Source organism: Ruegeria sp. YKSE079, assembly GCF_059612845.1.
In genome coordinates, this window is the sequence record NZ_JBXWRJ010000024.1 from 1 (window position 1) to 56674 (window position 56674).

The 56674-nt window shown below is 59.3% G+C and carries 53 protein-coding genes, 1 tRNA gene and 1 riboswitch (1 of these 55 cut by a window edge); of the genes, 29 read left to right on the forward strand and 25 right to left on the reverse strand.

Annotation, left to right across the window (positions count from 1 at the left end; all coding sequences use genetic code 11):
* On the forward strand, positions 1-142 hold a 142-nt coding region (locus tag AC2FMY_RS18595; RefSeq protein ID WP_496807250.1), incomplete at its 5' end, for an EF-Tu C-terminal domain-related protein.
* A 260-nt stretch (positions 143-402) separates the two neighbouring features.
* Here AC2FMY_RS18595 and AC2FMY_RS18600 read toward each other — a convergent pair.
* Positions 403-1527: a saccharopine dehydrogenase family protein gene (locus AC2FMY_RS18600; protein ID WP_496807881.1), complete on the reverse strand. Its 1125-nt coding sequence runs from the start codon at positions 1525-1527 to the stop codon at positions 403-405.
* Positions 1528-1766: 239 nt separating this feature from the next.
* Here AC2FMY_RS18600 and AC2FMY_RS18605 point away from each other — a divergent pair, with 239 nt between their 5' ends.
* A complete protein-coding gene (locus tag AC2FMY_RS18605) occupies positions 1767-2690 on the forward strand; it encodes an ankyrin repeat domain-containing protein (RefSeq protein ID WP_496745064.1) in 924 nt (307 codons plus the stop codon).
* A 306-nt stretch (positions 2691-2996) separates the two neighbouring features.
* On the opposite strand, the gene AC2FMY_RS18610 is transcribed toward AC2FMY_RS18605, so the two are convergent.
* Positions 2997-3707 (reverse strand): lysophospholipid acyltransferase family protein, encoded by a 711-nt coding sequence (locus tag AC2FMY_RS18610; RefSeq protein WP_496807882.1) that lies wholly within the window; start codon positions 3705-3707, stop codon positions 2997-2999.
* 144 nt (positions 3708-3851) lie between these two features.
* On the opposite strand from AC2FMY_RS18610, the gene AC2FMY_RS18615 reads away from it, so the two are divergent.
* Together AC2FMY_RS18615 and lptF are read left to right on the forward strand one after the other, a co-directional pair.
* Positions 3852-3927, forward strand: a tRNA-Trp gene (locus tag AC2FMY_RS18615).
* 177 nt (positions 3928-4104) lie between these two features.
* A complete protein-coding gene (gene lptF, locus AC2FMY_RS18620; protein ID WP_496745061.1) occupies positions 4105-5229 on the forward strand; it encodes an LPS export ABC transporter permease LptF in 1125 nt (374 codons plus the stop codon).
* On the opposite strand, the gene AC2FMY_RS18625 is transcribed toward lptF, so the two are convergent.
* The 12 genes from AC2FMY_RS18625 to AC2FMY_RS18680 form a co-directional block, all read right to left on the reverse strand.
* On the reverse strand, positions 5222-5494 hold the full coding sequence (locus AC2FMY_RS18625) for a hypothetical protein (protein WP_480748075.1): 273 nt from the start codon (positions 5492-5494) through the stop codon (positions 5222-5224). The genes lptF and AC2FMY_RS18625 overlap by 8 nt on opposite strands.
* On the reverse strand, positions 5451-6998 hold the full coding sequence (locus tag AC2FMY_RS18630) for a cytochrome D1 domain-containing protein (protein WP_496807883.1): 1548 nt from the start codon (positions 6996-6998) through the stop codon (positions 5451-5453). Before AC2FMY_RS18630 ends, AC2FMY_RS18625 begins: the two co-directional genes overlap by 44 nt.
* A gap of 46 nt (positions 6999-7044) precedes the next feature.
* Positions 7045-8256 carry a heme d1 biosynthesis radical SAM protein NirJ gene (nirJ, locus tag AC2FMY_RS18635; protein ID WP_496745056.1) on the reverse strand — a complete coding sequence of 404 codons (1212 nt, stop codon included), beginning with the start codon at positions 8254-8256 and terminating at the stop codon, positions 7045-7047.
* Positions 8257-8263: 7 nt separating this feature from the next.
* Complete coding sequence (gene ahbB, locus AC2FMY_RS18640; RefSeq protein WP_496807884.1) at positions 8264-8746, reverse strand: siroheme decarboxylase subunit beta; 483 nt, start codon at positions 8744-8746, stop codon at positions 8264-8266.
* On the reverse strand, positions 8743-9195 hold the full coding sequence (locus tag AC2FMY_RS18645; RefSeq protein WP_496745052.1) for an Lrp/AsnC family transcriptional regulator: 453 nt from the start codon (positions 9193-9195) through the stop codon (positions 8743-8745). Before AC2FMY_RS18645 ends, ahbB (AC2FMY_RS18640) begins: the two co-directional genes overlap by 4 nt.
* Entirely contained in the window at positions 9192-10181 is a 990-nt protein-coding gene (ahbB, locus tag AC2FMY_RS18650) for a siroheme decarboxylase subunit beta (protein WP_496745051.1), read from the reverse strand. The genes AC2FMY_RS18645 and ahbB (AC2FMY_RS18650) overlap by 4 nt, the downstream gene beginning before the upstream one ends.
* 4 nt (positions 10182-10185) lie before the next feature.
* On the reverse strand, positions 10186-11331 hold the full coding sequence (locus AC2FMY_RS18655; RefSeq protein WP_496745049.1) for a cytochrome D1 domain-containing protein: 1146 nt from the start codon (positions 11329-11331) through the stop codon (positions 10186-10188).
* The gene (locus AC2FMY_RS18660) at positions 11328-11669 is read right to left on the reverse strand and encodes a c-type cytochrome (protein WP_496807891.1); all 342 of its coding nucleotides are present in this window, start codon (positions 11667-11669) and stop codon (positions 11328-11330) included. Before AC2FMY_RS18660 ends, AC2FMY_RS18655 begins: the two co-directional genes overlap by 4 nt.
* A 10-nt stretch (positions 11670-11679) precedes the next feature.
* Entirely contained in the window at positions 11680-12447 is a 768-nt protein-coding gene (gene cobA / locus AC2FMY_RS18665; protein ID WP_496807885.1) for a uroporphyrinogen-III C-methyltransferase, read from the reverse strand.
* Between the two features lie 218 nt (positions 12448-12665).
* Positions 12666-13082 (reverse strand): cupredoxin domain-containing protein, encoded by a 417-nt coding sequence (locus AC2FMY_RS18670; protein ID WP_480748065.1) that lies wholly within the window; start codon positions 13080-13082, stop codon positions 12666-12668.
* A 59-nt stretch (positions 13083-13141) separates the two neighbouring features.
* The gene (locus AC2FMY_RS18675) at positions 13142-14935 is read right to left on the reverse strand and encodes a NapC/NirT family cytochrome c (RefSeq protein WP_496745045.1); all 1794 of its coding nucleotides are present in this window, start codon (positions 14933-14935) and stop codon (positions 13142-13144) included.
* A 159-nt stretch (positions 14936-15094) separates the two neighbouring features.
* Positions 15095-16771 (reverse strand): cytochrome D1 domain-containing protein, encoded by a 1677-nt coding sequence (locus AC2FMY_RS18680; protein WP_496745043.1) that lies wholly within the window; start codon positions 16769-16771, stop codon positions 15095-15097.
* 290 nt (positions 16772-17061) lie between these two features.
* Between AC2FMY_RS18680 and AC2FMY_RS18685 the strand changes: the two genes are divergently transcribed.
* Positions 17062-18240: an NnrS family protein gene (locus tag AC2FMY_RS18685; RefSeq protein WP_496745041.1), complete on the forward strand. Its 1179-nt coding sequence runs from the start codon at positions 17062-17064 to the stop codon at positions 18238-18240.
* Here the strand turns inward: AC2FMY_RS18685 and AC2FMY_RS18690 are convergent.
* Both AC2FMY_RS18690 and AC2FMY_RS18695 read right to left on the reverse strand, forming a co-directional pair.
* The gene (locus tag AC2FMY_RS18690) at positions 18227-19195 is read right to left on the reverse strand and encodes a zinc transporter ZntB (RefSeq protein WP_496745039.1); all 969 of its coding nucleotides are present in this window, start codon (positions 19193-19195) and stop codon (positions 18227-18229) included. The genes AC2FMY_RS18685 and AC2FMY_RS18690 overlap by 14 nt on opposite strands.
* A gap of 70 nt (positions 19196-19265) precedes the next feature.
* Positions 19266-19826, reverse strand: a complete 561-nt coding sequence (locus AC2FMY_RS18695) for a manganese efflux pump MntP (protein WP_480748060.1) — start codon at positions 19824-19826, stop codon at positions 19266-19268.
* Between the two features lie 73 nt (positions 19827-19899).
* Positions 19900-20002, reverse strand: a riboswitch (yybP-ykoY riboswitch).
* A gap of 217 nt (positions 20003-20219) precedes the next feature.
* Between AC2FMY_RS18695 and AC2FMY_RS18700 the strand changes: the two genes are divergently transcribed.
* Genes AC2FMY_RS18700 through AC2FMY_RS18725 form a run of 6 tightly spaced genes read left to right on the forward strand, consistent with a single transcriptional unit; the run spans position 20220 to position 25652 of the window.
* Positions 20220-20669, forward strand: a complete 450-nt coding sequence (locus AC2FMY_RS18700) for a c-type cytochrome (protein ID WP_480748059.1) — start codon at positions 20220-20222, stop codon at positions 20667-20669.
* A gap of 15 nt (positions 20670-20684) precedes the next feature.
* Positions 20685-22082 (forward strand): cbb3-type cytochrome c oxidase subunit I, encoded by a 1398-nt coding sequence (locus tag AC2FMY_RS18705; protein WP_480748058.1) that lies wholly within the window; start codon positions 20685-20687, stop codon positions 22080-22082.
* A gap of 5 nt (positions 22083-22087) precedes the next feature.
* On the forward strand, positions 22088-22897 hold the full coding sequence (locus AC2FMY_RS18710; protein ID WP_496745037.1) for a CbbQ/NirQ/NorQ/GpvN family protein: 810 nt from the start codon (positions 22088-22090) through the stop codon (positions 22895-22897).
* Positions 22898-22906: 9 nt separating this feature from the next.
* On the forward strand, positions 22907-24829 hold the full coding sequence (locus tag AC2FMY_RS18715) for a nitric oxide reductase activation protein NorD (protein WP_480748056.1): 1923 nt from the start codon (positions 22907-22909) through the stop codon (positions 24827-24829).
* Complete coding sequence (locus AC2FMY_RS18720) at positions 24826-25374, forward strand: cytochrome c oxidase subunit 3 (RefSeq protein ID WP_480748055.1); 549 nt, start codon at positions 24826-24828, stop codon at positions 25372-25374. The genes AC2FMY_RS18715 and AC2FMY_RS18720 overlap by 4 nt, the downstream gene beginning before the upstream one ends.
* A gap of 5 nt (positions 25375-25379) precedes the next feature.
* The gene (locus tag AC2FMY_RS18725; protein ID WP_496745034.1) at positions 25380-25652 is read left to right on the forward strand and encodes a cytochrome C oxidase subunit IV family protein; all 273 of its coding nucleotides are present in this window, start codon (positions 25380-25382) and stop codon (positions 25650-25652) included.
* A gap of 10 nt (positions 25653-25662) precedes the next feature.
* Here AC2FMY_RS18725 and AC2FMY_RS18730 read toward each other — a convergent pair whose 3' ends face one another.
* The gene (locus AC2FMY_RS18730; protein WP_480748053.1) at positions 25663-26226 is read right to left on the reverse strand and encodes a DUF4202 domain-containing protein; all 564 of its coding nucleotides are present in this window, start codon (positions 26224-26226) and stop codon (positions 25663-25665) included.
* The gene (locus AC2FMY_RS18735) at positions 26226-26927 is read right to left on the reverse strand and encodes a Crp/Fnr family transcriptional regulator (RefSeq protein WP_480748052.1); all 702 of its coding nucleotides are present in this window, start codon (positions 26925-26927) and stop codon (positions 26226-26228) included. The genes AC2FMY_RS18730 and AC2FMY_RS18735 overlap by 1 nt, the downstream gene beginning before the upstream one ends.
* A gap of 205 nt (positions 26928-27132) precedes the next feature.
* On the opposite strand from AC2FMY_RS18735, the gene hemA reads away from it, so the two are divergent.
* Positions 27133-28356, forward strand: coding sequence for a 5-aminolevulinate synthase (gene hemA, locus AC2FMY_RS18740; RefSeq protein ID WP_496745032.1), 1224 nt, complete (start codon positions 27133-27135; stop codon positions 28354-28356).
* 122 nt (positions 28357-28478) lie between these two features.
* Here hemA and AC2FMY_RS18745 read toward each other — a convergent pair whose 3' ends face one another.
* A complete protein-coding gene (locus AC2FMY_RS18745) occupies positions 28479-29090 on the reverse strand; it encodes a TetR/AcrR family transcriptional regulator (RefSeq protein WP_480748050.1) in 612 nt (203 codons plus the stop codon).
* 107 nt (positions 29091-29197) lie between these two features.
* On the opposite strand from AC2FMY_RS18745, the gene AC2FMY_RS18750 reads away from it, so the two are divergent.
* The 4 genes from AC2FMY_RS18750 to AC2FMY_RS18765 all read left to right on the forward strand — a co-directional run bounded on the left by AC2FMY_RS18750 (position 29198) and on the right by AC2FMY_RS18765 (position 35892).
* Positions 29198-30766 carry a trimethylamine methyltransferase family protein gene (locus AC2FMY_RS18750; protein ID WP_480748049.1) on the forward strand — a complete coding sequence of 523 codons (1569 nt, stop codon included), beginning with the start codon at positions 29198-29200 and terminating at the stop codon, positions 30764-30766.
* 10 nt (positions 30767-30776) lie between these two features.
* The gene (locus tag AC2FMY_RS18755; protein ID WP_496745029.1) at positions 30777-32822 is read left to right on the forward strand and encodes an FAD-dependent oxidoreductase; all 2046 of its coding nucleotides are present in this window, start codon (positions 30777-30779) and stop codon (positions 32820-32822) included.
* Positions 32823-32844: 22 nt separating this feature from the next.
* On the forward strand, positions 32845-34824 hold the full coding sequence (locus tag AC2FMY_RS18760; RefSeq protein WP_496745027.1) for an oxidoreductase: 1980 nt from the start codon (positions 32845-32847) through the stop codon (positions 34822-34824).
* 75 nt (positions 34825-34899) lie between these two features.
* A complete protein-coding gene (locus AC2FMY_RS18765) occupies positions 34900-35892 on the forward strand; it encodes a D-cysteine desulfhydrase family protein (RefSeq protein WP_496745024.1) in 993 nt (330 codons plus the stop codon).
* Here the strand turns inward: AC2FMY_RS18765 and AC2FMY_RS18770 are convergent.
* Positions 35865-36854 (reverse strand): LysR family transcriptional regulator, encoded by a 990-nt coding sequence (locus AC2FMY_RS18770; RefSeq protein WP_496745023.1) that lies wholly within the window; start codon positions 36852-36854, stop codon positions 35865-35867. The genes AC2FMY_RS18765 and AC2FMY_RS18770 overlap by 28 nt on opposite strands.
* Before the next feature lie 126 nt (positions 36855-36980).
* Here AC2FMY_RS18770 and AC2FMY_RS18775 point away from each other — a divergent pair, with 126 nt between their 5' ends.
* The 5 genes from AC2FMY_RS18775 (at position 36981) to AC2FMY_RS18795 (ending at position 44022) form a co-directional block, all read left to right on the forward strand.
* Positions 36981-37991, forward strand: a complete 1011-nt coding sequence (locus AC2FMY_RS18775; protein WP_496745021.1) for a TAXI family TRAP transporter solute-binding subunit — start codon at positions 36981-36983, stop codon at positions 37989-37991.
* Between the two features lie 95 nt (positions 37992-38086).
* Positions 38087-40300 carry a TRAP transporter permease gene (locus AC2FMY_RS18780; RefSeq protein WP_480748043.1) on the forward strand — a complete coding sequence of 738 codons (2214 nt, stop codon included), beginning with the start codon at positions 38087-38089 and terminating at the stop codon, positions 40298-40300.
* A gap of 4 nt (positions 40301-40304) precedes the next feature.
* Positions 40305-41570 carry an NAD(P)/FAD-dependent oxidoreductase gene (locus AC2FMY_RS18785; RefSeq protein WP_496745019.1) on the forward strand — a complete coding sequence of 422 codons (1266 nt, stop codon included), beginning with the start codon at positions 40305-40307 and terminating at the stop codon, positions 41568-41570.
* A 2-nt stretch (positions 41571-41572) separates the two neighbouring features.
* Positions 41573-42292, forward strand: coding sequence for an aspartate/glutamate racemase family protein (locus AC2FMY_RS18790; RefSeq protein ID WP_480748041.1), 720 nt, complete (start codon positions 41573-41575; stop codon positions 42290-42292).
* Positions 42293-42381: 89 nt separating this feature from the next.
* Complete coding sequence (locus tag AC2FMY_RS18795) at positions 42382-44022, forward strand: N,N-dimethylformamidase beta subunit family domain-containing protein (protein ID WP_496745017.1); 1641 nt, start codon at positions 42382-42384, stop codon at positions 44020-44022.
* Here AC2FMY_RS18795 and AC2FMY_RS18800 read toward each other — a convergent pair.
* Positions 44019-44963, reverse strand: coding sequence for a fatty acid desaturase family protein (locus tag AC2FMY_RS18800; protein ID WP_496745015.1), 945 nt, complete (start codon positions 44961-44963; stop codon positions 44019-44021). The genes AC2FMY_RS18795 and AC2FMY_RS18800 overlap by 4 nt on opposite strands.
* A gap of 429 nt (positions 44964-45392) precedes the next feature.
* A complete protein-coding gene (gene hemC, locus AC2FMY_RS18805) occupies positions 45393-46349 on the reverse strand; it encodes a hydroxymethylbilane synthase (RefSeq protein WP_496745013.1) in 957 nt (318 codons plus the stop codon).
* A 106-nt stretch (positions 46350-46455) separates the two neighbouring features.
* On the opposite strand from hemC, the gene hemE reads away from it, so the two are divergent.
* Entirely contained in the window at positions 46456-47490 is a 1035-nt protein-coding gene (hemE, locus tag AC2FMY_RS18810; protein ID WP_480748037.1) for a uroporphyrinogen decarboxylase, read from the forward strand.
* Between the two features lie 60 nt (positions 47491-47550).
* On the opposite strand, the gene AC2FMY_RS18815 is transcribed toward hemE, so the two are convergent.
* Positions 47551-48645 carry a CaiB/BaiF CoA transferase family protein gene (locus AC2FMY_RS18815; RefSeq protein WP_496745012.1) on the reverse strand — a complete coding sequence of 365 codons (1095 nt, stop codon included), beginning with the start codon at positions 48643-48645 and terminating at the stop codon, positions 47551-47553.
* A gap of 141 nt (positions 48646-48786) precedes the next feature.
* Between AC2FMY_RS18815 and AC2FMY_RS18820 the strand changes: the two genes are divergently transcribed.
* Positions 48787-49647: a crotonase/enoyl-CoA hydratase family protein gene (locus AC2FMY_RS18820; RefSeq protein ID WP_496745010.1), complete on the forward strand. Its 861-nt coding sequence runs from the start codon at positions 48787-48789 to the stop codon at positions 49645-49647.
* A gap of 77 nt (positions 49648-49724) precedes the next feature.
* Positions 49725-51008 carry a TAXI family TRAP transporter solute-binding subunit gene (locus AC2FMY_RS18825; protein WP_496745008.1) on the forward strand — a complete coding sequence of 428 codons (1284 nt, stop codon included), beginning with the start codon at positions 49725-49727 and terminating at the stop codon, positions 51006-51008.
* Positions 51009-51060: 52 nt separating this feature from the next.
* Here the strand turns inward: AC2FMY_RS18825 and truA are convergent, their stop codons facing one another.
* Positions 51061-51831 (reverse strand): tRNA pseudouridine(38-40) synthase TruA, encoded by a 771-nt coding sequence (gene truA / locus AC2FMY_RS18830; RefSeq protein ID WP_496807886.1) that lies wholly within the window; start codon positions 51829-51831, stop codon positions 51061-51063.
* A 121-nt stretch (positions 51832-51952) separates the two neighbouring features.
* On the opposite strand from truA, the gene AC2FMY_RS18835 reads away from it, so the two are divergent.
* The 3 genes from AC2FMY_RS18835 to AC2FMY_RS18845 are packed head-to-tail and all read left to right on the forward strand — an operon-like array spanning position 51953 to position 54806.
* Entirely contained in the window at positions 51953-53368 is a 1416-nt protein-coding gene (locus AC2FMY_RS18835) for a YcjX family GTP-binding protein (RefSeq protein ID WP_496807892.1), read from the forward strand.
* The gene (locus tag AC2FMY_RS18840) at positions 53365-53817 is read left to right on the forward strand and encodes a GNAT family N-acetyltransferase (protein WP_496807887.1); all 453 of its coding nucleotides are present in this window, start codon (positions 53365-53367) and stop codon (positions 53815-53817) included. Before AC2FMY_RS18835 ends, AC2FMY_RS18840 begins: the two co-directional genes overlap by 4 nt.
* Positions 53814-54806, forward strand: coding sequence for a YcjF family protein (locus tag AC2FMY_RS18845; protein WP_496807888.1), 993 nt, complete (start codon positions 53814-53816; stop codon positions 54804-54806). Before AC2FMY_RS18840 ends, AC2FMY_RS18845 begins: the two co-directional genes overlap by 4 nt.
* Before the next feature lie 27 nt (positions 54807-54833).
* Here the strand turns inward: AC2FMY_RS18845 and AC2FMY_RS18850 are convergent, their stop codons facing one another.
* Positions 54834-55397, reverse strand: coding sequence for a LysE family translocator (locus tag AC2FMY_RS18850; protein ID WP_496745067.1), 564 nt, complete (start codon positions 55395-55397; stop codon positions 54834-54836).
* Between the two features lie 211 nt (positions 55398-55608).
* Between AC2FMY_RS18850 and AC2FMY_RS18855 the strand changes: the two genes are divergently transcribed.
* Both AC2FMY_RS18855 and AC2FMY_RS18860 read left to right on the forward strand, forming a co-directional pair.
* Positions 55609-56319: a VIT1/CCC1 transporter family protein gene (locus tag AC2FMY_RS18855; RefSeq protein WP_480748029.1), complete on the forward strand. Its 711-nt coding sequence runs from the start codon at positions 55609-55611 to the stop codon at positions 56317-56319.
* 97 nt (positions 56320-56416) lie between these two features.
* On the forward strand, positions 56417-56674 hold the beginning of the coding sequence (locus AC2FMY_RS18860; protein ID WP_496807889.1) for an SDR family oxidoreductase. 1053 nt of this gene lie beyond the right edge of the window; only the first 258 of its 1311 coding nucleotides appear in the window; it begins with the start codon at positions 56417-56419; the stop codon falls past the right edge of the window.

The window sequence follows — 56674 nt, forward strand, 5'->3', positions numbered from 1 at the left end:
CGAGATGGTCATGCCGGGCGACAACGTCGGCTTCACCGTCGAGCTGATCGCACCGATCGCGATGGAAGACGGCCTGCGCTTCGCCATCCGCGAAGGCGGCCGCACCGTCGGCGCCGGCGTCGTGTCGAAGATTATTGAATAATTCGCGCAAGCGAATGATCAGACGGAAAGGGCGCCCCTCGGGGCGCCCTTTTTGTTTGAATTCAATAATCCCGAGACGCACCGGAATAGCGTGTCGAAAATCATCGAGTAAGTCGGCTTTGCCGACAGGTGGGCGGCAGTTGCTCTGAAAGAGCAATGAGAGCCCACCCTGTCGAACTAAAGAAGGCCGTCCCGTGGGGCGGCCTTTTTTGAGCTGCGCCGAGGGACAGCGCTCTTTCCTGTTGGAAAGAGAATTAGGGATCAGGAGTTCATTCTATCAAAAGATATCATCGTCTTGATATCATACGTGCACATTTCTCTCACAATATCGGATAGCTGAACGGCGGAGTGAGCGAACCTTGCTCCAGGCGCAACTTCGTTATTGAGAAGTTTCTTGACTGCCGCGGCGGCGGGCAGAATTGGAATGAATGGCCCATGATCCCGATGCGCCACCAATGACCATGTTAACCCGGTTGCAATACCATCAGCGTCCGAGCCAGAGACCTTTACCATCATTCCGCCAGAACTCGACGTCGGAATTCGCGTGATTTTTCGCGCGCTCAACAAGATCGGCACTAGAAACTTCAGAGACTTCAGCAACCTGTGGCTGCGCAGGAACGCGACAGCCTCAATGCCTCTCTGTTCGATTCTTGATTCCAATCCGGCAGAAAAGGACACTCGAGATTGAACATTGAAATTCTCTCCGAGATATTCTGCATCATATGTTTCAACCGGAGCTACCCGTCGGAATCCCAACTCGGGCACCTCTACACGCCGGGAGTTCCGCCAGCCAGGTACTGATCTAAGGCGCCCGTCGTCCCAGAGAGGAACGCTTTTGCCAGCATAGCTTAGTATCGCTTCGATTACAGAACGACCAACCTCGCTTCTGCCTCCCGGAGTGATGCAAATGTCTATACTGTCGATGCGTTTCCAACCGTCGGTAACATCTTTCACCACGCATGTCGAAAGCGTCGGGGACGAGCTTGCGCCCGCCAATGCGGCTACGCTACTTTCCCGGGCAATAGGATCGAGACAATGGGAAAAACCGGCCAAAAAATCCCGGGCATCAGACAGATCCACATAGTGCGCGCCCGCTTGCAGAACTGTTCGAGCACAATCATAACCGGAGCCTTGAAATGGGCCGGAGCAATCCACCACAATGAACGGACGTAGATCCTCCAATGTTTGGCGGAAATTGGTGTGCGTATCCAACTGGATCGGATGAACCGGACCGCCCTGATTTGTCAGTGTGTCGACAAAGCTTTTGGCGCTGTTGATGCTACGAGAAGAGACGTGCAGTTCGAGCTTGTCACAGGAAGCAAGATGGCGCACCAAGCGTTTTCCGAATACACCCGTGCCTCCTATGATCAAAACCTTCTTGGTCATAACGTCGATCATTCTTTCGGATTGAACTCGGTAGTCGGTCACTACTTCGCCGCATCAGCGTGGAAAGACAAGGATGCCTCAGAGCGACGCATCGCCCCAATCGCGTTCGATGAGGTCTGAAGCTTAAAGGCATTTTCCTTCTCTACAGACCTGGACAGGTGTGCAAATTCACCCCGAATTCCATTTTTGAATGACATGCCTCTATAGTGACGTATTGTTTTCGGTTTGGGGGTGATCGGATGACACCTTGGCAAGGAGGGGTGCTGGTCGCTGGTTTGGTATCGACCCTGATGCTTTTGCGGTCTGCCTCGGCAGACCCGATTCATGATGCTGCGATGGTGGGGGATGTGGCGGAGTTGCGGGGGGTTCTCGAGGCGGGAACAGACCCGAATCTCGCCCGAACCCAAGGTGGCCCCACGCCGCTTTTCTTTGCCGCCGATCGTGGTCACCCGGATGCCGTCGCGGTGTTGATCGCGCATGGTGCCGATGTGGACAAGTTGACCCGCCGCGGTGGTGCGTTGCATATCGCGGCCCGGCGGGGACGGCAGGACATTGTCAAACTGTTGCTTGAGGCCGGGGCGAACCCGAACCTCATCGGCGGTGAAAACATGACGCGGCCCCTTCACGAGGCGGCTTATGGCGGATCGGCGGAGATCGTGGGGATGCTGCTTGATGCCGGGGCAGATGTGAACGGGCGTACGGATTTTCGGGGTAAAGAGCCGGCGATACATTTCGCGGCCAGCAGGGGGCATGACGGTGTTGTGGCGCTCCTTCGTGAACGCGGGTTCGAGCCGTGGACACCGGAGCCGATCACGGCGGCAGAGCTGACCGGCGCCGATCTTGAACTGGGTGAATCCGAAGCTCAGAACTGCAGCCCCTGCCACAGTTTCGAACCCGGCGGTTTTGGCAGGCGTGCGGGGTCACTTTGGAACATGGTCGGTGCGCCGAAGGCGTCGGACCCCGGAATGGCCTATTCCGATGCCATGGCGGGGATGACCGGCGTGTGGGATTTCGAGGCCCTGAACGTGTATCTGGCGGATATTCAGGGGAGCGTTCCGGGAACCGCGAAGTATTTTGGTACGGTTCGGGATCGCAAGAACCGGATTGCGGTCATTGCCTATTTGCGCACCCTGGCGGATGATCCTGTCCCGCTTCCGGAATGATGTGAATTGAGAGAGGCGACAAAGGAACGACGAGATATCCAAGTGTGATCTGGTTCACAGACGGAAAGTGACGTCAGGTCAATACTCATCACATTCCTGTGTTATCGGAGTGAGTCGGATGCCGTTTCTGAACAAGACCCAGCCCACCACGATTTTCTGGGCCGTTTACCGCTCTTTCGAACGTTGCGCCAAGATGCAGAGCCGGGTGAACAGGCTTCATTGAAGGTCGCGCAAATCGAACCTTGATTGGGCATCTGGCTGAACAAGCCGGGTGCCATCCGGCGCAACACTCCGGGAAAATATCCGTCACTCTTCGGGTGCGGGGACCCAGGGCTTTCTTCCAACCATCCTGTCGGCTTCGGCGGTGATATCGTTCATGTGCTGTTCCAGGCTTTGGCGCAGCGCTTCGATCTGGTCTTCGGTCGCTTTGCGCGGCACGTCCTCGGTCCATTCCCGGCACAGGAAAACGCCCTCGTTCCGCCAGGGTCGCGGCATCAGCAGGCGGTCCCATGTTCCGGCCTCGCGCCCGTAGCGGGCGGAATAGGTAATGCCGAAGATCCGTTTTCCAGACGTGCGCGCCCAGATCAGGGGCACGGTTGAGGCGATGCGTTCGGGGCCGCGCGGGCCGTCGGCGGCGATACCGATTGAGACGCCTTCCTTCATCCTGCCCAGCACCTCGCGCGAGAGCGCCACGTGACGTTTGTGGCTGGACATGGCGATGGTGTCCATTCCGAAGAGCTTTTGCACACGCCCGACCATGCTGCCGGCGCGGGCTGCGGAGGTGATCGAACAGATGCGCCCCTTGTCGAGCGGGAAGAAATACGGCGACTGGGCCAGCCGCTGGTGCCAGAGCACCACGATGACCGGCTCGCCCTGAGCGGCCAGTTGATCCAGTTCTTCATAGCCGATCCGCTGCCATTTGGTGTTGCGGTGCACCATGCGGATATATCCGGCAATGCGCCGGGCCAGCCAGTTCAGCACTGTTTCGCTATCGGCGATTTTCTTGCGCAAACTCACCTGTCGGGTCCTCCGTTCGGGCCGGGAACGGTTTACCCGACCTGACGCGTGACGCAACTTGTTTGTCCCTGTCTGCAATCGGCAAGGAATGTGAAAAAGCCTCTTGAGTCCTCCGCGTCGGTGGCATATCTGGTTGCTCACCACAGGGGTATAGCTCAGTTGGTAGAGCGACGGTCTCCAAAACCGTAGGTCGCGGGTTCGAACCCTGCTGCCCCTGCCAGTTCCCATAAATGAATACGAATGCCGGGCGATGTGGCGCATTGGCTTGAATTGGCCGGTTGCCTGGTCGGTTTGAAGACAGATTGTCCGGTTCTGGTGAGCCAGGTTCAATCGCTGTTTTCTATGCCGTGCGATTGCAATAATGTCGTCGCAACTATGAGCGGCCCGATGGAGTCAGATGTCGCGTTTTGATGGATACTACCTGCGGCAGCTGCTGGTGCTGTTCGGGTTTTTCACGCTGGTTCTGGTCGGTGTGTTCTGGATTACCCGTTCGGTCAGCCTGTTTGACAAGGTGATCAGCGGCGGCCAGTCGGCCATGGTGTTTCTGGAGTTTACGGCACTGTCGCTGCCAACATTGATCCGCACGGTCATGCCGATGGCGGTATTTGCCTCGGCTGTATACGCGACCAACCGGTTAAGCCGGGAAAGCGAGTTGACGGTCATGCTGGCGACCGGGTTCAGCCCGTGGCGGCTGGCCCGACCCGTTCTCTGGTTCGGAGTGATTACCGGGTTGATGATGGGAGCCATCAGCATCTATTTGCGCCCGGCGTCCATACTGCAGCTTGAACAGCGTCAGGAAGAGGTGGCCGGTGATGTCACGGCCCAGCTGTTGAACGAAGGTGAATTCCTGCACCCATCCGACGGGGTGACGGTCTATATTGGACAGATCGAGCTGGATGGAACGCTGAAGGATGTGTATCTGTCCGATCGGCGCGACCCACAGGTGCCTGTGACCTATTCCGGGGCCGAGGCCTATCTGGTTCGGGGCAAGGATGGCATCAACCTTGTCATGCTCGACGGCATGGCATTGCGGTATCATGCGGGCAACCGCACGATGTCGACGACGCTGTTCGAGGATGCGACCTATGACATTTCATCACTGGCCGATGACGGGATGGGGTTGAAACGCAGCCTGCAGGCGGTGCCGACGCTGGATCTGCTGCGTGGGCCGGAGGCAATGGCCGAGGTCGAGGACTATACGCAAGGTGAGATTACCGAAGAGTTGCATCAGCGGCTTTCGTGGACGTTCATCTGCATTGCGGTGTCTTTGGTTGGGTATTCCACCCTGATGCTGGGCGGGTTTTCCCGATTTGGTCTTTGGCCGCAAATTTTGGGCGCGTTCACCATACTGGTGATACTCGAAGGTGTTCGGGGTTTTGTGGCACCGATGGTGATCGCTCGGCCCGAACTTTGGGGTCTGCTGTACCTGCCTGCACTTGCCGGTGTGGCGGTATCAGCTGTTTTCCTGTCAATCGCAGGCAGGCCGCTCAAGCTGTTCCGTTCTGCTGCGGCGGCTAGTTGACGTCTCCGTCGGCCTCGTCCATCAGCCCGCGCAGCCAGCGCCCAGCAAGCCAGGTAGCGGGAACCCCCAACGGGATGGACCACAGGATTGCCGAGACCGGGCTGATGGCCGGAAAGCCCAGACCATGCGCGATCAGCCCGACCAGAAACAGGTTGATCGCGACAGTCAGCGCAGAGGCCGGATAAAGCAGCAAGGCCAGCTTCCATACCGGCCAGCGTCCGTCAGTGGCTGGTGCCTTCGGAGAAGGTGATTTTGTTCCAGACATTGTATTTTCCCGAGGGTTTGCGCATCGGCAGGCGTTTGACCTCTTCCAGAGTATTGGCGTCATAGACGATAACAGCGCCGTCGTCTTCCCAGATCGAAACCAGAGCGTGGCGGCCGTCCTTGGTGAATTCCACGTGGGCCACCGTTTTGCCGGGTGCAGGGCGCAGGGTTTTGACGATCTCGAGGCTTTGCTTGTCGATCACGTGCATCGCGTCCTTGTTCGTGCCAAAGAACACGTCGGTCCAGACATAAGGTGAATTTTCGTGCCCGCGCATGAAGAATCCGGGGCCTTCGGTTTCAATCCGCTTGATTGTCTGCCAATTCTCCATGTCGATTACCGACACCACGCCATCGGTCAGGTGCGGTGTCGCCATGACGGTTTTGCCGTTGCGTGACCAGGTGATGCCTGACCCAAGGTGCGGCATGCCGGGCAGATCGAGATCCGCAATCTTGTGCCCTATCACCAGGTCGATTACCTGGCCGCCTTTACCGTCGCGCGACGCGCCCATCACGTATTCATAGGTCTGGTCGAAAAAGAAATCGTCCAGATAGTCGGGCGTGGTGATTTTGCGCACCGGGAAGGGATCGGGGTTCTTGACCTGACCTTCGATGCGGAAATCGTGCCCCAGACCGAATTGCGGTGGGTTGGCACCATAGAACACTTCCCAGATCTCGGGTACGTCCTTGAGCGCCAGCACAAAGCTTTCACGTGGCGGAGCCTGATAGACGGCAGAGACCCGGCTGGGCTTGCCTTTCTTGCTTTTGATCTCAACCACCTTGGCAACCGACAGATCCTCGGTCGACAGAAGCGTCAGCGAGTTGGGCAGATAGTTGGCGATGGCAACCCATTTGCCATCGCTTGACATGGCGATGTTGCGGCTGTTCACGCCGGCGCGCACGCGCCCCACCTGTTTGAGTGCCCAGATGTCGTATTTCTGAACCCAGCCATCACGGGACATGATGAAGACATAGCGCCCGTCGGGGCTGAATTTCGGGCCACCATGCACGGCAAAGGGGGTTTCGAACCTGTCGAGCACCTCGAATGTATCGCCGTCCAGAACGGACACATGGTGATCGCCGGTTTCGACGACCAGAGTGATATTCATCGGGTCGCTGTTCCAGACCGGAGCATCAACAGCGACATAGTCTTCGTCCAGCGTTCGGCTGGCCATGATATCCGCCTCGCCCCATTCGGGTGTTGATGCCAGCGGGGATTTCAGCCAGTCCGCCAGTTCCCCGATTTGAGCCGTATCCAGTTGCTCGGCGAAAGCAGGCATCTGCGTGGCGATGCGCCCGTCGGCGATCACGGCGGCCACATGAGGCCCGCGCATCCGTTTCAGCGTTTCGGGGATCAGGGCCGGGCCAACACCGCCCAGACGCCCGGCGCCGTGGCATTCGGCGCAATAGTCGGCATAGTTCTTCGCCGGGTCGGCGCCCAAGGGCAGGGCCATCACTGTCCCGAGCAGCAGGGCCGCAAGGCCCGTCCGTTTGTTCCAATTCCGCATGTTCGCGTTCCTTCTTTACCCCTTTCGAGGCAGGCAACCCGTCAGTTCAGAAGAACTGGTGTGCCGGGTCGTGGCTTTTGCCCCGGAAAGGCGTGACTTCGAGCCGTTCGGCGCTTTTTACGCCGATCTCGGCATCGTCCAGATAGCAGGCCGGGTCTTCGGCCCAGGGATCGCCGGTCAGTTGCAGGGCGCGGATACGGGTGTTGCCGCCACAGACATCCTGCAGCCTGCACGCGCCGCAGCGCCCCTTCAGCGGACGGGGGCGGGTGCGAAGAAGGGCCAGCATCGGGTCATTGCCGGTCCACAGTTCCGAGAACGGCGTCGTCTTGACGTTGCCCACGGTGTAGTCGGACCAGTAGGTGTCAGGGTGCACCCGGCCAAGGTTGTCGATATTGGCGACGCCCAGGCCGCTGGAGTTGCCGCCCCAGGCCGCCAGATGCTCGCGCACATGCGCTGCCTTGGCCTCGTCGAAATTGCGGCGCACCCAGTCGAGGAAATACCCCGCGTCGGCATCGTTGTTGCCGGTCACGATGTCCAGCGGCGCTTCTTCGGCGACGGCGACCCAGGCGCGATCCAGCAGCAGGTCCATCGCGTGTCGGGTACGCAGGCGCTGGGCGTCCTCGCCACGGTTCTTGTCACCGCGCCCGGCATAGACCAGGTGGCTGAGATAGAACTTGTCAACGCCCTCGTCGTCGCAAAGCTGGATCAGGTCGGGCAGGTGATGCTGGGTGCCTTCGGTCAGGCAGAAACGCAACCCCACCTTGATGCCGCGCTTCTTGCATTCGCGCACGCCGCGCAGAGCGTCGGCAAAAGCGCCTTCGACGCCGCGGAACCAGTCGTTGGTGGCGCCGATCCCATCGAGGGATATGCCGACATAGCTGAACCCGACATCGGCGATCCGGTCGGCTGTTTCGCCGTGGATTTTGGTGCCGTTGGTCGAGAGCGCCAGCATCGGCACCAGTTCGCGGGCGCGGGTGGCGATATCGAAGAAATCAAAGCGGTCCAGCGGCTCGCCACCTGACAGGATCAGGGCGGGAACGCGGAACTGGCCGATATCCTCGAGCGTCGACATGGCCTGTTCGTGGCTGAGTTCGCCGGGGAAATTCACGTCCGCAGACACGGTATAGCAGTGACGGCATTTCAGGTTGCAGCGGCGGGTCAGGTTCCAGATCACCACCGGTTTGACAGGGCCGGGGCGGCGTTTGCGAACCGGTGTCGGTTCGACAAGTTGCTTCATGTATTCGGTCAGGCGGAACATGGGGGCTTCAGCCTTTCTGTTTCAGGCGCAGCCCGGTCTTTTTCAGGATGCGCGTGGAGTAGAGGATATCGTGACCTTGACAGGCATCACCAAGGATCGCGGCGATGTCGGCGCGCTTGGCCTCGACCTCGTCGCGGTTTTCGCCATGGACCATGGCAAACAGGTTGTAGGGCCATTCCGGCAGGGCACGGGGGCGTTCATAGCAATGGGTGACATAGGGCAGGGCACCGATACGGGCGCCAAGTTCGGCAATGCGGCTGTCATCGACATTCCAGACCGTCATTCCGTTGGCAGTCATTCCCAGCTTGTAGTGGTTTGGGGCGGCGGCGATGCGGCGGATCACGCCGCTGTCTTTCATTTCGGCGATACGCTGCAACAGCTCAGACTCGGTAAGGCCGATCTGCGCTGCGATCCGGGTGAACGGGGCCTGGGTCAGGGGCAGGCCACCCTGCATCGCTTCGATGATCTGTCTGTCTGTTGCGTCGATCATGCCGCCACCCGGAACCCGATGAAGAATTCTTGCAGTTTGGGGAAGCGGAGGACTTGCACCCCGGTTTCCCTTTCGATGGCATCGGCGGTGGCCTCGATCCCCTCGGGCGTTTCGGTGGCCAGCACGAACCACATGTTCAGCCGGTGCGTGCGCTCATAATTATGGGCAACCTCGGGGTGGGCATTGACTTTGGTCAGGACCGTTTCGAATTCCTGTTCCGGCACCGCCATGGCGCACAGGCAGAACGCGCCACCCATGGCGGCAGCATCGAAGAACGGGCCGAACCGGGTGATCACCCGATCGTCTTTCAGCCGCGCAAGCCGGTCCAGCAGGTCGTTTTCACCGATCCCCAGTTCCTCGGCCACGGCGGCATAGGGATGGGACACCAGCGGCAGGTCGTCCTGCATCCGGTTCAGGATCGCACGGTCGATGGCGTCGAGAGGCGTCATACCGCGACCTCCCTGGCCTTGATCAGCGCACCGGTCTGCTTGAAGCAGCGGGTCGAGAACAGAACCTTGTGCCGCGCGCCGGAGAGTTCGGGCAATTCGGTAGCACCGGCCAGCACGTCGCGGGCCTCGGGACGGGAGCGGGCGTGGATCATCGAATAGAGGCGGTAGGGCCAGACTTTTTCAACCGGGCGGCGTTCGTAACACAGCGTCACGCCGGGATGGGCGGCCAATGCCGGGCCTGCGCTGTCGATCTGTTCGGCAGGGAGATCCCATACGACCATCGCGTTCGAGGACCAGCCCAGAGCGCGGTGCCGGACAATGATGCCCAGCCGCGAAACGATACCGGCCTCATGCAGGATCGCGATCCGCTGCATGACGTCGTCCGCGTCGCGACTCAGGGAGCGGGCGAGTGTGGCATAGGGTGTGGCGACCAGAGGCAAGCCGGTGCTCAGCGCCTGAAGAAGGTCCAGATCGCCGGCCTGCATCACCGAACGGTCGATCTTGCGTGCCACTGGCACACGGGGCGTCTTTTCCGCCATCCTGAAGCCGAGATCGACGTTGAACGGACGGACCAGCCGCAGGTCGAGAACCCGCAGGCCGGTGCGGTCACCGATCCGCGCCAACGTCTCGTCGACGTGCTGCCGGTCGGGTCCGGTGGCGACAAACCAGAGGTTCCATTTGTCTTCGCGCTGATAGTTGTGATTGACCCCCGGTTCGGCGTCGATCATGGCGGCGACCTGTTCCAATCGGCCTTCGGGGGCGGCGACAGCGGCGAGAGTGCTGGCCGAAACGGTACCTGGCGCAATGGTTGCGCCGACACGGGTGATGCGCCCTGCGGCGCGCATCCTGGCCAGACGGTCGATCACTTCGTTCTCGGGCAGACCCAGCGTGTCGGCAAGTACCTGAAACGGTCGCTCGGTCACCGGAAAATCGCGCTGGAAATCATCCAGCAGGCTTCGGTCGATCGGATCGGTAATGTGGCACATGGCGTCAAAGCCCCGTTCTGTGTGCGCGGGCAGTAAAGAAAATGCCCGAGGGGCTGTCCGCCTCGATTTCGCGCAATTTTTCAAATGTTTGCGTGTCGTAAATCATGACCTTTCCGGCATCTCTGACACTGATCCACACCTCGTGCCCACGTGGTGTGAACTCCATGTGCAGCACCGCCGGGCCGGGTTTGAATTCGTGAATGATTTCCTTGGTGACGGTGTCGATCACCTGAATCGTATCGTTCAGGGGGTGGGCAAAGTTGACCCAGACCTGACGGCCATCGGGCCGGGCCATGGCAAAGACGGGCTGGCCGTGGGTCTTGGTGCGCCCGGTCTCGGTCAGAGTGTCGGCATCGACCCAAAGAACTTCGTGATGGCCGACAGCAGGCAGGACGAACTCGCGCCCCGTCAGCGCCCAGCCTTCGAGGTGGGGCATCTTGTAGACCGGCATTTCTTCTTGACCACGACCATAGTCCGGTAGGACGCGGATCGGTTCGGGATTGTCCGACCACAGGTCAAGCGCGGTCAGACCGTCCTCGCCAAAAAGACCGGTGATATAAGTGCGGCCATTGGCGGTGATCAGCGCGTCGTAAGGATTTTTGCCCATGTCGGCGATCCTGGTGATGTCCGGCGCGCCTTTTGCGAAATCGGCAATCCATGTTTCGCCCGTGTCCCACATGGTGAACACGAAGCGGCGGCCCGGCGCGTCGACCAGACCGATGGTTTTGCTGTCGGTGGGAATATCCGCGACCATGTCCAGCGTGTCGGCGTCGAACACGCGCACACCACCGGGTTCGTAGTTGGACACGGCCACCAGTTTGCCGTCATCCGAAATGGCTCCGCCGATGGCGTTGCCCGCCTGTACGACGCGGTTCACGATCTGGCGGGTGACTATGTCGACCTTGGTCAGCCCACCATCGCGGCCGAAAACATAGGCGAACCTTTCATCGGGTGAATAGACCAGCGAGGCATGGCTGAGATCGCCCAGGCCTTCGATCCGGGCCAATGCGGCGCGATCGGACTGGTCGACCAGGAGGACCGAGCCGGTCGCACGTTCGATCACGAGGCCGAGATCGCCGGTGGCCATTGGTTCGGCCTGTGCAGTGCTCATCATCAGCGTGGCCAGCAGGCCGAATGCAATCCGTTTCATTGTCCCTCCGGTTCCAGCAGGTAACGGGCGATCCACTCGGCCTCTTCCTGACTCATCAACGGACGCCAGGGGGGCATGGCCGTATCCGGAATACCGTCGAGGATGACGCCGGTCAGAATGTCCAGATCATAGTGTTGCAGTGTCTCGGAGCGCAGATCAGGGCCAAGCCCACCCTTGAGCGACAGGCCGTGGCACGAGCCGCAATCCTGATGCACCAGACGTTTCAGGGCGTTCGGGTCGAGTGCGTCGGCGGCAATGGCCGAGGTCGCGACCAGCGCCAGTGTGGTCAGCGTGGCGCGAAAGGAAAAACCGATCCGCCCGGGTGTGGCGGACGGCATTTGCATGAAGCTAGGCATTGGCAGTTGCCTGTTCGATAAGGTCGGCAACGGGACGCTCGTCGTAGAGTGACACCACCTTGCCGATGATGAAAAGAGTAGGGGCGGTCAGTTGGGCTTCGCGAACATCCGTTGCGATGCGGTCGAGGCGCGACACCAGGCGCCGCTCGTCCGGCGTGGTGGCGCGGCCCACGGCCAGAACCGGGGTCGAACCGGGCAGGTTCTCGGTCATCAGGCCCATTGCGATCTGGCCGATATTGGCAACACCCATGTAGATCACGAGCGTGGTCGACGGATCGGCCAGCCGTTTCCAGTCGAGGTCGAGAACCTTGTCGGCCTGACGGTGGCCGGTGACATATTGCACCGAGGTCGCCAACCCGCGATGGGTGAGCGGCACGCCGGTCGAGCAGGAGGCGCCCTGAGCGGCGGTGATGCCGGGCGCGTATTCGACCGCGATGTCATGAGCCGTCAGATAGGCGGCCTCTTCGGAACCGCGGCCGAAAATCACCGGGTCGCCGCCCTTCAGGCGGGCTACCGTATGTCCGGCGCGGGCCTGTTCAAGCAGTATCTCGTTGATCTGCTCCTGCGGCACGGTATGGCATTTGGGGGCCTTGCCGACCGGGATCATGCTCGCGCCCTCGGGGCTCATGGCGAGGATTTCGGGCGAAACCAGGCGGTCATAGACAACGACACCGGCTTCGCGCAGCATCCGCAGCGCACGCAGGGTCATCAATTCAGGGTCGCCCGGGCCGGCTCCGATCAGAAATACCTTACCGCTCATTTGCAAACTCACTTGTCCTGAACTTCCGCAGACGCCGACCCTCGGAACACAGTCCGTCCGCGCGCAAAAAAGCGAGTGAAAACGGGAGTGTGGCTGGGGATTCCTGGCGTTCCATGGTCGCAGACTGGCCGATGGCAAAAGGAGTCGCCTTGACATAAGTTAAGGAGCGCGAGAATTGCTCTCGCGCCCCTTGATCATGCCCGAATTGTCGCCTTGGTTCAGGGTTCGACCGTGACCATTCCGATCATGTTCTGCGTTTCCCAATGAGGGCCGCACAGGTAGTCCTGCGGGCCGGGGGTGAGAAAGGTCAGCTCGACGGTTTCTTCGGGGAATATCCGGTCGGTCTCCGGCACGCTTCCGTCTTTCAGCAGCACGCTGTGACTGGTGCGCTTGTCGACATTTACCCAGCGCACCGTTGTTCCCGTTTTGACGGTCAGTTGCGCGGGGCAGAAATTGTATTTGTACATCAATACGATCTCGGCATCCTCGACCGTATCCGAGGGCTGTCCGAACAGTTCGACATAGCGCTCCTCGGCTTCGGCGCAGATTGCAGCCGTGTCTTCGTCGGCGGCAAAAACGGGAAAAGCTGCCGCAAGCGACAGCAGGGTGGCGGGAAGAAGGTGTTTGGCATGCATCTGTCAGATCTCCTTTCCGGAAAGAACAGGGGCCGGAGTTGTCCGGCCCCTGCAAGCACTTACTGTTTCACCACATTAATGGTCGCGCTGTCATCATCCAATGCGAGGCTGGTGTTCAGCGTGACGTGGTGGAAGCGGGCAGCGGCAAAGTCGTCGTGGATCGCAAAGCCGACCGTGTAGGTCTGACCCGGAACCAGTGGTACGTCGCCGGGGGCACCGCTGTCGAGCGGCCGGGTAAAGACCACGGTCCAGATACCACCCGACAGGCTGGCCGAGGCGGCCATTTCGCCGTCATTCACGACCCGTTGCTCCAGCAGATAGCCATTTGAGGAACTGCCGTCGGCATAGACACGCATCAGGTCGAGGAAGGTGCCGTCCTTGAGATACTGTTCGATCTCTGCCTCGGCCTTCAGCTTGTCCCAACCGCCCAGCGGTTTATCCCCACGACCCCGGATTTCGATGTCGGTGCGGCTTTCGCTGAGGTATTTAGTGACCGTGTTCTGGGCGGTTAGCCGCGCGGTGACGTCACCGTTTGCCGCCACGCCATCCGCGCCCGGATCGAAGGGCATATAGGTGTTGTCGGCGTGGCAAGAGGCCCAGCACCCCACCTGATCGCCCATTTCAATTCCGGTTCCGGTGATCATCATGGCGACCTTGATCTGGTTGTCGGGGTCCATCTTGCCGCCGTCGACAAACGGGGCAGGGTTATGGCCCGCATCCGACCATTGCAGGCGAATGTACAGATTTTCGTCGTCATGCGCCGCCTGAACGGTTGCATCGATCACGCCGCGCTTGCCCGGAATCGGGGTCGGTTCCAGATCTCCGCCTGCGACAATCTTGTTGCCGATCGTGTCCAGTTCCTTGGCGTGGCAGGTCGAGCATTGATCGCCGCCCTTGGTTAGCGGACGCGCGCCGCCGTGGGTCTTGCCGTTCTGAACCCATTCGAACGAGGCTTGGCCAGGGTAGAACAGTTTCATGTCCGTCGCGGCGACCGAGTTCCAGTCGATGTTGGAAGCGACATCGTCGCCACCACCAGCGGTCGAGGCCTCGGTTGTGCTGCCGTTGGCCTTGGCACGCTCTTCGGCGACCGCCGATTCGACCGCAGCGGCAATCTGGGCTTGTACGGCTTCCTGCTGCGCCTTCTTGGCGGCGTTTGCTGCTTCGGCCTCGGCGGCTTCCTTGGCTTCGATTCGTGCGAGGCTTGCCAGGTATTCTTCCGGAATCTCACGGATGAAATCCGGATTCGGCGTTTCGAGTTTTTCCAGATACTCTTCATCCGCGCGCTCGCGGGCGTCCGAGTGAGCGATACCCTTGTGACAGTCGATGCAGGTCTGACCCACTTTCATCGCGTTCAGGTGTTGTTGACGTGCGCGGGGACGCTGGAATTCGGGCATCATCGATTCGAAATCGTGACAGTTCCGGCATTCGCGCGAATCGCTGGACTTCATCCGCTCCCACTCGTTCATGGCCAGATGCACGCGCTTGGCCTCGAACTTCTCTCGGGTGTTGATGGTGCCGACCATCTTTCCGTAAAGCTCTTTTGAGGCCTTGATCTTGCGGATGATCTTGTGGGTCCAATCCTTGGGAACGTGGCAATCGGAGCAGACCGCGCCCACGCCCGAGCGGTTCACGTCATGGATCGTGCCCTGATATTCCTGATAGACGAAATTCTCCATCTCGTGGCACGAGATGCAAAAATCCTTGGTATTTGTGGCTTCCATTGCGGTGTTGAAACCGCCCCAGAAGACGATACCGGCGACAAATGCACCGGCGATACCGGCCAAGGGCATTCCCCAAAGGAAATACCGGCGCCAGATCGGTTTTTTCTTTTCCGTGTCCGTGGGCTGGTTCATGTCCAGACTCCGTATTGGCTTTGTTGTCTGGCCTTGGGTGAGAGGCCGGTTGCTTTGGCTGTTTGGTCGCGGGCCTGTGTGACAGTTGGGTCACGCGTGCCCGGGAACGAGGAAGGGGCGGGCGATCTGCCCGCCCCTTCCATGGCAGTTCCTGTCACATCAGGTGACGTGGTTCGAACGGTTGTAGACGTTGAACTTGCCGGTCGGGGCAAACAGTCCATCGATCCGCCCGATCTCTTCCAGCGTTTCCGCGTCGAAGATCACGATCTGACCGTTCGGTTCTTTCGAGTCGGCCAGGTTCCATTTGGAGACCCAAACTTCGGTGCCGTCTTTGTTGAACTCGAAGTGAACCGCGGCGTTGCCTTCGTCCTCGGTGATCTGGATCGTTTTCACGATCTCACCGGTCGCCTTGTCAATGACCTGCACCGACTGCTGGATTTCAGGCTCGGGGTGTTTGGTCTGGTCAGCCCACACGTACTTGGAGTTCGGGTGGGTCCGGACAAACAGGCCGGGGCCGTCTGTTTCCACTTCGTAGCAGATCTTCCAAGCGTTGTCGGCATGGCCTTCTGGGTCGTTGCCCCAGACGGTCACGGTGCCGACGCCCAGGTGGGTCGTACCGGCCACCGGGCCGCAGTTCGGGTCTTCCCAGTTGGCGCCCGGGCCGGGGTGCGGCAGGGCTGCGGTGTCGATCATTGCTTCGAGCTTGTGCGTCTGGGTGTCCACGACAACCATTTTGTTCGACGCGTTCGCGGCGATCTGGAAGTACCGGCCTGTCGGGTCAAAGAACCCGTCGTGCAGGAATTTGGCCGAGTTGATCTTGTCGATCCGCAGGTTGTCGAGGTCGGAATAGTCCACTTGCCACAGTTGGCCCAGCTCTTTCACCGCGACGATCCAGGTCGGTTCGTTCGGGGTGGTGTAGATGGCAGCCACACGGCTTTCTTCGACGTATTCGCCATCGACGTTGGTGCCGCGGGTCGAGACGACTTTCAGCGGTTCCATGGTTTGAGCATCGACAATCGCGAAGTGCGGCGGCCAGTAGCCCCCACCGATGACGTACTTGCCGTCGCCGGACACGGCCACGTCACGTGCGTCGTAGGCAATCTTGACTTCCGAAACCAGCATCTTGTCCGGCGTCTGCCAGAGGTCGATCTTGGTCATCTTGCCGTCGCGGCCCATGGTGTACCAGAAGCGGCCAGGGTTTTCCGGCTCTTCCAGCTTGTGGTGCTCGGAGGCCTTGAGCACGTGCACGGCATAGCCGGTCGGGATGTGCGCCAGTACTTCCTTGGTGTCGCCGTCAATCACGGCCACCTTGCCTACGTCACGTTCGATGACGACAAAGAAGTTCTCCCAATTGCGGCCATGCAAAGGTTCGGTCGGGTAGTCGGCTTCTTCGACATAGACCTTGCGGGTCTGTTTCATTTGCTCGAGGGACATCTCGGGCGGTTTCGGCGCGTCCATCATGATGTACGTCGCCATGTCCTTGATTTCCTGCTCGGTCATGATGTCCGAGAAGTTGTTCATCCCGCCTTCGGTACCCCAGGCGATGATTTTCTCAAGGCGTTCCTGCCCCAGCTTCAGGGTGCCACCTTCGGTGACGGTGCCGTCTGCGGCGGTCTTTTTCCAATGGGGTTCAAGGTTTTTACCGGTGGCACCTTTGCGCAGAACGCCGTGGCAGCCCGCGCATTGTTCGAAGTAAAGCTGCTTCGAGCTTTCGAAGGCTTCTTCGCTCAGGGTTGGCTCTTGTGCGAATGCTGGCGCGGCGACAGTGCCAAGCAGCATTGCCAGACCAGCCCCCAGGGCGCGTCCGGTTTTGTTGTAGCTGATTCCAAGTGACATGATCACTCTCCATATGCGTGGTGAGGCAGGTCGGAATGTGCGGCAAACGGGGGCGGTGCCGCCTTGACAAAAGTCAACGGAGTTCGCGGAAACGTGAATCCGTACGGGCGTCATCCCGCCGCAGGGCGACCTGAAATCCCGAATTCAATTGATTTTGGTTAAGTGTGACGCCTCATCTGCCCGCTAGTTGTTTTGCTGCGGGCATTTTGGACCCAAGTGTCGCAGATGGCCGTTTAAGAAAACAAATGAATTTGCGCCCAGCCCATTGCCAGGGCCGAAGGAGAACAGGAATGTCGTCGATCGTTGGTCGCGTCTTGGGTGAAGGGTTTCGCATCTTTTTTCTGGCAGCCGGTATCTATGGTGTTTTTACCGGGATAATCTGGACAATGTATCTGGCCGGCATAGCTGAAGGGCCGCTGCGGGATGGTGTGCCGGTCCTGTGGCATGCCCACGAGATGATCTTTGGCTATGCTACTGCAGCGATTGGCGGATTTTTCCTCACGGCGGTGCCGAACTGGACCAACACACCGGGCGCCCGGCGCGGGTTCATCACTCTGGCCGCTGGCCTGTGGCTGGGTGGGCGGCTGGCAGTCTGGTATTCGGGGATGATGCCCCCGGTTTGGGTGGCGGTTCTCGACCTGGCTTTTATCCCGGTTCTGGCGATAAAGATCCTGTCCCAGTTGGTGAAACGCCCAAAACCGCAGAACATCATGTTTCTGCTTTTTCTAACCTATCTCTGGATCGCTGATCTTTTGGTGCATCTTGAGTGGCTGGGAATTACACAGGACAGCGCACAGGCCGGGCTACGGGGTGGCTTGACCTCGATTTGCGCCCTGATCTCGGTTCTTGGGGGTCGCGTCACCCCCGCGTTCACCCGCAATGCGATGAAGCGTTCGGGTGTTGCTGAAAGCCACTGGCCCCGGAGCTTTCCGCTGGTCGAGCGCACGGCTCTGATCCTGGCGCTGGCCTTGCCGCCGCTGGTTATGTTGGGGACCCCGGCCTGGGGGCTGGGTCCGATCGCCATCCTGTTCGGGCTGGTTCAGGCCCTGCGGCTGTCTCGCTGGGGTGGCATCTGGTGCCTGGGGCAACCGATTCTGTGGTCCCTGCACCTGGGGCTGGCGATGCTGGCACTGGGCATGGTGCTTTGGGGGCTGTCGGCGCTGGGCATCGGACGCGAAATCGCCGGGTTGCATGTTCTGGGAATTGGTTGCGTGGGCGGCATGACACTGGCAGTCATGAGCCGTGCGTCGCTGGGGCATTCCGGGCGTGAACTGGTCGCGCCCTTCCCAATGATTCTGGCCTATGCGCTTATGGCCGTTGCGGCCTTGCTCAGGTGGGTCGGAGCGGAACTGGACGGTGCGTACCTTGTTGCCATGCTGGTGACCGGAGGGCTGTGGGTCACGGCTTTTGCGCTTTACATTGCGTCCATGTGGGCCGCATTGACCGGGCCGCGCTTTACAGCCACTTGAGCAGCCGGAACAGCAGGAAAATGGTGATACCAAGGGCGATTGAGCCTCCGGCTAGCAGCCAAAATGCGGTCGGCGAGGCGGTGCCTGGCATCCCGGCAATGTTGACGCCGAAGAGACCCGTCAGAAAGCCGAGCGGCAGGAAAACCGCCGCGATGATCGACAGGGTATAACTGTTCCGTCCCAGCAGGCGTACCTGTTCCGAGGCAATCTGATCCTGGACCGCCGCCAATCTGTCGCGGGTTGCGTCCAGTTCTTCCAGAGTGCGTCGGGTGCGGTTGACTGCCTCGCGCAGGTTGATGATTTCGGAAGGGTCAAGCAGCCGCGCTTCGTTGCGCAAGAGCGCATCCAGCGCCTCGCGTTGCGGGTGCAGGAACCTGCGCATCTTGATGACGGTCAGGCGCAGGGCGCTGAGGCGGTCATGCAGATCCACGGTTCCTTCCAGGGCTTCTTCTTCCAATCCGTCGGTCTGGTCATCCAGTTCCAGGGAAACGATTTCGATTCGGTGGGACAGTCCGTGCAGAAGTTCGACCAGAAACGCACCGACCGAAGCCGGGCCCGTGCCAGCCGTGGCCTTGCGATGTATTTCGTCGGCCGCCCAGATCTTTCGGGTGCGTGCCGAGATCACGGCGTTGGGCGTGATCCACATCCGCAGTGACACCATGTCCTCGCGGCTGGAACCGGGGTTCAGGTTTACGCCGCGCAGGTTGAGGATCAGCCCATCTTGCAAAGCATCGCATCGTGGGCGCGTTTCGGATTGGGTTAATGCGGACGCAACCACCGCCGGAAGGTTTTCTTTGACCCACTGGCCTGTCGCCTCGTCAGCGAGATTGAGATGAAGCCACCGGTACGTTTTTTCACTGGGTGGCATGGGTAAGGGCCAGTTATCGACGATGATCTGTGCGCGTTCACCCGAAAAATCGAAGGCGCAGACTGGTTGCAGACGTTTATTTGGCATTCTCACACCGAATTTTATTAGGCGAAGATTGGAACGAATGTGTCGGTCGGGTCCAGAAAAAACCGAATCCTCAGGCTGTCAGGTGCTCCAGCAGAATCGCAAGACCGAGACCGATCAGGATCAAGCCGCCAAAAACCTCGATGCTGCGCCCAAAGCGCTGACCCAGCAACCGGCCGGTCAGAGCGCCAGTGGTGCTCATCGTCATAGTTGCCAGACCGATGGCCAGAGCGATGATCACGATGTCCACGTCTATAAAGGCAAGCGACACACCGACAGCCATGGCGTCCACAGATGTGCCGATGGCCGTTGCAAGCAAGGCAAGTGGGGAGTGCAGCCTGGGTGCGCCGCCGTCGCCATCGCGCTGGCCCGCATGAATGATTGTTCGCATTCCGACCAGGCCGAGTAGCGCGAATGCAATCCAGTGATCGAACGCCTGCACGTACTGGCTGGCAACGACTCCGAGGGCCCAGCCGAGCAGCGGTGTGACCGTTTCAACAAGGCCAAACACCGCGCCTGTCCTCAGGGCGCTCGCAAGCGGCGCGCCCTGTCGCACCGCGCCGCGGCCGATGGAGGCGACGAAGGCGTCTATTGACATGGTCAAGGCCAGCAGGCCGATTGTGATCGGGGTCATGCGCGCATCCTCGTGGGCCGAACCGGGTGCCATTTGGAATCCGCCCGCAGAGTCCAATCACCACGGTCTTGCTGAGCCTGGGACAGTCCCGAGACCGGGCGTGCCACGCGGATATCCCGCGGGTGTGTTGACACGCCCCCGCACGCTTGCGGTTGCTACTCCCCGATGCCGTCGAGATAGGGATGCTTCGTGTTTTTGTCAATGATAACAGTATGATGTGATTTTGCGACGCAATTGCAGAAGTTGGGGCCCGCCGCCGGGGAGTGTCGACATTTTCGGAAATTCGCCAATACAGGCCGAAACATGCCTGGAAGTCTTGACTTTGGTTAAGGCGTCCCTATGCGCCAGCGGCCATTTTCCTTGCACCAGCAATGCGGCGCAAAGGAGAGCGCAATGCGCGAAGTCATGACAAAGAGCATGGCCCGCAATATCTTTTATGGCGGGTCCCTGTTCTTCATACTAATCTTTCTGGCCTTATCGGCCCACTCACACTTGTACATCATCGGGTCGGAAAACGCGGCCAAACTCGACGACAGTGTGGCCCGGGGCAAGCATGTTTGGGAAAAACATGCCTGCATCAACTGCCACTCGATTCTGGGCGAAGGTGCATATTTCGCCCCGGAAGTCGCCAATGTGATGACCCGTTGGGGCGTACTGGACGACCCCGAGGCGGCTTTTGAAACCCTGAAAGGGTGGATGGAGGCGCAGCCCACGGGCATCGAGGGCCGGCGTCAGATGCCTCAATTCAACCTCAGCGACGAAGATATCCGGGATCTCGCGAACTTCCTGATCTGGACGGACAATATCGACGCTCAGGGCTGGCCCCCGAATGACGCGGGCTAAGGAGGGAACGGAGAAATGAAATACGAATCCCAAAAAATCGCTCTGGTCTACTTTGCCGTAGCCATGGCGCTGTTTGCGATCCAGGTGCTGGGCGGTCTGCTCGCAGGCTGGATCTATGTTGCGCCCAACACGCTTTCCGAGCTGTTGCCGTTCAACATCGTGAGGATGCTGCACACCAACTCATTGATCGTGTGGTTGATCCTTGGCTTCTTCGGCGCCGCCTATTTCCTGATCCCGGAAGAGGCGGAGCGCGAAATACACTCGCCCAAGCTGGCCTATCTGCAGTTGCTGATCCTCGTGGTCGGTACGCTGGGCGTGGTTCTGACCTATGTCTTCAACCTGTTCGAAGGTAACTGGCTGCTGGGTAAAGAAGGCCGCGAGTTCCTTGAACAACCCAAATGGGTCAAGGCTGGTATCGTCGTTGCGGCACTGATCTTCCTCTACAACATCTCGATGACGGTGCTGAAGGGCAAGAAAACCGCAATCACCAACATCCTGCTTCTGGGCCTGTGGGGGCTGGCGCTGCTGTTCCTGTTCAGCTTCTACAACCCCTCGAACCTCAGCCTTGACAAGCAGTACTGGTGGTACGTGGTTCACCTGTGGGTTGAAGGCGTTTGGGAACTGATCATGGCCTCGATCCTGGCCTACCTGATGCTCAAGCTGACGGGCGTTGACCGTGAGATCGTCGAAAAATGGCTTTATGTCATCGTTGCTGCCGCCCTCTTCTCGGGCATCCTGGGCACCGGCCACCACTACTATTGGATCGGTACTCCCGGTTACTGGCAGTGGATCGGTTCGATCTTCTCGAGCCTTGAGGTGATCCCCTTCTTCGGCATGATGGCATTCGCCTTTGTCATGGTCTGGAAAGGCCGTCGTGACCACCCCAACAAGGCCGCGCTGTTGTGGTCGCTGGGCTGTGCCACGCTTGCCTTCTTTGGGGCCGGCATCTGGGGCTTCCTGCACACGCTGCACGGGGTGAACTATTACACCCACGGGACACAGATCACCGCAGCCCATGGTCACCTGGCCTTTTACGGTGCCTATGTGGCCTTGAACTGCGCGATCTTCAGCTATGCGATGCCGATCCTTCTGAACCGCGATCCGTATAACCAGGTACTGAACATGGCGTCGTTCTGGCTGATGACCAGCGGCATGGTGTTCATGACTTTCGTGCTGACCTTTGCGGGAACTGTTCAAACGCACATGCAGCGTGTGGTAGGCGACTACTACATGGATGTGCAGGATCAGGTTGCCATCTTCTACTGGATGCGCTTCGGTGCAGGTCTGGTGGTTGTCATTGGCGCGTTGCTCTTCATCTACTCGATCTGGGTGCCGCGCAAGGAGCTGGTCGAACCTGGTCCGCTTGAGCGTGACCGCCTCGACAAGGACCCTGACCACGTGGCAGCGGAGTAATGAGGATGGACGGCTCCATGAAACTCGGAACGGGGGCGGCTGACGCCCCCTTCTACCTCTCGCAGGGTGATGAATGCGATGTCTTCACCGCTGCATATAACAACAGTCTGCCGGTCCTGCTGAAAGGTCCGACAGGATGCGGCAAAACCAGGTTTGTGGCCCACATGGCCGCCAAACTTGGTCGTCCGCTTTATACCGTGGCCTGCCATGACGACCTGGCCGCCGCCGACCTGATCGGGCGCTACCTGTTGAAAGGTGGGGAAACCGTCTGGGTCGATGGGCCGCTTACCCGCGCGGTGCGCGAGGGTGCTATCTGCTATCTTGACGAGGTGGTCGAGGCGCGCAAGGACGTGACCGTGGTGCTGCACCCGCTGACCGACGACCGGCGCATCCTGCCGATCGACCGTACCGGTGAAGAGCTTGAGGCCGCGCCCGGTTTCATGTTGGTGGCATCCTACAACCCGGGCTACCAGAACATCTTGAAAACCCTGAAACCTTCCACCCGCCAACGATTCATTTCGGTTGAGTTCGACTTTCCGTCTCCGGAACTGGAGGCCAAAGTCGTGGCCGAAGAAAGTGGGTTGTCGCTGGAACGCTGCAAGCCGCTGATCCGGTTGGCGAACAAGCTGCGCGGTCTCAAGGGGCAGGACCTTGAGGAGGGGGTTTCCACCCGCCTTGTGGTTTATGCCGCGACGCTGATCGCGCAGGGCATGTCCACCGATCGCGCCATTCTGGCCGCCATGATCGAACCTCTGACCGATGACGAGGATATCAAACGCGGGCTCCTCGATCTTGTCACGGCCGTCTTTGGGTGAGGCCGACCGATGGTCAAGATCGACTTTGAGCCATGGGAACCCGAAGAAACCATCGGGAAACTGTGGCACACCCTCGCCAGCCGCCTTGATGCACCTGAGGTGCACGTTGGAGCCGCGGTCGACCTGTCGCAGGTCGCGGGGCGGCTGGCCGTTCTTTTCCGGGGGCTTGGCGGAAGTCCGGGTGTCGAGCTGCGCCCGGTTTCGCCTGAGCTTTCCCGCCACCGGCTAGGCTGGCGCCGTCGTCTGGCGACCGAGGCCGAGCTGTTGCCGCGCGCCTCGTTCGACGGCGAGGTTTTGCGCCTGCCGGACCGGCTGGCAATCTTTCCCTATCGTGAGGCCAACGGCGCACTTTACGTCTGGCTTGCTGCCGCTGCAGCCCATGCCGGAACCCGCATCGACGAAGAAGACCTGTTGCGTGCAGATTTGCGTGCCTTGCATGCCGCCAGGGATATGGTGACGGAAACTTTCGACAATGCACCGGGTCTGCGTCCGCTTTATGACGAGCTTTGCAAGGGGATGCTGCATCAGCGCGAGGTTCCGGACCTGCCGCCGGTTGAGGCCGCAGTTGAGGAACTGATCCGGAAAATGTTGGGGAATTCAGAGCCCTTGTCCTCCAAGGCTGAGCAGTTGTGGGCCGTCGATGCCGACCTCACCGCCCCGCGCGGGTATCAGCCCTTCCGCCCGGTCGCCTTGTGGCCCGAGTTGCGTGCGGTTGCCTTTTCCGAACATCACGAGGCGGAAAGCCGCGACACCGATGGTCCTCCGGAAGAGTCGAGCGAGAAAACCCACCGGGCGCGCCGCCGTAAATCCGACCAGGCAGAGCGCAACGACAGCTTCATTCTGCACAAGTTCGAGGCGATTCTAAGCTGGGCCGAGTTCCTGAACCTCAACCGCCGCGTCGATGACGACGACCCGGACAATGCCAAGAAAGCAGCCGACGATCAGGACGAGATCGGTCTGGGGCAGATTTCCAAGGCACCGCCGACACGGTTGAAACTGCACCTCGACCTCGCGCCCGAAGACGTGGATCGCGAGCGATCGTCAGGCCGCATTCTTTATCCGGAGTGGGACGTGCGGTCGGGCCAGTACCTGCCGGATCACGTGAATGTCCTCACCTCGGATGCTGATATCCGCGAAGATGCCGCTGAGTTTGGCAAAGACCCCGCCACCGCCCGCCGCATCCGCGCCGTCAAGCGCCAGTTCGAGGCCCTGCGCCCGGGGCGCGTGATGACCCGTGGTCACCTGGATGGCGATCAACTGGATATCGAGGCCGCCGTACGGGCCCAGGTGGACCGTCTCGCCAATGGCGAAGCAACCGAACGGGTCTGGATGCAGTCGCGACCCGAGGCGCGCGATCTGGCGGTATCGATTGTTCTGGATGTCAGCCGCTCGACCGAAAGTGCAGTCGCGGGCCGTGCCGTCATCGATATCGAACGTGAGGCGCTGGCGGCGCTGGCGTGGGGTTTGAACGCATGCGGTGACGATTTCGCGATCCATGCCTTCAGCTCGCTCAAGCGTCACCGGGTGTATATCCAGCGCTGCAAGGGGTTTGACGAGCCGATGGGACCCGCAGTGGAACAGCGCATCGCCTCGCTGCGGCCCGGCCACTATACCCGTCTGGGTGCGGCGATCCGGCACTGTTCGGCCGATCTGGCCAGTCAGTCCCGCAAACGACGCCTGCTGCTGGTCATCACAGATGGCAAGCCCAACGATCTGGACCACTACGAGGGCCGCCACGGTATCGAAGACACCTGCATGGCGGTTCGAGAGGCACGCCGCGCCGGGCAGTCCGTCTTTGGTGTAACCATCGACAAGACAGGCAAAAGCTGGTTCCCACGCATGTTCGGGCAGGGCGGCTTTGCGGTCATCCCCGACCCGAACCGCCTGACTATGGCGTTGCCGCAGATCTATCGTCAATTGGTCGGCGCATGAGCGACGCCACCCTGATTGATGAGCTTCCTGGCGAGTTGCTCATGTGGGTGCTGATCATCAGCGAGTTGCTGGTCTTTGGCGCTGGACTCATCGCCTTCATGGGGGTGCGCCTGACTGATCCGGCGGGTTTTGCCGAGGCGCAGTCGCATCTTTATCGCACTGGCGCTGCACTTAACACTGCGGTGCTGGTCACGTCAGGTTACCTGGCGGCAAAGGCGCTTGCATGGCGCCGCGAGGGGCAACGCAAAGCCCCGCGCCTTGCGTTGATTTCAGCGGCCCTTCTGGGGGTCCTGTTCCTGATCATCAAGGGAGTGGAATATGCCGGAAAGGCGGCTGATGGCATCGGTTTCGACACCCACCCGTTCTTCATGTTCTACTATCTGCTGACGGGATTTCACGCCGCGCACGTTCTGGCCGGAACCGGCATCCTGCTGCTGGTCGCCTGGCGCGACGACCCTGCCAATATCGAGGCGGGGTCGCAGTTCTGGCACATGGTCGACCTTGTATGGGTGCTGCTGTTTCCGGTGATCTATCTGTTGGGGTGACGAAAATGGTTTCTTCTCATTCCAGAAACAGAGACACAGACCGCCTAACGGGCGCGTGGGTTGCTCTTCTGATGCTCAGCTTTGCCTCGGCGCTGCTGACCATTCTGCCCGTTTCGCCCAAGGTTGTCGGCGCGGGTATCTTGGTTCTGGCGCTCGCCAAATCACGCGTTATCCTCGCCCGTTATCTGGCGCTCGAAGAAAGCCCAAGCTGGCTGCGGGGGTTCACCATGGTCCTGACCGGGTTCACTGCCGTTGTCTTTGGCCTCTATCTGATCTGACCGCCGCCCTTCAGCTTTGGAACGCTGTGGCCAGGTTTTCGGGCAGATCAAATTCGCCGAGGGCTCGAGACCGCGCTGCGACCGACATTTTGCGGGCAGTCTTTTCCACGATGCGTTGGATTTTTTCGGCGGAGTGCTTTTCGGCAAACGGGGAAAAATACCATTTGAGAAATACGAAACAGATCACATCCTCAAGCGCCTGAACTTCTTCGTCGCGCTTGATACCCTCTTTACGCAGCATACGACCCGCCGTTTCGACTTCTTCGGCGTCATACCCGGCCTCGGCCATCAGCCGCATGACCACATCCGCATGATGCACGCCCTGCGCTTTGCGCCAGGCCAGATAACCGGCGCGACCTTCGGGATATTGTGTCCGAGCCAGCTTCCAGCGTTCCACATGCTGGCCGCGTGCGGCAATCTGCAGGATTTCGGAGGCGTCGGGGAACAACCGGTTCAGTTCCGAGCTCATCCTTTCACCATATAGCAGAGCTTCGGGACGACCCTCTTCCCTGTTTGGATCAGCTTCATTTGCAGCGTCGACCGCCGCAAGCACTTTGTTCATTCGCTCGCTCATCACCGGCTCCAGTTCTCGGCAGGATCGCTTTCGGCGTAATCGCGCAGCATTTCGATGTCAGCGATTTCGGCGTGGTTTCTTTTCACCGTCACTCCGGCGCTTTTCAGGCGGGAGAACGCGCGGCTCAGGCTTTCCGGTTTCATGCCCAGACGTCCGGCAATCAGCATCTTGTCGTACGGCAAGGTTACATCGCATGTGCCATTTGCTGTGTCACACAGGTTCAACAGGAACTCGGCAACCCGCTGCGCCCCGGTTTGCGCCTTGAGCTGTTCCAACTGAGCGACCAGTGAGTGCAGATGCGTGAATGTCGATGCCAGGATCGAGACGCAGATCTCGGGGTCTTCCTTCATCAGCGAGATGAAGACATGGCTGGGGATGTGCATCACTTCGGAGGTCGAAACCGCCTCGGCAGAGACCGGATACGGCATATTGCGCAGCGCCACGGCTTCGCCAAAGCTTTCACCGCGGGTAAAGACGCTTACCACGGCTTCGGCCCCTGTCGGAGCCATGCGAAAGAGCTTGACCCAGCCACTGATCACGACATGGATGGCCTGCGCTTTTTCTTCTTGCAGAAATATCGTCTCGCCCCGGTCATAGCTACGCCAGATGGCGTGGCTCAGCAGGGTGTCCACATGCTGATCCGGCAATGAGCGAACCAGCACGGATTGCCGTGCGATTGCCTTTTGTGCTTCGTGCGCCAAGCGCTTTTCCCCTCTCGTCCGTCGACAGGCTTTATGGGCCATTTTGTCCGTCCCCGACCAAGCTAATGCAAAGAGTCGTGTGGCGCACCTGCATTTTCGCGCGCTGTTAGTCAATGCCGTGCGGCCACTTGACAATTGTCATTTGGCGCGCTGGATCCTCGCCCTAGTCTGCGGGGAACCTCAGAATACCCGGGAGAAGCCAGTCATGGATTACGAGCGTTATTTCACCCAGAGCCTTGATTCGCTGAGGGACGAGGGGAACTATCGTGTCTTCATCGACCTCCAGCGCCGTTGCGGTGCCTTCCCGAATGCGCGGCAGACCGACGGGCCGGTTCAGCGCGATGTGCGGATCTGGTGTTCGAACGACTATCTGGGCATGGGGCAGCATCCGAAAGTGCTGACTGCGATGCACGATGCGCTCGACCGCTGCGGGGCCGGAGCCGGGGGGACGCGCAACATATCCGGCACCACGCATGACCATGTTCTTCTTGAGGGCGAACTGGCCGATTTGCATGGAAAAGAGGCGGCGCTGCTATTTACCTCGGGCTATGTCTCGAACTGGGCGGCGCTGGGTACGTTGGCCTCGAAAATTCCCGGTCTTATCGTGTTCTCGGACGCGCTGAACCACGCCTCGATGATTGAGGGCATCCGTCATTCGCGGGCGCAAAAGATAATCTGGAAACATAACGATCTTGCGGATCTTGAGGCAAAGCTGGCCGCCGCCGATCCGGTGGCGCCCAAGATGATTGCCTTTGAATCGGTCTATTCCATGGATGGCGATATCGCGCCTATCAAGGAAATCTGCGACCTGGCAGATAAATACGGTGCCATGACATATCTGGACGAGGTACACGCCGTAGGTCTCTATGGCCCGCGCGGCGGCGGTATTGCCGAGCGCGAGGGTCTGATGGACCGCCTGACGGTGATCGAAGGAACCCTGGGCAAGGCATTCGGTGTGGTTGGCGGATACATTGCCGCCTCTGCTGCGCTATGCGATTTCGTGCGCAGCTTTGCTAGCGGGTTCATCTTTACCACGGCTTTGCCACCTTCTGTTGCCGCTGGCGCAGCTGCTTCGATACGTCACCTGAAGCAATCGCCGGTTGAACGTGATGCGCAGAAGGCGCGCGTCGAACAGGTACGAGCTCGTCTGGACGCTGAAGGTATCCCGCATCTGCCCAACCCCAGCCATATCATCCCGGTGATGGTGGGCGATCCGGTCAAATGCAAATTCATCTCGGACACGCTGCTGGAAGAGTTCGGCATCTATATCCAGCCCATCAACTATCCCACGGTTCCCAAGGGAACCGAACGTCTGCGTATCACGCCGTCTCCGGTGCACACGGATGAGGATATCGATCATCTGGTCGGAGCGCTGTCTAAACTCTGGCAACGGTGCCAGATCGCCAGAATGCCGATGGCAGCGCAATAGTACCGAATTTTGTCTCCCTGACACTCCGGCGGCTCTCTGAGCCGCCGTTTTTTAGGGGCGGATAGAATAGTCGGTTATGTGGTGGTGAGGCACCGTCGCGGATCGTCGGCAATGCGCTGTGATCAAGTGGCGTGGCGCGACTTGAATCGCTCGAAATCCGCCTCGCTCGCTTTAACACCCGTGAATACCTCGACATAGTCGGGCATGTTTGTAATCCGGGTTTCCCGGTTCTCTTCAATCCGCATCGAGATATAGCCGACCTGCGTGTACATCACGGTCAAAGCCCGGACTTCGGCCGCCGATTTCGCGTACCCGAATCGCAGGAACATCGCGACCAGCGCATTCTGCCGTGCCTTGTCGGCGGCGTTCAGGCGCGGTTCCAGCGCCGGGTCGTTGCGCGCCCAGTTGCGGATGGCCAGATCAAGCTTGGCGTCGAACAGCGTGTCGTCCAGCCAGCAGTCAAACAGGTTAAACATCGCTTCGACAATACTTTCGGCATAGGCTTCGGTTCGTGCGACCAGATTGCCGGTGTTTTTATCTTCCCAGTGGCGAATCATCGCTTCGAGCAGCGCGTCGCGGTCCTTGAAATGCCAATAGAACCCTGAGCGCGCGACACCGAGATGCTTGGCCAACGGCATGACTTTGACGGCCTCGACACCGCTTTCCGTCAGCAACTCATAAGCCGCCGTCAGCCATGCGGCTTCTGTTCCACCATGTTTCAACTCTTCGATCATCTGAGCGCCGTATCAGGTCCGTGAGGGGTGCACAACAATATTGACACATGTGTCAAGATAAGCAACACATATGTCAATAGACGCAACCCTGTGCCAGGAATCGCCTTATGACAGCTGAGCCCGTAACCCGCTCTCGTCGTTCTCGCCGCAATTCAGGAAAACCCTCGCGTTCGGCTGAGCCGGGGCAAAACCTGCATCTGCGAGTGCCCTATATCACCCGTCGCATTCCCACCTATGATCTTGCCAGCGAGGAAAGCCTGGATCGGATCGAGGCGACGGCGGAACGCATCCTGGCCGAGATCGGCATCGAGGTGCGGGAGGATGCCGAAGCCGTGCGACTGTACCAGCAGGCCGGGGCAACTGTGACTGATGTGTCCGCCGAGGCGTGGAACGTGAGATTCGAGCCGGGAATGGTGCGGGAATTGCTGAGGTCGGCGCCTGCGCGTTTTACCCAATGCGCACGCAACCCGGCCAATAATGTCGAGATCGGCGGCGATGCAATGGTATTCGCGCCGTCTTATGGTTCGCCCTTCGTGATGGATCTGGACAAGGGGCGGCGGTATGGCAGCATCGCCGATTTCGAGAATCTGGTGAAGCTGGCGCAATCCTCGCCCTGGCTGCACCATTCGGGTGGCACCATCTGCGAGCCGACCGATGTTCCGGTGAACAAACGGCACCTCGACATGGTCTATGCTCACATGCGGTATTCAGACCGGGCTTTTCTGGGGTCGATCACCGCGCCTGAACGCGCCGCCGACAGCATCGAGATGTGCCGCATTCTATTCGGGTCTGATTTCGTCGACCAAAATTGCGTGATCATGGGTAACTTCAACACAACCTCGCCGCTGGTTCTGGACGGGGTGACGACTGCGGGAATCCGAACCTATGCCGAGGCGGGGCAGGGTTCAATCCATCTGCCGTTTCTGCTGGGTGGTGCAGTGTCGCCGCTGACCATGGCCGGGGCAGTGGCGCAGTGTCTGGCGGAGTCGATGGCGTCGTGTGCGCTGACCCAGTTGGTGCGGCCGGGTTCGCCTGCCATTCTGGCCGGGTTCCTCTCGTCGATGTCGTTGCGGTCGGGGTCGCCCACCTTTGGCACACCGGAACCCGCGCTTGGTTCCCTGATCATGGGACAGTTGGCTCGACGCCTGAACATGCCGCTGCGTTGTGCGGGCAACTTCTCGACCTCCAAGGCGCCTGACGGGCAAGCGATGCAGCAAGCTATGATGTCGATGATGTCGGCGGTACAGGGCGGGGCCAACTACATTCTGCACTCGGCCGGGTTTGTTGATGGCTTGCTGTCAATGTCCTACGAGAAGTTCGTAATGGACACCGATATGTGCGGCGCACTTCATTCCTATCTGAGGGGTATCGACGTTAACGAGGATACGCTGGGCTTTGAGGCATTGGCGCAGAACGGACCCGGTGAACACCTGTTTGGAACCGATCACACCCTGCGCCACTACGAAACCGCCTATTGGGACAGTGGACTGAACGACGATCAGCCGTTCGAGACATGGGAAGAACAGGGCGGTGTGGATTACGCCCAACGCGCCAACAAGCGTTGGAAAGACCTGCTGAACGCCTATGAGGCGCCCGCCATGGATGAAGCAACCGATGAAGCTTTGAAGGATTTCGTCGCTCGAAAGAAAGCCGCAATGGCCGACGCCTGGTACTGAGGGAAAAGTCATGTCCAAAGACCCGCTGCTGCAGCCCTATCAGTTGAAACACCTGACCCTGCGCAACCGCATCATGACCACCAGTCATGAACCGGCCTATCCCGAGGACGGGATGCCGAAAGCCCGTTACGCCGCCTATCATGCGGAGCGCGCAAAGGCGGGCGTGGCGCTGGCGATGACGGCCGGCTCGGCGGCGGTCTCCAAGGACAGCCCGCCGGTGTTCAACAATATCCTCGCCTACAAGGATGAGGTGGTGCCGTGGATCAGGAATCTGACGGATGCCTGCCACGAACACGGATGCGCGGTAATGATCCAGTTGACCCATCTGGGCCGCCGTACCGGCTGGGCCAAGGGCGACTGGCTGCCGTCGGTCAGTTCGTCGAAACATCGCGAACCTGCGCACAGATCGTTCCCGAAGCTTGCCGAGGACTGGGACATCGAGCGCATTATCTCGGATTTTGCCGATGCCGCCGAACGGATGAAAGAAGGCGGTATGGACGGGATCGAATTGCAGGTCTATGGCCACCTGCTCGACCAGTTTTGGTCGCCGCTCACCAACGATCTGGAAGGTCCTTATGGCGGACAGACACTGGATAGCCGACTGAGGATGCCTCTCGACGTATTGCGCCACATCCGCAAACGGGTAGGCGACGACTTCATTGTCGGCCTGCGTTATACAGCCGACGAGGCAGAGGAGGGCGGCATTTCGCCAGAGGAAGGGCTGGAAATCTCCAAACGCCTTGCCGATAGCGGCATGGTCGATTTTCTCAACGTGATCCGGGGGCGTATTCATACTGACCCGGCGATGACCGATGTGATTCCGGTTCAGGGCATGAAGAATGCGCCGCATCTGGATTTCGCCGGTGAGGTCAGGAAGGCGACCGGCCTGCCAACGTTCCACGCCTCGAAAATCCCCGATGTGGCTACAGCGCGCCATGCCGTTGCCTCGGGCCTGTTGGACATGGTGGGCATGACGCGCGCGCATATGGCGGACCCGCACATCGTCAGAAAGATTGTCGAGGGGCGCGAAGACGATATCCGCCCGTGTGTGGGCGCTACCTATTGCCTTGACCGGATCTATCAGGCCGGAGAGGCGCTGTGCATGCACAATGCCGCCACGGGTCGCGAGCTGACCATGCCGCACGAAATATCACCCGCTGAAACACGCAAGAAAGTGGTGATCGTCGGGGCCGGTCCCGCAGGTTTGGAGGCCGCTCGTGTGGCCGCCGAACGGGGGCATGACGTCACCGTGTTCGAGGCGCAACCCGATCCGGGTGGCCAGGTGCGCCTGACGGCACAGAACCCGCGCCGGCGCGAGATGATCGGCATCATCGATTGGCGCATGGCCCAATGCGCCGCGCGCGACGTCGAATTCCGTTTCAACACCTGGGCCGAGTCCGAGGATATCACCGCGCTGAACCCGGATGTGGTAATCGTGGCGACCGGTGGTATTGCCAACACCGAGTTGTTTGAAAGCAAAAAGGAAAACGACCTTCTGGTCAGTGCCTGGGACATGATTTCGGGTGATGTGAAACCTGGCCAGAACGTGCTTGTCTATGACGAAAGTGGTGATCACCCCGGCCTTATGGCCGCCGAAGTTGCGGCAAGTGCGGGTGCGAAGGTTGAAGTCATGACGCCTGACCGCATGTTTGCGCCCGACATCATGGGGATGAACCTCGTGCCCTATATGCGTGCATTGCAGGATAAGGAAACGACCTTTACTGTCGCGCGCCGACTACTGGACGTTGAGCGTGACGGAAACCAGCTTAGCGCAGTGATTGGTACGGATTACAGCGGCTTCACGTCCGAAAAGACCTATGATCAGGTTGTGGTGAACTATGGCACCATGCCGCTTGCCGACCTTTACTTCGACCTCAAACCGCTGTCGTCGAACGAGGGGGCGGTCGATTATGATGCGCTGATCGCGGGTCTGCCGCAGGAAGTAACACGCAACCCTGAGGGCAACTTCAAACTGTTTCGAATCGGAGATGCCGTCAGTGCCCGCAATACACATGCGGCAATCTATGACGCTCTACGGCTGGTGAAAGACATCTGATACGCATGTTCACAGGTTTGCCATGAGCCTCAAGCACGTCTTCACCCCGGTGCGCTTGCGCCACAAGACCTTGCACAATCGCATCGTCTTTGGCGCACACACGACCAATATGGCGCAGGATGGGGTGCCGGGTGACCAACACCTGGGCTATTATCTGGAGCGCGCCATTGGTGGGGCCGCGATGATCGTGGTAGAGCCGATGCCGGTTCATCCGGCGGCGGTTCTGACCCGCGGCAACTTCCGACATTGCAGCGACGATGTAATCCCGCACTTTGCCCGCCTGACCGAAGCTTGCAAGGCGCAGGGTGCGGTGATGATACAGCAACTGTATCACGTCGGTGCGCATGGGGATTGGGACAACAGTTGGCATGCCAACTGGTCACCTTCGGGCGGTCCCAGCTATCACGATAGTGACGGTAGTCACGAAATGACCGCCGACGAGATCGAGGAGACGATCGAAGGTTTCGTTCAGGCTGCTATCCGATGCCAGAGTGCTGGGTTCGACGGCGTCGAGGTTTGGGCGGCCTATCACTGTCTGCTTGATCAGTTCTGGACGCCATTTTCCAATAAGCGCACGGATGAATGGGGCGGTAGTTTGGAAAACCGAACCCGGTTTTCCCGCGATATCCTGCGCCGCATTCGCGCGGCTTGTGGCGAGGATTTCATTGTAGGCTTGGCGATCAACGACGATGCCGAAGTCGAAGTCTGCCTCAGTCGGGACGAGATGGTCGAGATCATATCTTTGCACGACGCCGAAGGTTTGATGGACTATGTGACTGTTGGTTCAGGAAGCTATTTTGATTTCTACAAGATCTTGCCCAGTTTCCAGTATCCGGAGGGTCTGGGAGTCGACCTGTCGATCCGCCTGAAAAAGGTGGTTCGGAATGCGCTGGTGACGGCTGAGGCCAATATCCGGACGCCTGAGAACGCCAACGCTCTACTAGGGGGTGGGCAGGCCGATCTTGTCTCGATCGTGCGCGGTCAGATCGCGGACCCGCATCTGGTCACCAAGGCCCGAGAGGATCGGGTCGAGGATATTCGCGGCTGTCTGTCCTGCAATCAACAATGCTGGGGACGGCGGGGGCGTGACTATTACATATCGTGCCTGATCAACCCTTCTGCAGGGCATGAGTATCTGTGGGGCGGCGATCGTTTCGCGAAAACCGACGACCCCAAGACCATTCTGGTGGTGGGGGCTGGCCCCGCCGGTCTGGAAACCGCTCGCGTAGCGGCGGAGCGAGGTCATAGGGTTTTACTGGCGGAGGCCTCCTCGGAACTGGGCGGTCAGTTCCGTCTTGCGGGATTGCAACCGCGCAGGGCGCAAATTGCGGATCTTATTGCGTGGTATGGTCGGCAACTGGACAAGTTGGGCGTTGATTTGCGGTTCAACACGTTTCTTGATGCGGATGACATTTCAGGCATCGGTGCGGATCAGGTGGTTCTGGCCACGGGGTCGCTGCCTGCGGAAACCGGGTTTCAAAAGGCGCTGCCGCATGTGGCCGCAATGCCCGGCGCCAGTGGTGCGAATGTCTGGTCGCCCGAGGACGTCATGGGGCGTGCCGCGAGGTTGGGCAAGCGGGTTGTTGTTCTGGATGAGGCCGGAAACTGGCGCGGGATCGGCACGGCTTGGCATTTGGCCGAGGCAGGGCACGACGTAACGATCGTGACACCAAGCCCGATGGTGGCGCGCGACCTGATCCGCTCGGCCACAGATTTGCCCGCGCGCCGGTCACTGACCGCACTTGGCGTGCGGTTCGTCACTGAAAGCGCGATTTCCGAATGGACCGGTTCCGGTGCCAATGTGTTTTGCCTGCTGTCTGGGCGAGAAAGCAGGATCGAGGCAGACTCACTGGTTCTGGCCACGGGCAACATCGTCGACAGAACCCTGCACGATGACCTGCGTTCCAGGGGCATCCATCCTCGTTTGGTCGGTGACGTGTACGCGCCGCGCCTGGCTGCGGCTGCAATATATGAGGGACGGGTGACCGGATTGACCCTATAGCCGGATTGGCTTGTGCCGGCGTGCGGGAGGTGTTTAGGTTTTCCATACATCATCCCGGGTTTCGGAGAGCTTCTCATGGACAGACCTCGTGCCGACCTTGCCGCGTCGAACACGCCGCTTTATCGCCTGCCGCGGCTTTCCGGGCATCTTGGCATCGACCTGTGGATCAAGCGGGATGATCTGGCCGGGGCACCATTTGGTGGCAACAAGTCCCGGCAATTGGAATACTATCTGGGCGCGGCGCAGGCGGCGGATGCCGACACGATACTGATTACCGGTGCGGTCCAGTCGAATTTCGTTCGCACTGCGGCTGCAGCCGCCGCCTCGCTGGGTATGCAGACCGTCGTGCAGCTTGAAGAGCGTGTGAATGGCGTTGACGAGATCTATCGGACCTCTGGCAATGTCCTACTGCTGCGCGTTCTTGGGGCCGAAATCATGCACTACCCTGAAGGCGAGAACGAGGCGGGTGCCGATGCGGCCTTGCGTGCCCGGGCAGAAGAACTGCGCGAGGCGGGGCGTCATCCGTATGTCATTCCTCTCGCGGTGAACAACCCGCCGCTCGGCGCCTTGGGTTATGTCCGGGCCGGACAGGAGATTGTGGCGCAAGCTGGTGATTTCGACACTGTTGTCGTTTCTTCCGGCAGCGGGGCGACCCATACAGGGCTTTTGACCGGATTGCGTGGGGCGGGCGGACAGGCCACCGTCATCGGGAGTTGTGTGCGCCGGTCGCGCGAGTCGCAGAGCCTGCGCATAGCCGAGGTTCTTGACCGGTTGAGCGAGTTGACCGAGCACGCGTCTTCGGTGACGTCGCAGGATATCCGCATCTGGGACGGGGCGCTCGCACCCGGGTATGGGCAATTCGGACCAGCCGCCAAATCTGCAATGGAAATGATGGTGCGGCAGGAAGGTATTCTGCTTGACCCAGTCTATACGGCCAAGGCCTTTGCGGCCATCCCGGCCCTAACGGCGAGTGGAGAAATCGCGCAAGGAAGTCGGGTTCTGTTCGTGCACACGGGCGGTCTGGCTGCGTTGTTCGGTTATCAATCCGGCCTGGAAGCAGCATTCTGAGGGATTTCAGTCTCGTCTTCGATGGCGGAGATATCTGGGTGCGCGCCGATACTGTCCAGGAGTGCGACAACCTCGGTCTGCCAACCCTCCTTGATCTTTTTAGCAAGTTGCGAGAGCGGTCGATAAAGCGGGGTCAGGATCACGTATTCGTACCTGAAAATGTCGGGCATCGGGCGAAAGACGACCTCGCCTCGAGTCGTGTTGGTTTCTTGTTCGTTGACGACCGTCAGGGGGTCGACGATGGACAGGCAGCGCCCTGCGCTGATGAATTGCATCAAGGGGGCGAAAAACTGGCTGTCAAGAAGTATGTTCGGCGTGGCTCCGGCGTCGCGCAGAGCCTTGAGAGTTCGTTGGTGCATCACGTGATAGCTCTGCAATGTGCCCAGCGGAACACTGTCCAGATCCTGACAGGAAATCGTGTCGCGCTCGGCCAGAGGGTGGCAGCGGGGTAGCGCGCAAAAACAGTTTGCGGTGATAAGTTCCTGCTGAAATGTGCGGTCGTCGCCCGGGCCGACCGCAAGATCGGCAAAACCAAAGTCGAAAGCCTGCGTCGCTGCCAATTCGCGGATTTGCATTGAGGTCCGTGATGACAGGGACACGCGAATATCTGGCACATCGCCGATAGCGCGACTGATAAATCGTGGCAACAGAAACGCCGAAGGACCTGGCATCGACGCAATGTTCAAAGTTCCGCGCTCGCCTCTGACCAGACTTTTCATGGTTCCGGCCACTGTGGATAGACGATCCAGAATATCGCTGGTTTCGGCAAGAAGATAGCGGGCCTCGGGTACCGGAACCAGTTGGCGACCCCGACGTTCGAACAGTTTCAAACCCAGCGAATCTTCCAAAGATCGAATCGCCAGGCTGACCGCAGGTTGGGTCCTGCCCAGTTTCTGTGCTGCCTCAGACAGAGATGACGAGTTCATGACAGCGCGAAACGCAGTGATTTGGGATAGATTCATCGTAAATCCATAAGGAAAACTTTGCCTAACCTAAAGTAATCAAATTTGCATTTATTTAAAAGTTCGATCATCGTTTCAGAATAAGGATCGTGACCTAACGTCCAATCACACCAAAGGGAGACAAAAATGGCTTTCATCAGAAATCTTGGCGGAGCTGTTCTGGCAGCCACTCTGGCAGCTGGCGCAGCTTATGCTCAGGACCCGACCTTCTTCCGCATTGGCACGGGCAGTGCAGGCGGCACCTATTTCCCCATTGGCGGCACCATCGCAAACGGCATCTCGTCCCCTCCGGGCTCGCGCCCTTGTGAGGAAGGTGGCCAGTGCGGCGTGCCGGGCCTGATCGCCATCGCACAATCGACCACCGCGTCCGTGTTCAACAATACCGCTGTCGAGAACGGCGAGCTTGAAGCTGGTCTGGCGGCTGCGGACGTCACGCGTTCGATGTATCTGGGCGAAGGCAAGTTCGAAGGCAAGCCGCATCCCAAGCTGCGTATCGTCGCGAACCTGTTCCCCGAAGACCTGCACCTGGTTCTGCCCAAGGGTACGTCGATCAGCAACCTTGGCGATCTGGCAGATAAACGCGTGGGCATCGCTCAGGCGGGATCGGGAACCCAAGTTGCAGTCCTGCAGATGCTCGAGGCCTGGGGCGTGACCCGCGACAACATGGAAGAGGCCGAACTGAACAACAGCCAGTCGGCCGAACGTCTGGCTGACGGTCAGCTTGACGGCTATTTCTATGCGGCCGGTTGGCCGGTTTCGGCGATGGTTCAGCTCGCCTCGACCAAAGGTATGGACCTGCACAGCTTCACCGACGAGGATCTTGCCAAGATCAATGAGATCATCCCGGCCTATATCCCGTCAAAGATTCCGGCCGGTGTCTATGAAGGTGTCGACTATGAAGTGAAAACCCCGGCGGTTTCGGCATTGCTGGTGGTTTCGTCCGACCTGTCCGACGAACTGGTCTATGGCATCACCAAGGCAATGTGGAACGACAACACCCGCAATTTGTTGGATAACGGCCACGCCAAGGGCAAGCAAATCACACTGGATACCGCGCTTGACGGGATCGCAAATCTGGGCGTCCCGCTGCACCCGGGTGCCGAGAAGTTCTACAAAGAAGCTGGCGTTCTGGAGTAACCCCTCTCTCCTCGGTTATTCCAAGTCCTGGGCGGCGGGCGTAAGCTGCGCCGCCCAATCAATCCCACACCACACTTGATGCGAGAGGGCGGGCCATGAGCAACGCGCCAAACCACGAGTCTCCGGAACTGTCCGCCGAAGAGCTGGCCGCAATCGAAGAGAAATTCGACGAAGGTGCCGCGACACGCGAAGTTTCGGACCGGTTCGGAAAGTTCCTGCGTTATGTGGCCCTGATCTATGCCACGTACCACTATCTGACCGCAGGGTTTGGACTGCCGCCTGATTATTGGCACATGGGTTGGCACCTGTCGGGGTTGTTTATCCTGATTTACGCGTTGTTCCCGCATATCAAGACCAAAACTTCGTTCGACCTGAAAACCGGTGCGTTCCATCTGGGCGGCGTGCCCTATCTGGATGTGATGCTGATGGTTTTGGGCGTGGCGGCCTCACTTTATCTGGGGTTCGCCTGGCATGGTATTCCCTTCCTTGGTGTAGAAGAAATGACCTTCAGGATGGGAAATCCGAACACCTATGACATGATATTCGGCTGCATCCTGATCGTTCTGGTTCTCGATATTGCGCGCCGGACGCTGGGTTGGATTCTGCCGCTGATCATCTGCTGTTTTATGGCCTATGCGCTGTTCGGTCCGATCTTTCCGGGCATCCTTCAGCATCCTGGCGTCAAATTTAAAACATTCGTCAGCTCGATGTACTTCCCGCAGGAAGGCATTTTTGGCGTCACGCTCTGGGTCGTCTCGACGATCGTTTTCCACTTTGTCCTGTTCGGTGTGATTGCGCAGCGCACCGGGTTGGGGCAGCTCTTCATTGACAATGCCACCATTCTGGCGGGCCGCTATACCGGTGGCCCGGCTAAGGTGTCGGTGGTTTCGTCCGCCTTTTTCGGTACGATTTCGGGTTCTTCGGTGGCGAACACCGTCTCGACCGGGGCGCTGACCATTCCGAACATGAAACGGCTTGGCTACCCAGGCCATTTCGCAGGCGGGGTCGAGGCGGCGGCGTCGGCGGGTGGGCAGATCACGCCACCGATCATGGGCGCTGCGGCCTTCATCATGGCTGAATTCCTGGAAGTGCCGTATACCACGATTGTCATTGCGGCGATCTTTCCGGCGCTGTTGCACTATACCGGCGTCTTCACAGTGGTGCATCTGATGGCGCGCCGCCTGAACCTGCAGGGTCTGTCCAAGGAAATGCTGCCGAAGCTTGGCGAAGTGTGGCGCGAAGGCTGGGCCAACATCGTTCCGCTGGTCGGGCTTTTGGTGGTTCTGTTCTCGGGGTACACCCCCTATATGTCTGCGTTCTGCGGTATATCCCTGGCACTGATCGCTGGTATGGCCCGCTACAAAGAGCCGCTGACTCTGCCAATTCCCGCAGCGTTCATCGCCTTTGTACTGTGGAAATATGCCGGCGATGGCTTTGATCTGACGATGTCCCTCATCCTCATTGCGGGATCGGTCATCGCCACATTCAACCCACAGGGCCGCACGACAATCACGGAAATGGCGGATACGCTTGAAACCGGCGTGAAATACGCGCTGGCCGTGGGCGCGGCCTCGGCAGCTGTCGGCATCGTCATCGGTGTGATCAACACCACCGGCGTCGGGTTCCGGATCGGTTTCATGGTTACGCAGGCCGCAGCGAACCTTGGCGGTGATCTCAACAGCCTTCTGACTTTCGGCAGCTTCGAGTTGTTCGCAGTCGAGGATCTGACGCTCTTCATCAGCCTGATCTTCATCGCTGTTGCCTGTATCCTGATGGGGGCGGGGGTGCCGACCACGGCGCTTTACATCATGCTGGTTTCGGTGGCTCAGCCCGCGTTGGCACAGCTTGGCATCCCACCGATCGCGAGTCATATGTTCGTGTTGTACTATGGCGTAGTGGCTGAGATCACCCCGCCGGTTTGTACCTCGGCTTACGCGGCTGCGGCCATTGCCAACTCCAACCCGTTCCGGACCGGCTTGTCGGCCTTCTCGCTGGGATTGGGAAAGGTGGTGGCTCCAATGGCGTTCGTCTATGCGCCGGTGCTGCTGTTCGTCTCATCGACCGGCTTCAACTTCGTCGAGTTCAGCTATACGGCCACCAGTTGCATTGCGGGTGTCATCGCCCTGTCGACGGCAGTCGTGGGTTACTGGCTGGCACCGATGGGTGTGTTCTATCGGATCCTGATGGCAATCTCGGGTCTTGTTTTCATCGCTCCATCGCTGCAGGCCGATCTGGTGGCGCTTGCAATTGCCAGCCCGGCAATCCTAAGCCAGATCATCGCCCGACGGGCGCAAACTTCCGTGGCGTAACTCGATGGAAAAGGATGTCACCATTCTCGGTGCAGGTGTTGTTGGCATCTGCACCGCCCTCTCCCTCGCTGAGCGCGGCGTCGCGGCGCGACTGATTGACCGGGGCGATCCTGGGCAAGAGACCTCTTTTGGCAATGCCGGCGTCATCTCGCCATGGTCCATCATCCCGCAGGCTCTGCCGGGGACGTGGAAACAGATGCCCCATTTGCTGTTCGGCAAATACAGACCACTGGCCGTACGCACGACATTCTGGCCCAGGATGGCGCGTTGGGGTCTGGCGTTTTTGAGTAACGGAACCGAAGCCCGTGTGCAGCGGGCCGCCGATGCGATGGAGGTGCTGTGCGGCCCTTCGATCGACCTTTATCGTCGGCATCTGCAAGGCACCGGGGCAGAAGGTTTGGTGCGCGACAGTTGTTATATCCACGCCTTTCGCGAGGGCGACAAGGCTTCGCTGCGGTCTCTGGACTATCGCATTCGCCAAGAAAAGGGCGCGCGTCTTGAACTGGTGGGGGTGGATGAATTGCGCCGGATTGAGCCTGCTTTGTCGCACGATTTCAAGGCGGCCGTTCTGATCCACGATCAGGCCCGCGCCCTTTCACCGGGGCGTATTGGCGCGGCCCTGGCCGACAAGGCTCGTTCGCTTGGTGTCGAAATTGTCAAGGAGCAGGTCACCGGCCTGATGCGTACCGATCTGGGGTGGCGCATTTCCTGCAATGCGGGTGTTTATGAAGCCTCCCGGGTGGTGATCGCGATGGGGGCGTGGTCGCCCGAGATCCTGCGGCCTTTGGGTATCAACGTACCGCTGGTGGCCGAGCGTGGATATCACCTGGAGTTTTCTGCTCCGGGGATTGAGGTGAACAATTCGGTCATGGATACCGATGCCAAGATCGTGGCATCCAGCATGGAAGGCGGTATGCGTATCGCTGGACAAGCCGAATTCGGCGATGTGAACGACCCACCAGATCCTCGCAAGCAACCCCGAATGCTGGCGCAGGCCAAGGCCGCCTTTCCGGATCTCGCGACCGATCGCCCGAGTTTCTGGATGGGTCGCCGCCCGACCTTTCCTGACAGCCTGCCAATGATCGGCGAATTTGATGATCAACCGGGCCTGTTTGCGGGCTTTGGTCATTCTCACTGGGGATTGATGATGGCACCGAAAACCGGGGAACTGCTGGCGGACATACTGTCGGGGCGCAGTAACAACATTGATTGCTCGGCCTATTCCACGGGCCGCTTTTCCCGCGGACTGATCCCAACAACGGACCTTTGACCATGACAGTCACAAACACCCCGATCGGCATACTTTGTCTCGATACACATTTCGCCAAACCACCCGGCCATATCCGGTGCAGTGAAAGCTTGCCATTCCCGACGGTCAAACGGATCGTGCGAGGCACAACCATCCGCGAGTTGCTGGAACGACCCAGTATCGAGTTCTTCTCACCCTTTCTGGACGCGGCAAGGGAACTGGAGGCTCAGGGATGCGCCGCCATCACCGGCAGCTGTGGATTCATGGCGTTGTTTCACCGCGAGTTGGCAGCACAGGTTTCGATACCCGTGTTTTCTTCCAGCCTGATCCAGATCCCGTTGATGCACCAGATGGCAGGGCAGCGTGGCAAGGTCGGTGTGATCACTGCCCGCAAATCGGCGCTGACACAGGCGCATATGGATGCAGTCGGGGCGGGAACGACGCCCGTCGCCATTGCGGGGATGGAAGAACAGCCGGAATTCCGGGACGTGATCCTTGATGACAATCGGCCGGAAATCGACCAAGAGGTACTGGCTCAGGAACTCGCCACTGTTGGCCGTCAACTGGTAGCAGACAATCCGGATGTCAATTCGATCGTTCTGGAATGTACCGACCTTCCGCCGTATGCGCACCGCCTGCAAGAAGTGTTGGGATTGCCTATAGCCGACCTGACGACATTGGCGACAATGGTCCACAACATCGTGACGCGCAGCCCATATGCAGGCCAGATCAGGTACGACTGAAAAGGGTTCGGCTTGAGCTGAATATGTTGATCTGGATGAAATTCTTCTGATTACTGTGCTCAGGTCGGGCCGGAAAACAGGAATTCATCATGCGGACCAGCGAATGCGCCACCCCCGCGACCACGCCGCGTACCCGCGCCAAGGCGCGGCATATTCTTGATAACTACTATATCGGCCCGTCGCGTGATGGCGCTGTGCTTGAGATCTGGGGCTATTCCGATTGCTACACCTATCGTCCCGGCGAGCGGCTTGCACTGCGCGTTTCGACGACGGGCGATTCCTGGGATGTCGAGATCGGACGCGACGGCGCCCGCTACGCCCCTCTTTTTCATCGAACCGATCTGCCAGGCACACATCACCCTACGCCTGTCGACTGTTCCGTTGAAGGATGCGGTTGGCCAGTCGAGTTTGAGTTCGACATTCCGCAGGACTGGATGGAGGGTGGATATCTGGTTACCCTGCGCGCCCGCCGGGGTGCGGACATGGTCGAAGAGCATCACCTGTTTTTCTTGCGTAGGGCAACCGATCGCCCGGCAGCACCTTTCGTTCTGGTTTGCGCTACGGGGACATGGCTGGCCTACAATTGCTGGGGCGGATCGAACCACTATGAAGGTATCACCGGTCCAGACGGTAACGCGTTTTCCCCCGTTGTTTCGACGCAGCGCCCGTGGACGCGAGGGTTCTGCAAACTGCCCGAAGGCGCGCCGCGCGCTTTGCCGGAAAAACCACACGTGCCGGGAGGGATGGTTCGCTATCCGTACATGGAATGGGCCTATGCCTATGGGTACTCAAAGAAATATGCCTCTGCTGGTTGGGCCAGTTACGAACGCCACTTTGCCCGCTGGGCCGAAGCGCAGGGGTATGAGTTTGAAATCGTTACGCAGCACGATCTGGAAATGGACCCAGACCTTTTGAATGCGCATCGCTGCGCCGTGTTTGTAGGCCATGACGAGTACTGGAGCGCAAACATGCGCCGCGCAGTGGACCGGTTTGTCGAACGCGGCGGCAACGTCGCCCGATTCGCGGGTAACTTCCTGTGGCAGACCCGGATCGAGGACGAAGGAAGAAGGCAGATCTGCTACAAATACACCGCGCGTGACTGCGACCCGGTTATGGGCACCGATCACGAGGTTCTGGTGACCGGCGCGTGGGAGGCTGCGCCAGTGAAATGGCCCGGATCACAAACATTCGGGGCGAACGGGTTGATGGGGGTTTATGCTGGTCTGGGGCGGTGCGCAGGGCAGGGCAGCGGCGGGTTCACTACCTACCGACCTGGACACTGGGCGCTGGAGGGTACCCAACTGGGCTATGGCGACGTACTGGGGGCCGGATCGCGCATCTTTGGCTATGAGGTCGATGGGCTGGACTATCGGATGGAGGATGGGTTGCCATTTCCAACCGGTGCAGACGGCACCGATCAAAACGTCGAGATCATCGCGATGGGTCTGGCTACGAATGTGGAACCGGAACATGGTGTATGGGGTGAGACGATTTACATCGGTTCCGACGATGCCGCGTTCAAAGCGCTTGCCATGTTTGGGGAGCTTAGTGACAAAACTCTGGACCGGGCAGTGCGCGGCAACGGGGTGATCGTGTATTGGGAACGCGGTCAGGGGGCGGTATTCAACGCCGCCACCTGCGAGTGGGTCATGGGCCTTGCGCGCCAAGACTGGCAGGTCGAATGCGTTACGCGCAACGTGCTTGACCGCTTTGGTACGCCCGCCGCCTAGCCTGAACGCCACCCTGCTTCACGCAGTGCGTGCCCGTAACTGGGTGCTGTGCGCATTCTGTGACCCAGCCCTTTGCTGAGCAGCAATTTGTGCAGTTTTGGCAAGTTGTAACAGGGCACATGCATGATCATGTGATGTTCCAGATGGTAGTTGACCCAATAGGGGGCCACCAGCAATCGCGCTACTGGACCGGCAAAGGTTGTGCGGACGTTTTGCAACGGGTTTTCTGATTTTTCGGTCGCTCCGTGTTCCGCGATGTTGCGGATGCGCAAGACGAACTGAAACCATGTGAGATAGGGTAGCAACCAGAAGGCAAGTCCCCACCACCACTGGCCCGCCAGCCCCATGACGAACATGATGCCCAGAAAAATTGGGAGGGATTTCCAAAGTTGGGCCGCATTGAAGCTTTGGGCGAAATCCGAGGCCGCCGCTTCGACTGCATCCTTGTCCCCCGCAAGTCGAAACGACATCACGATCTGGCCCCAAAGCTGTTTCAACCCCGTTCGCCCTGTCAGGTCGCGTGTGAACTTACGCCGCATCGAGGCATGTGAGGTCGGAAACTTTGAGGACAGGACCAGATCGGGGTCTTTTTCGGTTTGGGTAAAGCGATGATGGGTAAGGTGATAGTGACGATAAGCCTCAAGCTCCGCCAGAATAGGCCTGCCGCACAGCCACTCGCCGACCAATTCGTTCAAACGCTTGTTGCGGAACAAGGCATTGTGGGCTGCATCATGCATCAAAATCGCCAGCCCAAGTTGGCGCGATCCGATGACAACCACGGCAAGTAGGAAAGTCAGAGGGTTCGGCCAAAGTGCAAAAACAATCAGCGCCGCCGCGATTGTTCCCCAGCAATGAACCACCAGACACACACCCATGCGATCTGAGCGTTGCGCCAGAGGACGAATCTCTTCGGTAGTCAGATAGGCCTTTCCGGGTGTCATCACGGCGCCTCCCGGTCGGAAACGTCTCAGATTCGGGCTGCGCCTGTCAATTTCGCCGCAGCGTCACTACTGCGTCGGCAGCCGCGTCATAGGCACTCGTTAACCATTGGTTTGCGACAACGTTCCCCGGAGCCACCCGGCCCGCGGAACCCTGCACAGACCCACACAAAAATCGTGGCCCCTGACGCGGCTGCAGCCATTACAGCCTCTGGTGCGTGCAAATCGTTTGCGACTGCCCCCACCAGTCCCACAAGGATTAACCCAACCCCCTCTAAGCCCAGAGCGTTCAGTAGCTTTCCGCCATGTGCTCTGATCTTCATCGGGTTTGCCCCCCTCATGTTGCCAATCTGGCTGAGGGTAGATTTGCCCGAAACCTGTGGTTGCGTAAGTGAACCAGATCACAATCGGTGGATTTTTTTAAAATTTCTTTCAGCGCCAGTCGAAAAAGCCTTGGCCAGCCTGGTCCAGAAGGCGACTTGCCATGGCACGACCCATCTCGCTGCCGTCTTCGACAGGCCCGGTGACATCATCAGCAATCGATTCAGAACCGTCTGGCCTGAGGACTTCGCCGCGCAGACGAAGATTGGCGCCCCGCAATTCAGCCAAACCGGCAATTGGTGTTTCGCACGAGCCGTCGAGCGCGGCCAGCAATGCGCGTTCAGCAGCCAGTCTTTGGCCGGTTTCTGCGTGGTGAATCGCCTCAAGCATCTCGGCGGCGCGGAGGTCATCTGCGCGTCGTTCGATCCCGATCGTACCCTGCGCGATGGCGGGCAGCATGTCATTGGGAGAAATTGCGGTCGCGGGAACATCGGTCATGTCCAGCCGCCGAATACCGGCCATGGCAAGAAATGTGCAGTCAGCAACGCCTTCGGCCAGTTTTTTCAACCGGGTCTGCACGTTGCCCCGAAATTCCACTACCTTCAGATCGGGGCGGCGATTCAGAAGCTGTGCCCGGCGGCGCAGTGACGAAGTTCCGACGACAGCTCCCTGGGGCAGATCGTGGATCGATGCGAGCGACGGAGAGATGAACGCGTCCCGCACGTCCTCGCGCGGCAGAAATGTATCGAGCACCAGACCGTGGGGTTGTTCGACCGGCATATCCTTGGTCGAGTGAACGGCGATGTCGATTGAGCCCTGCAACATAGCCTCTTCTATTTCCTTGGTGAACAGACCCTTGTTGCCAATCTCTTTCAGCGGACGGTCGGCGTCGATCATGGCACGGTTGTCGCCGGTGGTCTTGATGACCACGATTTCGAACGCGTCATTGGGCAGGTCGAACGCCTCGCTCAGCCGATTGCGGGTTTCATGGGCCTGGGCCAGCGCCAGCGGCGAACCACGGGTGCCGATCTTCAGCGGCGAAGCGGGGGAGGGTAAGTTCGAAATCATGGGGTCAGCTTTAGTCGCGTCACATTGCCCTGACAATGGGGGCAGAGCTTGACAAATTGCCGCCGAAGGCGGACCCGTGACGGAAATCGGATTTTTGGGGGCGAGCATGGCCGAAACAAAAACATTGCTGCGGGCGCTGGCGGGCGAAGTTCAAAAGGTTCCGCCGATCTGGATGATGCGCCAGGCAGGGCGGTACCTGCCGGAATACCGCGCCACCCGGGAACAGGCAGGTGATTTCTTGCGGCTGTGCTATACACCCGATCTGGCGGCCGAGGTGACGTTGCAACCGATCCGCCGCTATGGGTTTGATGCGGCGATCCTGTTTGCCGATATTCTGCTGGTGCCGCAGGCGCTCGGGGCCGATCTGTGGTTCGTAACCGGCGAGGGGCCGCGATTGTCAACGATTCAAAGCCAGGCCGATTTCGATGTGTTGAAACCGGTTGAAGCTGTTCACGAGACTCTGAACCCGATTTATGAAACCGTTCGAATACTGTCGCGCGAACTGCCGTCGGAAACCACGCTGATTGGATTTGCGGGTGCACCATGGACTGTCGCCACTTATATGATCGCCGGTCGGGGTACGCCCGATCAAGGACCGGCGCATGCCTTGCGCGAGGGCAATCCAGCACTGTTTGACGCCTTGATCAAGCGGATCACAGCGGCCACGATCGAGTATCTGTCTGCCCAGATCGAAGCCGGTGCCGAGGTTGTCAAAATCTTTGATAGCTGGGCGGGATCGTTGAACGGAGAGGCGTTCGCCAAATACGCAGTCGAACCTTGTCGGGTGATCACGCAGGCCCTGAAGGCGCGCCACCCGGGTATTCCTGTCATCGGGTTTCCGCGAGAAGCCGGTGACGGGTATGTTGGCTTTGCCAAAACCACGGGCGTGGACTGTGTGGCTCTCGATAACTCGGTGACGCCGGAATGGGCCGCAGAGCACGTTCAGGTCGATGGATGCGTGCAAGGGAATCTGGCCTCGTCGCATATGGTGACCGGCGGGCAGGCGTTGATTGACGAGACTCGCCGAATCGTCGCGGCCTTTTCCAATGGGCCCCACATCTTCAATCTGGGCCACGGGATCACGCCGGATGCTGATCCGGAAAATGTTCAGATCATGATCGATACGGTGCGCGGGCGTTAGGGGCGAGGGGCCAACCCCTCGCGCTCCCCGGGGTATTTCAGACCAGAAAGAAGCACCAAGTCAGTTCCTGTCCAAAGCTGAGAGTTCGCCGAGGATTTCGTCCGTGTGTTCGCCGCGTAGCGGGCTGGGTAGCGGAGTCCAGTCGTGGTTTGAAAAACGGGGGGCGCAGGCGGCCTGGAAGATGCCGTTTTGGGTTACCCAGGTCTCGCGGGACGCGTTCATTTCGTGGCGAGCCGCCTCGGCGGGGCTGAGAACCGGAGCGACGCAGGCGTCTGTGCCCAGAAACAGCCCGGCCCAATGATCGCGCGGTTTTTCCAAGAAGATTTCGGCCAGTCGCGAGGTAAGGGTCGGCCACGCGGGTCTGTCAAATTGCTTGAGGAAATCTGGATCTTCTGCGAGGCCCATGCGTTCGAGGAAGAGTGTGTAAAACTTCGGTTCAAGGCATTGCACCGTCACATAACCGCCATCCGAACATGCATAGGTGCGGCTCCAGTGGGGGCCGTCAAGCAAGCTTTCCCCGCGTGTCTCGGACAGGTTTCCGGTTTGCGACAAACTCATGAGCAGGTTCATCATGTGGGCCGAGCCGTCATAAATTGCGGCGTCGACCACTGTTCCACACCCGTTGACGCGAGCATTGAGTAAACCCGCTAGCAGGCCGGTCACTAGGTACATCGCACCGCCTCCGATATCACCGAGAAGAGTTGCCGGTGTCTGCGGCGCATCGCCGGGGTTTGACCCGTACCAAAGCGCACCCGACAGAGAAATATAGTTCAGGTCGTGGCCCGCCTGTTGAGCCAAAGGACCGTCCTGCCCCCAACCGGTCATGCGTCCGTAGACGAGTTTGGGGTTTAGTGCATGACAAGCTTCGGGGCCTAGGCCCAGTTTTTCCATCACGCCGGGTCGGAAACCCTCGATCAGCGCATCGGCGGTGGCAATAAGGCGTTGCGCGGTTTCATTGTCTGTGGCGCTTTTGAGATCCAGCGCGATGGACCGCTTGCCCCGGTCGAGCAGCGAACGTTCCGGCATTCCAGGCGTGACCGGGCCGCCCTTGCGGTGCACGGTGACTACGTCTGCACCGAGATCGGCGAGCAGCATGGCTGCGAATGGGGCAGGACCGAGCCCTTCGAATTCGATGATGCGAATGCCGTTCAACATGCGATGCTCTCCGTTTGGCAACAAGGTTCAGGTGTGGCCGGGGGATTGCAAGGGGTTGTTCATGCGACGTGACGTCCTGACAGAGTGCTCTATGCGCAATTGTTGGCCTGTGCTTTTCTGGGCTCTGAGGAGGAGTGTGCCATGCCAGTTGTCGACTATGAAAAGGATGGCCGTATCGCGCGAATTGCCCTGAATCGCCCAGAAGTATTGAACGCGATCAATGATGAATTGCCGGTGGAACTGGAGGCCGCAGTGTCGCAGGCAGACGCCGATCCGGAGGTGCACGTCATGATTTTGTCCGGACGGGGTCGCGCCTTTTGCTCGGGCTATGATCTGGCCTTTTATGCCGAAGGCAATGGTTCTGGAGAGGTGACGCAGCCAATGCCCTGGGACCCGATCAAGGATTATCGTTTTATGTGGCGCAACACACAGCATTTCATGTCGCTCTGGCGTGCTATGAAGCCAGTGATCTGCAAAGTGCATGGGTACGCGGTTGCAGGTGGGTCTGATATCGCGCTGTGTGCCGATCTGACCATCATGGCCGAAGATGCGCAGATCGGATACATGCCTGCGCGTGTCTGGGGCTGTCCGACGACTGCCATGTGGGTTTATCGCCTGGGGGTAGAGCGAGCCAAGCGGATGCTGTTCACCGGGGACAAGATTTCGGGTCGCGAAGCCGCCGACATGGGCCTCGTACTAAGGGCGGTTCCGGCAGATGAGTTGGATGACGCGGTCGAGGAACTGGCAGCACGGATGGCGGCGGTTCCGATCAACCAACTGGCGATGCAGAAACTGGTGATAAACCAGGCCATCGAACAGACGGGACTGATGCAGACACAGCGGCTGGCGACGATTTTTGACGGTATTACCCGGCATTCACCCGAAGGCATAAACTTCAAGGCGCGCGCCGAAGATGTGGGTTGGAAACAGGCGGTGGCAGAGCGTGACGAAGGGACGTGGGACTGGACCGGGAATTTCGAACTTCCCAAGCGCAACAGGTAGCAGACTTGTTCTGAAAAGAATTCGAGACTAGCCTGAATTCTTGCAACATCTCATGCACATTTCTGGGGGGAGCGGCATTGAGAGCCTGGTTGTTTTTTTTCGGCTGCGCCATCGCGATTGCGCTTGCCCTCATATATGCGCGGCTTCACCCGCCTTCCTCATTCAAATTCGCTGCAGGCCCCGAAGGCGGGTCATATGAGAGTATCGCCAAGACCTATGCGGATCTTCTTGCCAAAGATGGCATTCGGCTTGAAATCTTGCGGACTGCCGGGTCTGTTGAAAACGCACGCCTGCTGTCGCAGGGAGCGGTGGATGCGGGTTTCCTGCAGGGTGGCATCCCGATCGAAGATGACAGGATCGAGGCGATTGGAGCCGTATTCTTTGAGCCAATGGTGTTCCTCGGGCGCGCTGATGCGATCATTCCGCGCAACCCTGCTGAATGGAAAGGTTTGCGTATAAACAGCGGTGCGTATGGATCAGGAACCGAGGCCGCCTTTCGTGACTTTGAAAGAGCGGTAGATTTATCGCGAGAAGACAACACGCACTTCGAAATCGGATATGCCGAGGCAATTGATGCTTTGATCAACGATGAAATTGATATTGCCGTGTTTGTCGCGCCGATTGATGCGCCCTATCTGAAGCGGGCATATGAGCAATCCGAGTTAAGGTTCCTGCCAGTCGAACATGTCCAAGCCATTTCGCGCAGACTGGAATATGCCAGTGTCGTAACGGTTCCGACAGGAGGCATGTCTTTGGATCCTGTGCTTCCGCCCGGACCTCGTGAATTCATAGCTTTGGAAGCGCGGTTGGTTGTCGAGCCTGATTTGCATCCCGCCCTGATAAACCGCCTTACCACCGCCGCGATAGAAGTGCATCGAAAACGTGGGATCATAACCGACCCGGGCATGTTCCCGTCGATCGAAGGGACCGGATTGAAAGTCAACAACACCGCACGGCAATTGATACAGGAAGGCCCGTCTACATGGCACGATTGGTTGCCCTATTGGATAGCTGCTCAGGTCAATCGTGTGCTTCTGCTGTTCCTGCCATTCTTCTTCATTGTTGTTCCATTGTTGCGGATGCTGCCTCGCGCTTATGCTTATGTTCAGCGTTGGCGGGTTTGGCAGCACTATCCCGAGATAAGGCAGATCGAAGAAGAGTTGTCCGAGGAACCTGAATTGTCAAAACTTGAGGCGATGCAAACGCAGTTGGTCGATCTGGACAACCGCTTTGCCACGCTTCGGCTTCCAGCCGCCTACAGACAGGGACAATATGATGCCCGCCTGCATCTGGAACTCATTCAAAAACGGGTGAATGAGATGATTTTATTGCGACGGAAAGCTGCTGGCAAAAAGATTTGAAATCGTTTTGTCCCGAAAAACAGTTGATTTTTGTCCGTCATAAAACACAACTTCACCTCCGGAAGGGATCGACCGGGTAACCGACGCGTGCAAGATACAGGCCTTGCGGTGGGCAAACCGGACCGCAGGCAGCCCGGTCTAAGGCCTTGAGAGCCAAATAGACGTCCTCGGGTGACCACGCGCCTGCTCCGACCCGTTCAAGTGTGCCCACAAAACTACGCACCTGGTTGTGGAGAAAGGAACGTGCTCGGACGTGGAAATGGATTTCCGGTCCGGAAAAGCCATCGACCGCTTCGACGCGAAACTCGTCCAGCGACTTGACGGGGCTGGCAGACTGACAAATCGAGGACCGGAACGTGGTGAAATCGTGCCGCCCGATCAACATGTCTGCGGCTGCCTGCATCGTTGATACGTCGAGTGGATGACCGATCCGCCAGACCTGCCCTTTGTCATGTGTGGCCGGAGCGCGTCGGATCAGAATACGAAATAGGTATTGCCGTTCGACCGCCGAAAAGCGCGCGTGCCAGTCGTCCGCGACTTGAGAGGCCTGAAGAATTGCGACTGGTTCCGGCTTGAGGTGATAATTCAGCGCTTCAGACAAACGGAAAGGGTCCCAGTCCTTTGCCAGATCGCAATGGGCGACCTGACCAAGGGCGTGAACGCCTGCGTCGGTGCGGCCGGCCGCAGCAATTGTGTGAGGGCCGGGTTCAAGCTTGGCCAGCGCGTCCTCGATTGCTCCCTGAACCGAGGGCAGCTCTTTTTGGCGCTGCCAACCGGCAAATGGGGCGCCGTGATATTCGACTTTCAATGCATAACGTGGCATGGCCGCGCTGGTAGCCCGGAGAGGCGGACAAGTCCAGTGGGGAGGCCTGCCGTTCTGTGTTGCACTGGTAACCCTGCACGGACGTGCCTATCTTGCGGCAAGTCGTGAGAGAGGCAGCGTTTTGGTCATTTCGACTCTGGCAGACAATATCATGCGCGGTGTGGAAACCGTGGGCGACCGTGTGTCCGAAACCTTGTTCGAACCGGTGATCCGGCTGGGGGTGACGGGGCTGGCACGCTCGGGCAAGACGGTGTTCATTACCTCGCTTGTGGCCAACCTGCTGGATCGAGGGCGGATGCACGGGCTGACGGCAGAGCAGGAGGGCAGGATCGTTGCCGCATATCTGCAACCGCAACCCGATGACACGGTGCCGCGCTTTGACTATGAAACTCATCTAGGGGCGCTGACCGGGCCTGTACCTCGCTGGCCCGAAAGCACCCGCGCAGTGTCGGAATTGCGTTTGTCGCTACGCGTGCAGCGGGGTGGGTTGCTGTCGGGGTTCAAATCGCCACGCACCGTGCATCTGGACATCGTCGACTATCCTGGGGAGTGGCTGCTGGATCTGGGTTTGTTGGACAAAACCTATGCCGAGTGGTCTGGTGAGGTTTTGACAGGGGTCGCGGCACGACCACAGGCGCAAGCGTTTCTGGCGCAGTTAAAAAGCACCGATCCGGGAGCCACGCTTGACGAACAGGTGGCGCAGGGTCTGGCAAAATCATTTACGGGATATCTCAACGCCGCACGGGAGGCTGGGTCTTATGACTGTACTCCGGGGCGGTTTCTGTTGCCTGGCGATTTGGCGGGCTCTCCGGTCCTGACATTCGCACCTCTCCCGGTGTCGGGTCTTTCGCGGCGGCGGACTTTGCATCGTGAGATGGAGCGGCGATACGAAGCTTACAAGTCACAAGTGGTCAAGCCGTTCTTTCGGGACCATTTCGCCCGTATCGACCGTCAGGTGGTTTTGGTCGATGTCTTGGGCGCAATCCACAAGGGCCCGAAAGCAGTCGAAGACATGCGCCGTGCGATGGCTGACATCCTGTCGGCCTTTCGGCCCGGTCGGAACGCCTGGCTGAGCGGGCTTTTGCTGGGTAAGCGGATCGAAAAGGTTCTTTTTGCCGCTACTAAAGCCGATCACCTGCACCATCTGCAGCACCAGCACCTGACCGCGATCATGGAGGCATTGACTCGCGAGGCCCGAAACCGCGCCCGGTTTGCCGGGGCCGAAACGTCGGCCCTGTCGATTGCTGCCTTGCGCGTGACCACCGAAGAGATGCGTCGCCACAATGGGCAAGACTTGCCCTGTGTTCGGGGTGCATTGCTGGAAACCGGCAAACAGGCGGCGTTCTATCCGGGGCGCTTGCCCGAAGATCCCGCGCAGTTGTTGGTGCCAGCACGCGATGGCGCAGAGGCATGGCTGAAGGGCGAATACGGCACCATGGCTTTTGCGCCGGCGCCTATTGACGGAAAGCCCGGTGTCGGCCCACCGCACATACGGCTGGACCGGGCAGCGAATTTCTTGATCGGAGGCAAGCTTTGAACGCGATCCTTCGACCAGCGCGCAGTACGGATGCCGGTAAGACCGGCAAAATCCTGTACGGATTCGCGCGCGAGAATGATTGGATGCCCAAACTCCATTCGCTGGCGGAAACGATCGCGTTCTGCGGGGCCATGATCGATCGGGGTTGGGTGACTGTTGCCGAAGGCGAGGATGGAGTTGTCGGATTTCTTGCTCGGGACGGAGCAGAAATCTGCGCGCTCTATCTGAGTGAACCGGCCAGAGGACAGCGGGTCGGACAGAAGTTGCTGGAGGATGCAAAGGGACGGCGGGGTTACCTGGTCCTGAAGGCATTCGAGGCCAACGCCCCGGCACGACGATTTTACGAACGTAACGGATTTGTCGAGGCTGGGTATGGCGATGGCTCGGCCAACGATGAAAACCTGCCCGACATCACTTATGTCTGGGAAAAGAAAGGATATCCCGGATGACCAATGGTCCGGTTTTGATCGATCTTTCAGACGAAAAAACGCCCGTACCAAATGTGGCGCAAGCGCCAGACGTACCAGACTTGCAGGTTCCAAAAGGCAAGGCAATGCAAACCGTCGCCCGTGTTGCTACACGCAAGCCTTCAAGACTGGCAAAATGGTTCTGGGGGCTTGCAGGGGCGTTGGTCGGGGCGGTGGTATCTGTCGCGGCTTGGGATTTCGTTTCATCGCTGGTGGCGCGTGCGCCGATGCTTGGATGGGCGGTGACGGCTCTGATTGGAGCCTTGGTTCTCGTTGTGTTGCTCATTGGTCTCAGGGAAGTTGCGGCGATTGGACGGCTTGCCAGTGTCGATAGCCTGAAACGGTCCGCCGACGTGGCTCTGGCTGAGGGTGATCTAGGGAAAGCGCGGGCGGTGATCGACAGACTGGCCGTTTTCTACAGCGGCCGCGAAGACACACGTTGGGGGCTGGAACGGCTGAACGAACGCAAAGGCGACATGTTTGACGCGTCAGCGTTGCTCGCGCTGGCCGAAGACGAGTTGCTGGCCCCGCTGGATGCGGCAGCCAGCCGTGAGGTCGAAGCCGCGGCACGGCAGGTTGCTACCGTCACTGCACTGGTTCCATTGGCTTTGGCCGACGTGGCGACTGCCTTGGGCGCATCGCTACGTATGATCCGCCGCATCGCTGAAATCTATGGTGGTCGGGCAGGGGTCTTGGGTAGTTGGCGGTTGACCCGTGCCGTTTTCGTGCACCTGGTTGCGACCGGGGCGGTTGCGGTGGGTGATGATCTGCTAGAGCCGGTTCTGGGTGGGTCTATCCTCAGCAAACTGTCCCGGCGATTTGGCGAGGGGCTGGTCAATGGCGCGCTCAGTGCCCGCGTTGGCGTGGCCGCAATGGAAGTGTGTCGCCCATTGCCGTTTTCCTTCCGGCACAAACCTTCGACACGGGCTATCGTCAAACGTGCTCTGACGGGGCTGTTTAAAAAGGGATGATCCCGGCACTTAGGTTGATTTCCTTGCCTATGAGCGCCGCAAGGCAGCAAAGGCGAGCGCTCCACCAAACCCGATGAACATGAGACCCAAGGCTCCCGAAATCCACCGTTTTGCATTTCGGAATGCGGCGATGGCGGTCTCGGTCGAAAAGACCGTCGCGGTCACCGCGTGCAACGCCGCCGCAAGCAATCCGCAAAGTACGACGATACCGCCGAGAAACCAGTTAGGTGATGACGCTGGAATAACCGCGGTCATGATGGCACCGTAGAAAAGTGCGGCCTTTGGATTTGTTATGCTGACAATGAACCCGGTTCGAAATGATCGAGAAAGTCTGCGTGCTTGGATTTGAGGCGCTGTCTTCGAGCCGGTGTTTCCGAAGGCCGAGTTCAGCGACTTGACCCCCAGCCAGACCAGATAGGCGGCGCCTGCCAGTTTGAGTGCGACAACCGCCTTGGGGAACTGTTCGAACACAAGCGCTACGCCCAGAACTGCGGACAAGGCCCAAAGAAAGGCGGCGCTGGCCATGCCAAACCCGGTCATGACACCGTGTTTGCGACCGTGTGTCAGGGAGGCGCTCATGACCGCGAACATGTTTGGGCCGGTGTAATCCACGCCAGAACGTTCACCATTAAGAAAGTTCCCAAGGAAATTGCGATTTCCATCGAGTCCACCAGTTTCGTTTCGGTCTATGTAAGTGATCCGACGTCGAACCGCCAAGAGAGGAGTCGCGGAAAGGCTTGATCTGACGCAAGGCCGCCGCCCGTCGCATCGTCCAAGATTAGAAACAAGCAGAGGGTAAACAATGCCGGATCACGGTCACAGCCACGAAGAAATCGCCGAACGGATAAGCGCTCCGCCCGGGCGTGGCGTGTTGCGAGATATCGTCTATGGCGGCATAGACGGTTCGGTGACGACATTCGCCATCGTCGCCGGTGTCGCGGGCGCGGGCTTGTCGCCGTTCGTAATCGTAGCACTTGGCCTTGCCAATGTGCTCGCTGACGGATTTTCGATGGCGGCAGGCAATTATTCAGGCACAAAAGCCGAGTTGGACAACATCCGCCGCATCCGGGCGATCGAAGAGCGCCATATCGAACTCTACCCTGACGGCGAGCGCCGCGAAGTGCGTGCGATTCTGGCTCAGAAGGGCCTGTCAGGTCCGGTTTTGGAAGAAGCAACAGGCGCCGTAACTGCGGATCAGGAAAGCTGGATCAGCCTGATGCTGGAGGGCGAGTATGGGTTGGGAACTATCGATCCGCATCCCTTGAAGGCGGCCATCGCAACCTTCATGGCTTTTCTCGTCGCTGGAATGGTGCCGCTGTTGCCGTTCCTGTTCGGGCTGGATCACGCCTTTGCATTGTCGGCTTGGATGACGATGGGTGTATTCTTTACGATAGGCGCATTGAAGAGCCGCTGGTCGCTGGCCCCTTGGTGGCACTCGGGCGGTGAGACACTTCTCATCGGTGGAGTGGCGGCGGGGATCGCCTATTTCGTTGGAACCCTTTTTCAGACCTAGTCACGATAGTTTGTCGCAGAAGCGTGTCTGCCACTGGCGCGTGCACCTCGGACAGGTAGAGTTGCCACATTGATGCGTTGCCAAGGATGCCATGACCATGCAGCATGCTGATACCAAGACGGTTTTGGTCCTGGGAGCATACGGTTTCATTGGCGCATCGGTTGTCCGTGCGCTGGTCCAGAGTGGATATGCTGTTCGCGGAATGGTCAGATCGGTGCGATTGGCTGATAGGGTCTTGTCCGGATGCAGCATCATTGATGGTGACTTGCGTCAAATGACGGAGCCTGAAAACTGGTCGCTTGCCCTGAATGATGTCGACATTGTCGTGAATTGCGCTGGCGCATTGCAGGACGGC

Excerpts from the sequence above, each read along its gene's own strand:
- AC2FMY_RS18855 (WP_480748029.1), top strand. The coding sequence starts at position 55,609 with ATGCCGGATCACGGTCACAGCCACGAAGAAATCGCCGAACGGATAAGC.
- AC2FMY_RS18705 (WP_480748058.1), top strand. The coding sequence starts at position 20,685 with ATGAAATACGAATCCCAAAAAATCGCTCTGGTCTACTTTGCCGTAGCC.
- AC2FMY_RS18750 (WP_480748049.1), top strand. The coding sequence starts at position 29,198 with ATGACAGCTGAGCCCGTAACCCGCTCTCGTCGTTCTCGCCGCAATTCA.
- truA (WP_496807886.1), bottom strand. The coding sequence starts at position 51,831 with ATGCCACGTTATGCATTGAAAGTCGAATATCACGGCGCCCCATTTGCC.
- AC2FMY_RS18695 (WP_480748060.1), bottom strand. The coding sequence starts at position 19,826 with ATGACCCCGATCACAATCGGCCTGCTGGCCTTGACCATGTCAATAGAC.
- AC2FMY_RS18700 (WP_480748059.1), top strand. The coding sequence starts at position 20,220 with ATGCGCGAAGTCATGACAAAGAGCATGGCCCGCAATATCTTTTATGGC.
- AC2FMY_RS18680 (WP_496745043.1), bottom strand. The coding sequence starts at position 16,771 with ATGTCACTTGGAATCAGCTACAACAAAACCGGACGCGCCCTGGGGGCT.
- AC2FMY_RS18710 (WP_496745037.1), top strand. The coding sequence starts at position 22,088 with ATGGACGGCTCCATGAAACTCGGAACGGGGGCGGCTGACGCCCCCTTC.
- AC2FMY_RS18605 (WP_496745064.1), top strand. The coding sequence starts at position 1,767 with ATGACACCTTGGCAAGGAGGGGTGCTGGTCGCTGGTTTGGTATCGACC.
- hemE (WP_480748037.1), top strand. The coding sequence starts at position 46,456 with ATGGCCGAAACAAAAACATTGCTGCGGGCGCTGGCGGGCGAAGTTCAA.
- AC2FMY_RS18775 (WP_496745021.1), top strand. The coding sequence starts at position 36,981 with ATGGCTTTCATCAGAAATCTTGGCGGAGCTGTTCTGGCAGCCACTCTG.
- AC2FMY_RS18845 (WP_496807888.1), top strand. The coding sequence starts at position 53,814 with ATGACCAATGGTCCGGTTTTGATCGATCTTTCAGACGAAAAAACGCCC.
- AC2FMY_RS18600 (WP_496807881.1), bottom strand. The coding sequence starts at position 1,527 with ATGACCAAGAAGGTTTTGATCATAGGAGGCACGGGTGTATTCGGAAAA.
- AC2FMY_RS18720 (WP_480748055.1), top strand. The coding sequence starts at position 24,826 with ATGAGCGACGCCACCCTGATTGATGAGCTTCCTGGCGAGTTGCTCATG.
- AC2FMY_RS18765 (WP_496745024.1), top strand. The coding sequence starts at position 34,900 with ATGGACAGACCTCGTGCCGACCTTGCCGCGTCGAACACGCCGCTTTAT.
- AC2FMY_RS18685 (WP_496745041.1), top strand. The coding sequence starts at position 17,062 with ATGTCGTCGATCGTTGGTCGCGTCTTGGGTGAAGGGTTTCGCATCTTT.
- AC2FMY_RS18745 (WP_480748050.1), bottom strand. The coding sequence starts at position 29,090 with ATGATCGAAGAGTTGAAACATGGTGGAACAGAAGCCGCATGGCTGACG.
- hemA (WP_496745032.1), top strand. The coding sequence starts at position 27,133 with ATGGATTACGAGCGTTATTTCACCCAGAGCCTTGATTCGCTGAGGGAC.
- hemC (WP_496745013.1), bottom strand. The coding sequence starts at position 46,349 with ATGATTTCGAACTTACCCTCCCCCGCTTCGCCGCTGAAGATCGGCACC.
- AC2FMY_RS18660 (WP_496807891.1), bottom strand. The coding sequence starts at position 11,669 with ATGCCGTCCGCCACACCCGGGCGGATCGGTTTTTCCTTTCGCGCCACG.
- AC2FMY_RS18730 (WP_480748053.1), bottom strand. The coding sequence starts at position 26,226 with ATGAGCGAGCGAATGAACAAAGTGCTTGCGGCGGTCGACGCTGCAAAT.
- AC2FMY_RS18760 (WP_496745027.1), top strand. The coding sequence starts at position 32,845 with ATGAGCCTCAAGCACGTCTTCACCCCGGTGCGCTTGCGCCACAAGACC.
- nirJ (WP_496745056.1), bottom strand. The coding sequence starts at position 8,256 with ATGTTCCGCCTGACCGAATACATGAAGCAACTTGTCGAACCGACACCG.
- AC2FMY_RS18675 (WP_496745045.1), bottom strand. The coding sequence starts at position 14,935 with ATGAACCAGCCCACGGACACGGAAAAGAAAAAACCGATCTGGCGCCGG.
- AC2FMY_RS18715 (WP_480748056.1), top strand. The coding sequence starts at position 22,907 with ATGGTCAAGATCGACTTTGAGCCATGGGAACCCGAAGAAACCATCGGG.
- ahbB (WP_496745051.1), bottom strand. The coding sequence starts at position 10,181 with ATGTGCCACATTACCGATCCGATCGACCGAAGCCTGCTGGATGATTTC.
- ahbB (WP_496807884.1), bottom strand. The coding sequence starts at position 8,746 with ATGATCGACGCAACAGACAGACAGATCATCGAAGCGATGCAGGGTGGC.
- AC2FMY_RS18820 (WP_496745010.1), top strand. The coding sequence starts at position 48,787 with ATGCCAGTTGTCGACTATGAAAAGGATGGCCGTATCGCGCGAATTGCC.
- AC2FMY_RS18690 (WP_496745039.1), bottom strand. The coding sequence starts at position 19,195 with ATGCCAAATAAACGTCTGCAACCAGTCTGCGCCTTCGATTTTTCGGGT.
- AC2FMY_RS18725 (WP_496745034.1), top strand. The coding sequence starts at position 25,380 with ATGGTTTCTTCTCATTCCAGAAACAGAGACACAGACCGCCTAACGGGC.
- AC2FMY_RS18850 (WP_496745067.1), bottom strand. The coding sequence starts at position 55,397 with ATGTTCGCGGTCATGAGCGCCTCCCTGACACACGGTCGCAAACACGGT.
- AC2FMY_RS18785 (WP_496745019.1), top strand. The coding sequence starts at position 40,305 with ATGGAAAAGGATGTCACCATTCTCGGTGCAGGTGTTGTTGGCATCTGC.
- cobA (WP_496807885.1), bottom strand. The coding sequence starts at position 12,447 with ATGAGCGGTAAGGTATTTCTGATCGGAGCCGGCCCGGGCGACCCTGAA.
- AC2FMY_RS18795 (WP_496745017.1), top strand. The coding sequence starts at position 42,382 with ATGCGGACCAGCGAATGCGCCACCCCCGCGACCACGCCGCGTACCCGC.
- AC2FMY_RS18645 (WP_496745052.1), bottom strand. The coding sequence starts at position 9,195 with ATGACGCCTCTCGACGCCATCGACCGTGCGATCCTGAACCGGATGCAG.
- lptF (WP_496745061.1), top strand. The coding sequence starts at position 4,105 with ATGTCGCGTTTTGATGGATACTACCTGCGGCAGCTGCTGGTGCTGTTC.
- AC2FMY_RS18625 (WP_480748075.1), bottom strand. The coding sequence starts at position 5,494 with ATGTCTGGAACAAAATCACCTTCTCCGAAGGCACCAGCCACTGACGGA.
- AC2FMY_RS18755 (WP_496745029.1), top strand. The coding sequence starts at position 30,777 with ATGTCCAAAGACCCGCTGCTGCAGCCCTATCAGTTGAAACACCTGACC.
- AC2FMY_RS18790 (WP_480748041.1), top strand. The coding sequence starts at position 41,573 with ATGACAGTCACAAACACCCCGATCGGCATACTTTGTCTCGATACACAT.
- AC2FMY_RS18670 (WP_480748065.1), bottom strand. The coding sequence starts at position 13,082 with ATGCATGCCAAACACCTTCTTCCCGCCACCCTGCTGTCGCTTGCGGCA.
- AC2FMY_RS18630 (WP_496807883.1), bottom strand. The coding sequence starts at position 6,998 with ATGCGGAATTGGAACAAACGGACGGGCCTTGCGGCCCTGCTGCTCGGG.
- AC2FMY_RS18655 (WP_496745049.1), bottom strand. The coding sequence starts at position 11,331 with ATGAAACGGATTGCATTCGGCCTGCTGGCCACGCTGATGATGAGCACT.
- AC2FMY_RS18815 (WP_496745012.1), bottom strand. The coding sequence starts at position 48,645 with ATGTTGAACGGCATTCGCATCATCGAATTCGAAGGGCTCGGTCCTGCC.
- AC2FMY_RS18800 (WP_496745015.1), bottom strand. The coding sequence starts at position 44,963 with ATGACACCCGGAAAGGCCTATCTGACTACCGAAGAGATTCGTCCTCTG.
- AC2FMY_RS18770 (WP_496745023.1), bottom strand. The coding sequence starts at position 36,854 with ATGAATCTATCCCAAATCACTGCGTTTCGCGCTGTCATGAACTCGTCA.
- AC2FMY_RS18780 (WP_480748043.1), top strand. The coding sequence starts at position 38,087 with ATGAGCAACGCGCCAAACCACGAGTCTCCGGAACTGTCCGCCGAAGAG.